General features: G+C 62.8%; 52 protein-coding genes, 1 tRNA gene and 1 rRNA gene. 31 read left to right on the top strand and 23 right to left on the bottom strand.

Translation table 11 applies throughout. The annotated features are described in order from the left end of the window. Positions 1-269: ribosomal RNA gene (locus BGP00_RS16185) — 16S ribosomal RNA — on the bottom strand; the annotation flags it as partial. Between the two features lie 13 nt (positions 270-282). Between BGP00_RS16185 and BGP00_RS25415 the strand changes: the two genes are divergently transcribed. The 4 genes from BGP00_RS25415 (at position 283) to BGP00_RS16170 (ending at position 4,820) form a co-directional block, all read left to right on the top strand. Then, a complete protein-coding gene (locus BGP00_RS25415) occupies positions 283-513 on the top strand; it encodes an SWIM zinc finger family protein (RefSeq protein ID WP_366556809.1) in 231 nt (76 codons plus the stop codon). A gap of 309 nt (positions 514-822) precedes the next feature. After that, positions 823-1,824, top strand: a complete 1,002-nt coding sequence (locus BGP00_RS16180) for a glycosyltransferase (protein ID WP_292693831.1) — start codon at positions 823-825, stop codon at positions 1,822-1,824. 166 nt (positions 1,825-1,990) lie between these two features. Next, on the top strand, positions 1,991-2,914 hold the full coding sequence (locus BGP00_RS16175) for a retroviral-like aspartic protease family protein (RefSeq protein WP_292693834.1): 924 nt from the start codon (positions 1,991-1,993) through the stop codon (positions 2,912-2,914). 49 nt (positions 2,915-2,963) lie between these two features. Continuing rightward, the gene (locus BGP00_RS16170) at positions 2,964-4,820 is read left to right on the top strand and encodes an ABC transporter ATP-binding protein/permease (RefSeq protein ID WP_292693838.1); all 1,857 of its coding nucleotides are present in this window, start codon (positions 2,964-2,966) and stop codon (positions 4,818-4,820) included. A gap of 32 nt (positions 4,821-4,852) precedes the next feature. Here BGP00_RS16170 and BGP00_RS16165 read toward each other — a convergent pair whose 3' ends face one another. From BGP00_RS16165 to bamE, 4 genes are all read right to left on the bottom strand, one after another. Further along, positions 4,853-5,059, bottom strand: coding sequence for a DUF1737 domain-containing protein (locus BGP00_RS16165; RefSeq protein WP_273617947.1), 207 nt, complete (start codon positions 5,057-5,059; stop codon positions 4,853-4,855). Between the two features lie 51 nt (positions 5,060-5,110). Continuing rightward, the gene (gene hslU / locus BGP00_RS16160; RefSeq protein WP_168603066.1) at positions 5,111-6,412 is read right to left on the bottom strand and encodes an ATP-dependent protease ATPase subunit HslU; all 1,302 of its coding nucleotides are present in this window, start codon (positions 6,410-6,412) and stop codon (positions 5,111-5,113) included. A 6-nt stretch (positions 6,413-6,418) separates the two neighbouring features. Beyond that, complete coding sequence (hslV, locus tag BGP00_RS16155) at positions 6,419-6,994, bottom strand: ATP-dependent protease subunit HslV (protein ID WP_168603067.1); 576 nt, start codon at positions 6,992-6,994, stop codon at positions 6,419-6,421. Positions 6,995-7,060: 66 nt separating this feature from the next. Then, positions 7,061-7,573, bottom strand: a complete 513-nt coding sequence (gene bamE / locus BGP00_RS16150) for an outer membrane protein assembly factor BamE (protein ID WP_168603068.1) — start codon at positions 7,571-7,573, stop codon at positions 7,061-7,063. A gap of 200 nt (positions 7,574-7,773) precedes the next feature. Between bamE and BGP00_RS16145 the strand changes: the two genes are divergently transcribed. Next, positions 7,774-8,319 carry a ubiquinol-cytochrome C chaperone family protein gene (locus BGP00_RS16145; RefSeq protein WP_292693845.1) on the top strand — a complete coding sequence of 182 codons (546 nt, stop codon included), beginning with the start codon at positions 7,774-7,776 and terminating at the stop codon, positions 8,317-8,319. Then, positions 8,316-8,831, top strand: coding sequence for a DUF177 domain-containing protein (locus tag BGP00_RS16140; RefSeq protein ID WP_168603070.1), 516 nt, complete (start codon positions 8,316-8,318; stop codon positions 8,829-8,831). The genes BGP00_RS16145 and BGP00_RS16140 overlap by 4 nt, the downstream gene beginning before the upstream one ends. A gap of 52 nt (positions 8,832-8,883) precedes the next feature. Here the strand turns inward: BGP00_RS16140 and ssb are convergent, their stop codons facing one another. The 5 genes from ssb to BGP00_RS16115 form a co-directional block, all read right to left on the bottom strand. Next, positions 8,884-9,486, bottom strand: coding sequence for a single-stranded DNA-binding protein (gene ssb / locus BGP00_RS16135; RefSeq protein WP_292693848.1), 603 nt, complete (start codon positions 9,484-9,486; stop codon positions 8,884-8,886). A gap of 14 nt (positions 9,487-9,500) precedes the next feature. Next, positions 9,501-11,345 (bottom strand): ferrous iron transporter B, encoded by a 1,845-nt coding sequence (locus BGP00_RS16130; RefSeq protein ID WP_292693851.1) that lies wholly within the window; start codon positions 11,343-11,345, stop codon positions 9,501-9,503. Further along, positions 11,342-11,605 carry a FeoA family protein gene (locus tag BGP00_RS16125; protein WP_292693936.1) on the bottom strand — a complete coding sequence of 88 codons (264 nt, stop codon included), beginning with the start codon at positions 11,603-11,605 and terminating at the stop codon, positions 11,342-11,344. Before BGP00_RS16125 ends, BGP00_RS16130 begins: the two co-directional genes overlap by 4 nt. Positions 11,606-11,749: 144 nt before the next feature. Then, a complete protein-coding gene (locus BGP00_RS16120) occupies positions 11,750-12,415 on the bottom strand; it encodes a COQ9 family protein (RefSeq protein ID WP_292693853.1) in 666 nt (221 codons plus the stop codon). An 11-nt stretch (positions 12,416-12,426) separates the two neighbouring features. Further along, positions 12,427-13,047 (bottom strand): ankyrin repeat domain-containing protein, encoded by a 621-nt coding sequence (locus BGP00_RS16115; RefSeq protein WP_292693855.1) that lies wholly within the window; start codon positions 13,045-13,047, stop codon positions 12,427-12,429. Positions 13,048-13,131: 84 nt separating this feature from the next. Between BGP00_RS16115 and BGP00_RS16110 the strand changes: the two genes are divergently transcribed. The 6 genes from BGP00_RS16110 to BGP00_RS16085 are packed head-to-tail and all read left to right on the top strand — an operon-like array spanning position 13,132 to position 17,036. Continuing rightward, positions 13,132-13,743, top strand: coding sequence for an SCO family protein (locus BGP00_RS16110; protein WP_292923650.1), 612 nt, complete (start codon positions 13,132-13,134; stop codon positions 13,741-13,743). Further along, positions 13,731-14,207 (top strand): YcgN family cysteine cluster protein, encoded by a 477-nt coding sequence (locus BGP00_RS16105; protein ID WP_292693860.1) that lies wholly within the window; start codon positions 13,731-13,733, stop codon positions 14,205-14,207. Before BGP00_RS16110 ends, BGP00_RS16105 begins: the two co-directional genes overlap by 13 nt. Further along, the gene (locus BGP00_RS16100; protein WP_292693863.1) at positions 14,207-14,938 is read left to right on the top strand and encodes a SprT family zinc-dependent metalloprotease; all 732 of its coding nucleotides are present in this window, start codon (positions 14,207-14,209) and stop codon (positions 14,936-14,938) included. The genes BGP00_RS16105 and BGP00_RS16100 overlap by 1 nt, the downstream gene beginning before the upstream one ends. 51 nt (positions 14,939-14,989) lie before the next feature. Next, positions 14,990-15,457, top strand: a complete 468-nt coding sequence (locus BGP00_RS16095) for a hypothetical protein (RefSeq protein ID WP_292693866.1) — start codon at positions 14,990-14,992, stop codon at positions 15,455-15,457. After that, positions 15,457-16,446 (top strand): bifunctional diaminohydroxyphosphoribosylaminopyrimidine deaminase/5-amino-6-(5-phosphoribosylamino)uracil reductase RibD, encoded by a 990-nt coding sequence (ribD, locus tag BGP00_RS16090; RefSeq protein ID WP_292693867.1) that lies wholly within the window; start codon positions 15,457-15,459, stop codon positions 16,444-16,446. The genes BGP00_RS16095 and ribD overlap by 1 nt, the downstream gene beginning before the upstream one ends. Next, the gene (locus tag BGP00_RS16085) at positions 16,419-17,036 is read left to right on the top strand and encodes a riboflavin synthase (protein ID WP_292693869.1); all 618 of its coding nucleotides are present in this window, start codon (positions 16,419-16,421) and stop codon (positions 17,034-17,036) included. Before ribD ends, BGP00_RS16085 begins: the two co-directional genes overlap by 28 nt. 262 nt (positions 17,037-17,298) lie before the next feature. Here BGP00_RS16085 and BGP00_RS16080 read toward each other — a convergent pair whose 3' ends face one another. Next, on the bottom strand, positions 17,299-18,477 hold the full coding sequence (locus BGP00_RS16080; protein WP_292693871.1) for an amino acid aminotransferase: 1,179 nt from the start codon (positions 18,475-18,477) through the stop codon (positions 17,299-17,301). Between the two features lie 63 nt (positions 18,478-18,540). After that, a complete protein-coding gene (locus tag BGP00_RS16075; protein WP_292693874.1) occupies positions 18,541-19,287 on the bottom strand; it encodes a DUF1134 domain-containing protein in 747 nt (248 codons plus the stop codon). Positions 19,288-19,561: 274 nt separating this feature from the next. On the opposite strand from BGP00_RS16075, the gene BGP00_RS16070 reads away from it, so the two are divergent. Next, a tRNA-Ser gene (locus BGP00_RS16070) sits at positions 19,562-19,653 on the top strand. Positions 19,654-19,758: 105 nt separating this feature from the next. Here BGP00_RS16070 and BGP00_RS16065 read toward each other — a convergent pair. Both BGP00_RS16065 and BGP00_RS16060 read right to left on the bottom strand, forming a co-directional pair. Beyond that, positions 19,759-20,820 carry a site-specific integrase gene (locus tag BGP00_RS16065; protein WP_292693877.1) on the bottom strand — a complete coding sequence of 354 codons (1,062 nt, stop codon included), beginning with the start codon at positions 20,818-20,820 and terminating at the stop codon, positions 19,759-19,761. Positions 20,821-21,045: 225 nt separating this feature from the next. Next, a complete protein-coding gene (locus tag BGP00_RS16060; protein ID WP_292693880.1) occupies positions 21,046-21,249 on the bottom strand; it encodes a hypothetical protein in 204 nt (67 codons plus the stop codon). A gap of 110 nt (positions 21,250-21,359) precedes the next feature. Between BGP00_RS16060 and BGP00_RS16055 the strand changes: the two genes are divergently transcribed. Both BGP00_RS16055 and BGP00_RS16050 read left to right on the top strand, forming a co-directional pair. Beyond that, complete coding sequence (locus BGP00_RS16055; RefSeq protein ID WP_008068470.1) at positions 21,360-21,749, top strand: helix-turn-helix transcriptional regulator; 390 nt, start codon at positions 21,360-21,362, stop codon at positions 21,747-21,749. A 1-nt stretch (position 21,750) separates the two neighbouring features. Next, positions 21,751-22,152: a hypothetical protein gene (locus BGP00_RS16050; RefSeq protein ID WP_292693888.1), complete on the top strand. Its 402-nt coding sequence runs from the start codon at positions 21,751-21,753 to the stop codon at positions 22,150-22,152. 519 nt (positions 22,153-22,671) lie between these two features. Here BGP00_RS16050 and BGP00_RS16045 read toward each other — a convergent pair. Together BGP00_RS16045 and BGP00_RS16040 are read right to left on the bottom strand one after the other, a co-directional pair. Beyond that, on the bottom strand, positions 22,672-24,315 hold the full coding sequence (locus BGP00_RS16045; protein ID WP_292693890.1) for a DUF6119 family protein: 1,644 nt from the start codon (positions 24,313-24,315) through the stop codon (positions 22,672-22,674). A gap of 107 nt (positions 24,316-24,422) precedes the next feature. Next, positions 24,423-24,596, bottom strand: a complete 174-nt coding sequence (locus BGP00_RS16040; protein WP_292693892.1) for a hypothetical protein — start codon at positions 24,594-24,596, stop codon at positions 24,423-24,425. A gap of 264 nt (positions 24,597-24,860) precedes the next feature. Here BGP00_RS16040 and BGP00_RS16035 point away from each other — a divergent pair, with 264 nt between their 5' ends. Next, positions 24,861-27,479 carry an AAA family ATPase gene (locus BGP00_RS16035; protein ID WP_292693894.1) on the top strand — a complete coding sequence of 873 codons (2,619 nt, stop codon included), beginning with the start codon at positions 24,861-24,863 and terminating at the stop codon, positions 27,477-27,479. Positions 27,480-27,647: 168 nt separating this feature from the next. Here the strand turns inward: BGP00_RS16035 and BGP00_RS16030 are convergent, their stop codons facing one another. The 5 genes from BGP00_RS16030 to BGP00_RS25410 are packed head-to-tail and all read right to left on the bottom strand — an operon-like array spanning position 27,648 to position 36,227. Beyond that, entirely contained in the window at positions 27,648-28,733 is a 1,086-nt protein-coding gene (locus BGP00_RS16030) for a phospholipase D family protein (protein WP_292693897.1), read from the bottom strand. Then, entirely contained in the window at positions 28,727-31,993 is a 3,267-nt protein-coding gene (locus BGP00_RS16025) for an N-6 DNA methylase (RefSeq protein ID WP_292693899.1), read from the bottom strand. The genes BGP00_RS16030 and BGP00_RS16025 overlap by 7 nt, the downstream gene beginning before the upstream one ends. Continuing rightward, positions 31,983-34,112 carry an N-6 DNA methylase gene (locus BGP00_RS16020; protein ID WP_292693902.1) on the bottom strand — a complete coding sequence of 710 codons (2,130 nt, stop codon included), beginning with the start codon at positions 34,110-34,112 and terminating at the stop codon, positions 31,983-31,985. Before BGP00_RS16020 ends, BGP00_RS16025 begins: the two co-directional genes overlap by 11 nt. Continuing rightward, positions 34,099-36,012: a DNA methyltransferase gene (locus tag BGP00_RS16015; protein ID WP_292693904.1), complete on the bottom strand. Its 1,914-nt coding sequence runs from the start codon at positions 36,010-36,012 to the stop codon at positions 34,099-34,101. Before BGP00_RS16015 ends, BGP00_RS16020 begins: the two co-directional genes overlap by 14 nt. Next, complete coding sequence (locus BGP00_RS25410; RefSeq protein WP_366522359.1) at positions 36,009-36,227, bottom strand: ribbon-helix-helix protein, CopG family; 219 nt, start codon at positions 36,225-36,227, stop codon at positions 36,009-36,011. The genes BGP00_RS16015 and BGP00_RS25410 overlap by 4 nt, the downstream gene beginning before the upstream one ends. A 388-nt stretch (positions 36,228-36,615) precedes the next feature. On the opposite strand from BGP00_RS25410, the gene BGP00_RS16010 reads away from it, so the two are divergent. Continuing rightward, complete coding sequence (locus BGP00_RS16010) at positions 36,616-37,986, top strand: IS1380 family transposase (protein ID WP_292693906.1); 1,371 nt, start codon at positions 36,616-36,618, stop codon at positions 37,984-37,986. Positions 37,987-38,690: 704 nt separating this feature from the next. Beyond that, positions 38,691-39,074, top strand: a complete 384-nt coding sequence (locus tag BGP00_RS16005) for a lytic transglycosylase domain-containing protein (protein ID WP_292693908.1) — start codon at positions 38,691-38,693, stop codon at positions 39,072-39,074. A gap of 85 nt (positions 39,075-39,159) precedes the next feature. Here the strand turns inward: BGP00_RS16005 and BGP00_RS16000 are convergent, their stop codons facing one another. Next, complete coding sequence (locus tag BGP00_RS16000) at positions 39,160-39,531, bottom strand: hypothetical protein (RefSeq protein ID WP_292693910.1); 372 nt, start codon at positions 39,529-39,531, stop codon at positions 39,160-39,162. A gap of 222 nt (positions 39,532-39,753) precedes the next feature. Next, positions 39,754-40,143, bottom strand: a complete 390-nt coding sequence (locus tag BGP00_RS15995) for a hypothetical protein (protein WP_292693912.1) — start codon at positions 40,141-40,143, stop codon at positions 39,754-39,756. Positions 40,144-40,438: 295 nt separating this feature from the next. Between BGP00_RS15995 and BGP00_RS15990 the strand changes: the two genes are divergently transcribed. The 13 genes from BGP00_RS15990 (at position 40,439) to traU (ending at position 51,126) form a co-directional block, all read left to right on the top strand. Further along, positions 40,439-40,759, top strand: coding sequence for a hypothetical protein (locus BGP00_RS15990; RefSeq protein ID WP_292693914.1), 321 nt, complete (start codon positions 40,439-40,441; stop codon positions 40,757-40,759). 92 nt (positions 40,760-40,851) lie between these two features. Further along, positions 40,852-41,136, top strand: coding sequence for a type IV conjugative transfer system protein TraL (gene traL / locus BGP00_RS15985; protein WP_008065174.1), 285 nt, complete (start codon positions 40,852-40,854; stop codon positions 41,134-41,136). 1 nt (position 41,137) lies between these two features. Continuing rightward, positions 41,138-41,701 carry a type IV conjugative transfer system protein TraE gene (locus tag BGP00_RS15980; RefSeq protein ID WP_292693917.1) on the top strand — a complete coding sequence of 188 codons (564 nt, stop codon included), beginning with the start codon at positions 41,138-41,140 and terminating at the stop codon, positions 41,699-41,701. Then, on the top strand, positions 41,698-42,540 hold the full coding sequence (locus tag BGP00_RS15975) for a type-F conjugative transfer system secretin TraK (protein ID WP_292693918.1): 843 nt from the start codon (positions 41,698-41,700) through the stop codon (positions 42,538-42,540). The genes BGP00_RS15980 and BGP00_RS15975 overlap by 4 nt, the downstream gene beginning before the upstream one ends. Next, complete coding sequence (locus BGP00_RS15970; RefSeq protein WP_292693920.1) at positions 42,537-43,889, top strand: TrbI/VirB10 family protein; 1,353 nt, start codon at positions 42,537-42,539, stop codon at positions 43,887-43,889. Before BGP00_RS15975 ends, BGP00_RS15970 begins: the two co-directional genes overlap by 4 nt. A 14-nt stretch (positions 43,890-43,903) precedes the next feature. Continuing rightward, positions 43,904-44,764 (top strand): DsbC family protein, encoded by an 861-nt coding sequence (locus BGP00_RS15965; protein WP_292693921.1) that lies wholly within the window; start codon positions 43,904-43,906, stop codon positions 44,762-44,764. 9 nt (positions 44,765-44,773) lie between these two features. Next, positions 44,774-45,454 carry a hypothetical protein gene (locus BGP00_RS15960; protein WP_292693923.1) on the top strand — a complete coding sequence of 227 codons (681 nt, stop codon included), beginning with the start codon at positions 44,774-44,776 and terminating at the stop codon, positions 45,452-45,454. 6 nt (positions 45,455-45,460) lie between these two features. Beyond that, positions 45,461-48,007 (top strand): type IV secretion system protein TraC, encoded by a 2,547-nt coding sequence (traC, locus tag BGP00_RS15955; protein ID WP_292693925.1) that lies wholly within the window; start codon positions 45,461-45,463, stop codon positions 48,005-48,007. Beyond that, positions 48,004-48,327, top strand: a complete 324-nt coding sequence (locus BGP00_RS15950) for a hypothetical protein (RefSeq protein ID WP_292693927.1) — start codon at positions 48,004-48,006, stop codon at positions 48,325-48,327. Before traC ends, BGP00_RS15950 begins: the two co-directional genes overlap by 4 nt. Then, the gene (locus BGP00_RS15945) at positions 48,320-48,874 is read left to right on the top strand and encodes a TrbI F-type domain-containing protein (protein ID WP_292693929.1); all 555 of its coding nucleotides are present in this window, start codon (positions 48,320-48,322) and stop codon (positions 48,872-48,874) included. The genes BGP00_RS15950 and BGP00_RS15945 overlap by 8 nt, the downstream gene beginning before the upstream one ends. Continuing rightward, positions 48,858-49,400 carry a S26 family signal peptidase gene (locus tag BGP00_RS15940; protein WP_292693931.1) on the top strand — a complete coding sequence of 181 codons (543 nt, stop codon included), beginning with the start codon at positions 48,858-48,860 and terminating at the stop codon, positions 49,398-49,400. The genes BGP00_RS15945 and BGP00_RS15940 overlap by 17 nt, the downstream gene beginning before the upstream one ends. Then, positions 49,397-50,044, top strand: coding sequence for a type-F conjugative transfer system protein TraW (gene traW, locus BGP00_RS15935; protein ID WP_292693933.1), 648 nt, complete (start codon positions 49,397-49,399; stop codon positions 50,042-50,044). Before BGP00_RS15940 ends, traW begins: the two co-directional genes overlap by 4 nt. A gap of 83 nt (positions 50,045-50,127) precedes the next feature. Further along, a complete protein-coding gene (gene traU, locus BGP00_RS15930; RefSeq protein ID WP_292693938.1) occupies positions 50,128-51,126 on the top strand; it encodes a conjugal transfer pilus assembly protein TraU in 999 nt (332 codons plus the stop codon). The last annotated feature ends 75 nt before the right edge of the window (positions 51,127-51,201 follow it).

Genomic DNA, 51,201 nt, shown 5'->3' with positions numbered 1-51,201 from the left:
CTCTCAGACCAGCTAAGGATCGTCGGCTTGGTAGGCCTTTACCCCACCAACTACCTAATCCTACGCGGGCTCATCTCTTGCCGATAAATCTTTGGTCCGAAGACATCATCCGGTATTAGCAGTCATTTCTAACTGTTATTCCGAAGCAAGAGGCAGATTCCCACGCGTTACGCACCCGTGCGCCACTAAGCCCGAAGGCTTCGTTCGACTTGCATGTGTTAGGCATGCCGCCAGCGTTCGTTCTGAGCCAGGATCAAACTCTCAAGTTATGTCCATCACACAATCAGCACAATCTCGCGATCGAACGCCAATCATGCAACAACTTCGGGAGCCGATACCTGCACTTGTCAAACGTATGGTTACGTTAGGACATGCAAACATCGGCTTGCTTTATACTACGCCATAGAGCCCGAAGCTCCCAAGGCGCAGGCGCCGTCGCCCACATGTCCCTTCATCTTATCTACAATGTCAAAGATCTACCGACAAAAACAGCGGACAGCTATCCTTCCCTGATCTTTCCAAATCAGGGCAAACAGCGTCCGTTCCAATGTCTGTAACCTCGTTCAGTTTCAACCTCTTGGGAGGCGTCCACCGCTTCGGTGTCGGTGCCTCTAAGGCCCTCACCCGAGTCGGTCAACCTGTTTCTTCGCCGATATGACATTTTAATTTCAACCAACTGTTTCTCAATGATTTTATTGCGAAATTCACCTCATCCCACGCATTTCCCCTCAACATACGCTTTCTTTACCGCCCCGCCCCTAAAATGCCCCCGATTGGAAACGCCGGCGCCGCGCGCCTGAGCACATGAGGATTCGCCACGGAATGAGCCTGCCCGACGCCCCCCGGATCAGCGTCGCCATGAGCATCTATAATGGCGAGCGTTTTCTGGCCCCCGCCATCGAGAGCATTCTGGCCCAGACCTTCGGCGATTTCGAACTCCTCGCGCTCGACGATGGCTCCACCGATGCCACGCCCGATCTGCTGCGCGCCTATGCCGCGCGCGACGCGCGCGTGCGCCCCATCATCCGCGAAAACTGCGGCCTTATCGCCAGCCTCAATCAAATGCTGCACGAAGCCCGCGCGCCGATCATCGCCCGCATGGACGCCGACGACATCTGTCTGCCTGAGCGTTTCGAGCGCCAATACGCCTTCCTGATGGCCAACCCCGCCTTTGCGGTCGTGGGCGCGCAAGCCGACGATATGGACGAGGAGGGCAACCACACCCCCTGCTTCGGCCCGATGCACCCCACCACCTTCGAGGACTTCCTGGCCACCATTGACACGGGCGCGCATCTGATGTGCCACCCGGTCGCCATGTTCCGGCGCGATGTGGTGCTGGCCGTAGGCGGCTATCACGCGGCCTTTCGCCATTGTGAGGATCTCGACCTCTGGCTGCGCCTCGCCTCCGTCACCAAACTGTGCAGCCTGCCCGACAAGCTGATCCACTATCGCCATTACGCCGGGCAAGTCTCCAGCCGCCACGCCACCGAGCAGCAGACCGGCGCGGCCATCGCCCGGCTTGCCTATCACGAACGCCTCGCCGGACGCCCCGATCCCACCGAGCACCTCGACCGCCTGCCCCCCATCGACGGGCTGGACATGCTCTTCGGGCGTGAAGGCATTTCGCGGCAGGTGCGCGAGAAGGTCGCCCTCGGCCTGCGCTATTCCAAGGCGGGCATGCGCGATTCAGGCTTTGACCTGCTGCTGCGCCATGTGGCCGATGGCGGCAATCGCGATGGGCTGTGGCGCACCGTCGCCCGCCTCGTCCGCTTTGGCGAACCGATGCGCGCCGTGCGCCTTGCCGCTGCGCTGGCCACGACATAGAGCCCCGGGCGGACCTGTTGCCCATTTGCCCGAATCCCGCAAATTCCGTTCTTTGCTGCGCACAATAGTGTGGGCATCGCCGCGCTTCGCACTGGCCAAGGGCGCAGCATAGGCGTATAACTCATACATTAGACGGCTAAAGCCGCATATGCAGGAGAGAATGGCCATGGCTCTGACCGCCATCGCCCTGGCCCTTGCGCTGGCCAGCACCAGCGCCGAGGGTGCGGGTGCTATTGATTTGCCGGTTGCACGTCCCGCATCCGGCCCGACCGAAACCATCGCCGCCAAATCCGACGATTACGACCGCATGACCGTGCCGGTCACCGTGCGCGAGCACGGGCCATTCCGCTTCATGGTCGACACCGGGGCGCAGCGCACCGTCCTTTCGGACATGGTCGCCGCGCGACTGGGCGTGACCGGCACGGAGCAGGCGCAAGTGACCGGCGTTGCCGGCACACGTGTGGTCAGTGTGGTCAATGTCGACCGGCTCAAACTGGGCCGCCGCAGCTGGGCGGGCAAGCAATTGCCCATCCTGCTGGCCAATGACGTAGGCGCCGACGGGATCATCGGCCTCGACGGATTGCAGGGCCAGCGCGTGATGATCGACTTTCGCCGCAATGAGGTGACGCTGATCGACCGGGTGAGCAGGGACCCGGCCGCCGATGGTTTCGAAATCGTCGTCGAGGCCAAGCGCCACAATGGCGAACTGATCATGACCAATGCGGTCATCGACGGTGTGAAAGTCGACGTGGTGATCGACACCGGTTCCGATGTCAGCGTGGGCAATCGCGCCCTGCAAAAGGCACTCGGCTCACGGGTGCAGGGGCGCACCGAACTGCAAAGCGTGACCGGGCAAAGCATCCAGGCCGAATATGGCACCGCGCGGCAATTCTCGATCGACGGATTCAAGGTCACCGGTATGCCGATCGCCTATACGGACTCGCCCTCGTTTGCGCTGATGGGGCTGGACCGGCGCCCGGCGCTGCTGCTGGGCATGCCCACCTTGCGCCTGTTCGACCGGATCGCGATTGATTTCGTGGCCAAGCGGGTGATGTTCGACATGCCCGCCGCCTCGATACCCAATTCCTGAACAAAGCGGCCATTGGCGTTTGGCCGCTTCCCCCCTACATAGGCGGGCGATGCCTCCTGACCATTCCGCCTCGCCCGCCCCTTCCGCCAAGACGCCGCGCCATGATGGCTGGCAGACCTTGCGACGGTTCCTGCCTTATCTGTGGCCCCATGACCGGCCCGATCTGCGGATGCGGATCGTCGCGGCAGTGGTCTTCATTCTGGCCTCGACGGCCACACAGATGGCGCTGCCCTATTTCCTGAAATGGGCGATCGACGCGATGAGTGTTACCGGCCCGCGGGAGGTGACGGGGGCCATGCTCTTTGTCATCGCCTATGCGGCAGGGCGCTTTGCGGGCGTGGCCTTCGACAATCTGCGCAACATCGTGTTCGAGCGCGTGGGGCAGGAAGCAACCCGCATTCTGGCCGAAAACGTGTTCGGGCGGCTGCATCAGCTCTCGCTGCGCTTTCACCTTGCCCGCCGCACCGGCGAAGTCACCAAGACCATCGAGCGCGGCACCAAGAGCATCGACACGATGCTCTATTTCATGCTGTTCAACATTGCGCCCACGCTGCTGCAGCTCGTCATCGTCGCGGTGATTTTTCAGATCAATTTCGGCTGGGGCCTGGTGGCGGCAACGGCCTTCAGCATCGCGGCCTATATCTATGTCACGCGCAAGATCACCGAATGGCGCACGCATCTGCGCGAAAAGATGAACAAGCTGGACGGGCAGGCCCTGTCGCGCGCGGTCGATTCGCTGCTCAATTACGAGACGGTCAAATATTTCGCCGCCGAAAAGCGCGAGGAGGCCCGCTATTCGGCCGCCACCCGCGCCTATGCCGACGCCGCCACGCGCAGCGAGAACAGCCTTGGCATGCTCAACATCGCGCAGGGGCTGGTGGTCAATCTGCTGATGGCGGGGGCCACGGCCTATACGGTCTGGGGCTGGAGCAAGGGAGAATATACCTCTGGCCAGCTTGTTTTCGTCCAGACCTATCTCACGCAATTGTTCCGCCCGCTCGACATGCTGGGCATGGTCTATCGCACGATCCGGCAGGGGCTGATCGACATGGCCGACATGTTCCGCCTGCTCGACACCGAACAGGAGGTGAAGGACAAGCCCGGCGCGCCCGCGCTGGTGGTGCGGCGGCCCTCGGTGGTGTTTGAGGATGTGGTGTTCGGCTATGACCGCGACCGCACGATCCTGAAGGGCCTGTCGTTTGAAGTGCCTGCCGGCCATCATGTCGCGCTGGTCGGCCCATCGGGCGCGGGCAAAAGCACGATCGGGCGCCTGCTGTTCCGCTTCTACGATCCGTGGTCGGGCCGCATCCTGATTGATGGTCAGGATATTGCCGAGGTCTCGCAAACCTCGCTGCGCGCAGCCTTGGGCATCGTCCCGCAGGATTCGGTGCTGTTCAACGACACGATCGGCTATAACATCGGCTATGGCCACCCGACCGGCGAGGCCTCCCCCGCCCAGATCGAGGCCGCCGCACAGGCCGCCGCGCTCTCGGGCCTGATCGAACGCCTGCCCGCCCGTTTCGACACCGAGGTGGGCGAACGCGGGCTGAAACTCTCGGGCGGCGAGAAGCAGCGCGTGGCAATTGCGCGCACGCTGGTCAAGAACCCGCCGATCTTATTGCTCGATGAAGCCACCAGCGCGCTCGATACAAGGACCGAGCAGGACATTCTGGCCACGCTCCATGCGCTGTCGGAAAACCGCACCAGCCTGTCGATCGCCCACCGCCTGTCCACCATCGTCGATTCCGACTCCATCCTGGTGCTTCAGGACGGGCGGCTGGTCGAACAGGGCAACCATGCGCAATTGCTGCGGATGGGCGGGCTCTATGCCGAAATGTGGGCCCGACAAGCTAATGAGACTCAGGCCAATGAGACGAGCGAAGCGGTCGCCAACGCCGCCGAATAAGAAAAGGGCCGGATCAACCGGCCCTTTTTTTTTCAGATCTTCAGCTCGTGCCAGACCACCGCCTGCCCCACCTTCACACAGGCGTTTTCCGCATCATAGGTCATCGTGGGCGAGCCATAGAGCCGCCACCCCTGCGTCAGCGCTTCGGAGACGCGCTCGCAAAAGGCGCGGTCGTCCTTGCCGGTCAACAGGCGGTAGATCGGGCGATCATCGGGGGTCTGATAGGTTTTCTCGGTCATGGGCCGGTGATCCTGCAAAAGATGGGGCGACGCAAGCGCCGCCCCACATCATCAGAGAATGAACTTCGACAGATCGGTGTCGTGCGACAGATTGTCCAGCCGTGCCTCGACATAGGCCTCGTCAATGGTGATTGTCTCGCCGCGCTTGTCCTCGGCCTCAAAGGACAATTCCTCCAAAAGCCGCTCCATCACCGTCTGCAACCGGCGGGCGCCGATATTCTCAACATTCTCGTTCACCTGCGCAGCGGTGCGGGCAATGGCGCGCACGGCCCCGGGGGTGAATTCGACGGTCACATCCTCGGTGCCCAACAGGGCGCGATATTGCTCGACCAGATTGGCGCGCGTTTCGGCCAGAATGCGCACGAAATCCTCTTCGGACAGCGCCTTCAATTCCACCCGGATCGGCAAACGCCCCTGCAATTCGGGCAGCATATCGCTGGGCTTGGCCACGTGGAACGCGCCGCTGGCGATGAAGAGGACGTGGTCGGTCTTCATCGGGCCATATTTGGTGGCAATCGTCGTGCCCTCGATCAGCGGCAGCAGGTCGCGCTGCACGCCCTCGCGGCTGACCGAACCGCCGCGCACGTCCGACACGGCGATCTTGTCGATCTCGTCGATAAAGACGATGCCATTGGCCTCGGCATTGGCCAGAGCGACACGGGCCACATCGTCCTGATCCATCCGCTTTTCGGATTCTTCATCCACCAGACGGTCCCAGGCATCGGCCACGCGCATCTTGCGGCGCTTCAAAGGCTTGCCGCCCATCGCCTTGCCCAGCATGTCGGACAGGTTGATCATGCCGATGCCGCCGCCCATGCCGGGGATCTCCATCGGCGCGGAGGGCGAATCCTCGACCTCCACCTCGACCTCGACATCATCCATCGCGCCTTCGTTCAACCGCTGGCGGAAACTCTCGCGGGTCGCCTCGCTGGCGCCATCGCCGACCAGCGCCTTGAGCAGACGGTCCATCGCAGCCTTGCTTGCCGCCTCGCGCACGGCCTCGCGGCGGCGCGCCTTTTCCAGCCGGATCGCTTCCTCGGCCAGGTCGCGCCCGATCTGTTCGACATCGCGCCCGACATAGCCGACCTCGGTGAACTTGGTGGCTTCCACCTTTACAAAGGGCGCATCGGCCAACTTGGCCAGACGGCGGCTGATCTCGGTCTTGCCGCAGCCCGTCGGCCCGATCATCAGTATGTTCTTGGGGCTCACCTCGTCGCGCAGATCCGCCGAGAGGTGCTGGCGCCGCCAGCGGTTGCGCAGGGCCACAGCCACCGCGCGCTTGGCGTCCTGCTGGCCGATGATATGTTCATCCAGCGCGCGCACGATCGCCTTGGGGGTCAGATTGTCATTCATGGGGAATCAGCCAATCGTCTCGACCGTCACGCGGTCATTGGTGAAAACGCAGATCTCGGCGGCGACAGCCATGGCCCGGCGGGCGATCTTTTCGGCATCCTCTTCATAATCGGACACCGCGCGCGCCGCGGCCAGCGCATAATTGCCGCCCGAACCGATGGCTGTAATCGTCCCGCTCTCAGTCGCTTCAGGCTCCAGCACATCGCCATTGCCGGTCAGCACCAGCAAGGTTTCGGCATCGGCCACGATCATCAGAGCTTCAAGGTTGCGCAGATATTTGTCGGTGCGCCAATCCTTGGCCAATTCCACCGCCGCGCGCAGCAATTGCCCGCGGTGGGTTTCCAGCTTGCGCTCCAACCGTTCAAACAGGGTAAAGGCATCGGCGGTGGCGCCCGCGAAACCGGCGATGACTTTTCCGCCTTCGCCAATACGGCGCACCTTGCGCGCATTGGGCTTCATCACCGTATTGCCCATCGACACCTGACCATCGCCCGCGATGACGGTCTTGCCGCCCTTCTTCACGCCGACGATGGTTGTGCCATGCCACTGGATCAGCCCGTGGCCAGCTTTGCTGCTATCCATGGATAGGCATATGGGAGCGGGCCGGAATTTGTCCAGACCGCACCCGAAAGATCAACGGTCCAAAGATCAGCTGCCGTTGGGGCCGGGGCGTCCGCCACCGGGGCCGCCCGCGCCGCCGCCCATGCCCGCCGCGCCCACGGTGCCGATATTGCCGAACAGATCTTCAAGGAAGGTCCGCTTGCGGCCCAGCGTCGGGGTCAAATCCTTGTCCGGGTTGAACCGGGCCACCTTTTCCATACCCGCGCGGTCAACGCCCAGCACATTGCCTTTGGCATCGAAACGCACGCGCAGGATCGTCTGCGCGGTCGGCTGCGGACGGCGGAAGGCCAGTTGCTTGGTGTCGGTGGCGATATAATACCAGTCCTGATCGCCGAACTGGCTGGCCAGCGTCGGGCGGCCCAGCGTGCGCTCGACCGAAGCCTTGTTGTCCACGCCCGGCAGCACCGAATCGACCAGCGCCGTATCGACAAAGAACCCGCGATGGTCGCGCACCGTGGTGCAGCCGCCAAGGCCCATCGCCGCCAGCGCCAGAGGCGCCAAAACGCCGATCTTTGCCAGCTTGCCCGAAACTGCCCGCATCCCGCTACTGCTCCATCTATAACCGGGCGCCGCGCGGCGGGAATATTCCGCCAATCCGCATTGCCAAAGCCTCAAGTCCATGCTTACCGAAAAACGCCTTACGGCTCCTTGGCGGCCTGCGCAACTCTCGTTGCTATGCGCGCTTGGGGTCGGGCGATTGAATAATGGCTGAACGATAAAAGGAGCGGCGGCCAAGCGCCATGACCAGTGCTGCACAACAAAAGCCCTCGCTGTTTTCGCGCCTGTTTGGCGGCAAGAGCGACGATTACGCCGCGGTGCGTCCGCTCTGGCACGCGCTGGTCGCGGCGGCCCGTTCGCGCGAATGGTATGCCCCGGCCGGACGCCCCGGCATTGCCGACACGCTGGCGGGGCGATTCGATGCGATCACGCTGGTGCTTTCCCTCGCGCTGCTGCGCATGGAGGGCATTGAGGAATTGCGTCTGCCCAGTGTGCGGCTGACCGAATTGTTTGTGACCGATATGGACGGGCAATTGCGCGAATCGGGCGTGGGCGATCTGGTCGTGGGCAAACATATCGGGCGGTTGATGAGCGTGCTGGGCGGGCGTCTTGGCGCCTATCGCACGGCGCTGGCGGGCGATGCCGATCTGGCCGCAGCGCTCGAACGCAATCTGACGCTGGCGCCCGGCGCCGATCTGGCCGCGCTGGCGCAGGGCGCGCGCGAACTGGCCGATCATCTGGCCGCGCTTGACGATGCCGCGCTTTTGGAAGGAAGGATCGCCCTATGAGCGACACACCCGAATTTTCCCGGATTATCGATATCCGCCATATTGAACCCAAGCCGGTCGAACTGACCGCCACGCCCGAGGAATGCAAGGCGCTGGCCAAGCGGTTCAACCTCGTCTCGATCGGCCATTTGACCGCGACGGTCACGATCACCCGCGATGGCGCGGTTATCCGTGCCAAGGGCACGCTGTCCTCGGATCTGGTGCAGTCCTGCGCGATCTCGGCCGAGGATCTGCCGCAAAAGATTCGCGAGAAGCTGGACCTGCGCTTTGTGCCTGAAACCGGCGTCGAGGGCGGGCCGGATGAGGAAATCGAGCTGAGCGAGGAGGATTGCGATGATATCCCCTACAGCGGCGAACGTTTCGATCTGGGCGAGGCGGTGGCGCAATCGCTGGCGCTCTCCATCGATCCCTTTGCCGAGGGGCCCGAGGCGGCCAAGGTGCGGGCCGCCGGCATTCTGGGACAGGAGAACACCAGCCCCTTTGCAGCGCTCGAGGCTTTGAAGAAGAAATAAAAAGGGGGCCATCTGGCCCCCTTCGCTTTTGGTGCAACCTGAACGGCCCCGATCAGAACGGGATGTCGTCGTCCAGATCCTCGCCATAGCCGCCGCCCGAGGACGAGCCGCCGCCAAAGCCGCCGCCCGAACCGCCCCCGGAACCGCCCGACGTGCGGCCCCAGTCGCTGCCGCCCGAAGACTGACCACCCGACGAACCGCCGCCCGAGCGACCGCCGCCATAGGAACCGCCGCCAGACGAGCCACCGCCCCAGTCGCCGCCCGAACGGCCGCCGCCGCCCATGCCGCCACCTTGGCCGCCGCCCTGCGGGCCGTCCAGCATGGTCAGAGCCCCGCCCACGCCCACGCTGATCTCGGTGGTATAGCGGTCATTGCCGCTCTGATCCTGCCACTTGCGGGTGCGCAACTGGCCTTCGATATAGACCTTGCTGCCCTTGCGCAGGAAACGCTCGGCCACGCCGACCAGACCATCGGAATTGAGGACAACCTGATGCCACTCGGTGCGCTCCTTGCGCTCTCCGGTGGTGCGGTCCTTCCAGCTTTCGCTGGTGGCGATGCGCAGATTGGCGATGCGCCCGCCGTTCTGGAACGACTTGACCTCTGGATCGGCGCCCAGATTGCCGATCAGAATGACCTTGTTGACGCTGCCTGCCATGAAACCCTCTTAGCCTAGAACCCCAGCGCGACTGCGCTCCAATAGGTGATGCCCGCAAAGACATAGGCAAGCGCGAAGAGATAGGCCAGCATGAAGCCGGGCCATTTCCACCCATTTGTTTCACGCCTCGTCACGGCGATGGTGGAAATACACTGCGGCGCGAAGACGAACCATGCCAGAAAGGCCAGCGCGGTCGGCAGGCTCCAATGCTTCTGCAGCTGCGCCGAGAGCTGATGTGCGGTGGTGTCATCGTCGCCCGCCGCGACCGCATAGGTGGTGGCCAGCGAGGACACCGCCACTTCGCGCGCCATCATCGAGGGGATCAGCGCCAGCGCAATGTCGCGGTTAAACCCGATGGGCTTCAAAGCCACGGCCAGCCCATTGGCGATATGCCCGGCGAACGAGGCATCGACCTGATCCTGCCCCTTTTGCGCCTGAGGGAAGTTGAGCAGCAGCCACAGGACGATGTTGACCTGAAGGATGATCGTGCCCGCGCGGCGCAGGAAGATCCAGCCGCGCTGAAACAGGCCCAGCCCCAGATCGCGCAGGCGAGGGAGCTGATATTTGGGCATTTCCATGATGAAGCCGCTGGCCGCGCCCTTGGTGACGGACCGGCGCAGGATCAAGGCCACCACCATCGCGCCCACAATGCCGAACACATAAAGCCCGAACAGCACCAACCCTTGCAACCCCACCATGCCCACCGGGCGGTTGGGGATAAAGGCCGCAATAATCACCGCATAGACCGGCAGGCGCGCCGAACAGGTCATCAACGGCGCGATCAGGATCGTGGTCAGCCGGTCCTTGGGATCGGTGATCGACCGCGTGGCCATGATGCCGGGCACCGCGCAAGCAAAGGAGGAAAGCAGCGGAATGAAGCTGCGCCCCGACAGACCCACGCCCGCCATCATCCGGTCCATCAAAAAGGCCGCGCGGGCCATATAGCCGGTGGCCTCAAGCACGAGGATGAAGAAGAACAGGATGATGATCTGGGGCAGGAACACGACCACCGCGCCCACGCCCGCCATCACGCCATCGGTCAGAAAATCACGCAGCAGGCCGGGCGCCATCGCCCCCTTCACTGCGTCGGAAATCAGACCGACAAAGCCTTCCAGCCCGTCCTGCAAGGGCGCGGCCCAGGCAAACACCGCCTGAAACACCACGAACAGCAGGCCCAGCAGAAACACCGGCCCCAGCCATGGGTGCAGCAGGAAATCATCCATCCGCGAATGCAGGCGATGCTTGGCGCTTTCCGAAATGATCACGCCATCGGCAATGGCATGCGCCTCCATCCGGCGTTCGGCCAGATCGAGGCGCGCGCGCGGATGGGGCGCATCGCCCGCATGGCCCTCGGCCTGCGCAATCGCCTCGCCCAGTTCGGTCAGCCCGCGCCGCCGCACCGCCACAGTCGGGATCACCGGCACGCCCAGCGCGTTCGACAGAGCCTTGGGATCAAGAACCAGCCCATCACGCTCGGCCAGATCGATCATGTTGAGCGCGACCACCGTGGGCTTGCCCAGCGCGATCACTTCCTGCGCGAAGACCAGATGCTGCTCCAGATTGCTGGCGTCCAGCACGATCACCAGGACATCAGGGGCCGGTTCGCCCGCCAGTTCGCCTAGGATCACCTTGCGGGTGACTTCCTCATCCGGGCTGGTGGCCTGCAAACCATAGGAGCCGGGCAGATCGGTCAATTCAATCGGCGCGCCATTGGGCAGGATCATCCGTCCCCCGCGCCTTTCCACGGTCACGCCGGGATAATTGGCAATTTTCTGCCGCGCGCCGGTCAGCGCGTTGAACAGGGCGCTCTTGCCCGCATTGGGATTGCCGACCAGCGCGGCCTTGTGCCAGCGGCTCATTGCCCGCTCTCCAGCCCATTTTCCAGCAGCTTGACCTGCATCGCGCGGGCATGGGCCCGGCGCAGCGCCACCGTCATGCGGCCCACCCGCAGCGCCAGCGGATCGGCCCCGCCAAACACACCGCGATGCGACACCGACAATTTCGATCCGACATCCACGCCCAGCGCCCGCAGGCGCAGCGCCTCTTCCTCGACAAGGGAGGCCCAATCGACAGCCACAATCCGGGCATTTTTCCCCACGGGCAACATGTCGAGCGTCATCACGGAATCTGGCATCGCGTTCATGCTTCTGCGCTGCCAGAGTTCAGAGCAAATTGCAACTCACTCGCAATAACTGGATAAGATTTATGATGCGCCGGGGGAATGGCCCGATGCCGGGCGTGACACAGTTGTGTTACGCCACCATCAAAGACTCGCCGGATAACGCAAGCGGCCGAGCAGCCGAACCGGACTGAAATGCATCGCGTCGCGGCGCAGCAACTGGCCCTTGATCTTTTCAAAGCGCATCACCCCTTCGATGCGGCGGTTGAGGAAGGCCAGTGTCTCAGCCTTGCCCTCGCTCTCATCATTGGCGAAAACCGCCAATGTCGCCGCATAGATGCCTGCCAGCGTGGCGCGCTTGGTGTAATGATTGAAATCAACCGCCGTATCGCCCGCCAGCCGCCACATCGCATCCGCGCTCTGCCAGCCCAGCCGGGCCGAGGCGCCCAGATTGCGCGGCCGCGCCATGATCGCCTGGGCGCGGCGCAAGGATTCCTCCGCTCCGTCCAACGCCGAGAGGCGAAAGCGCACCAGCCGCGAAATCCGCTCGCGAATCGGCAATTTGGCCAGCTCCGCCGTAGGCAGCGCCTCGGCCATCGCCAGATCGATCGAGGCGATCCATGCCGAGATCATCGCCATCGCGCCCTCATTAAAGGCGTAAAGCGCGACATCCTCCGACACGCCCTTTTCCATCGCCGCGGCGCGCACCGCCTCCTCGCCCCAGCCGTCGAACACCGCCGCCCGCGCCACGGCGGGCGCCAGCAACACGCGCAATTCGTCGAGCGAGAGATTATCGGCCTGCATCATCATGCGCTCCTGCGTCAGAACGAAGGCCCATAGGTGCGGGCCTTGTTGTCAGTCTTCTTGGCGTTGGTGTTGATCTCTTCGATCAGATTGTCGTTGCGTTCCAGCTTGGCATAGTCGCGCGCGCTGCGGCCCGAGCTGTCGGCGCGGTCGGGGCTGGCCCCGGCCTTGAGCAACACGCGCATCATCGCGATATCGCGGCGATGCACGGCCGAAATCAGCGGGGTTTCGCCGGTCGAATTGGGTTCATCCACCCGCGCCCCGCCCGTGATCAGCAATTCCATCCCTTCGACAAAGCCGAGATTGGCCGCCACCACCAGCGGGGTCTGGCCCTTGGCATCGCGGATGTTGGGATCGGCCCCCTTGCCCAGCAGGAAGCTGATCCATGTTGTATCACGCCGGGCGGTCACGATATGCAGCGCGGTTTCGCCGGTGGAAACATCGCGCGTGTTGATGATCGTCGTGCCCGGTTCGGCCAGAGCGTCGGTGACCTCCTGGCCTTCCTTCTTCTTCACGCTTTCGAGGAATTTATAGCTTTTCGAAAACTGGGCCTGCGCCGGGCCCGGCATGGCAACGCCCACGGCCAACGCGGCAAACAGCGCCACGCGCAGTTTGCGCAGATATGTGCCAGAGATCACTTCACTTCCTCCATAGCCGAACGCGCCGCCCTTAAACCCTCATGGGCGCATCATCGCACCTTGCGCAAGGGCCTTTAGCAGAGCATGAACAGCCGCGCCATGATCAAGCCCTTTCGTTCACCCCTGATCGCGCTGCTTGCCGGCGCGCTGTTGCTGTCGGGTTGCAAATCCGCGCCCTCTCCTGCCGATCCGCCGCTGGCGGGCGCCGCCATCGGTGGTCCCTTCACGTTGGTGGACAAGGACGGCAAGACTGTCCAATGGTCCGATTTCAAGGGCTTCTACCGGATCGTCTATTTCGGCTACACGTTCTGCCCCGATGCCTGCCCCACCGATGTGGCGGTGGCGATGCGCGGGCTGGACGCCTTTGCCAAGGCCCACCCCAAAGAGGCCGACCGCATCCGCCCGATCTTCATCTCCATCGACCCGGCGCGCGATACGCCCAAGGTGGTGGGCGAATTTGCCGCCGCCTTCTCGCCGCGCCTGATCGGGCTGACCGGAACGCCCGCGCAGGTGGATCAGGCGGCCAAGGCCTTTGCCGCCTATTATGCACGCGGCAAGGAAACCTCGGGCGGATATCTGATGGACCACAGCCGCATCGCCTATCTGATGGGGCCGGATGGCCAGCCCATCTCGATGCTGCCTGTCGACAAAGGCCCGCAGGCCGTGGCGGAGGATCTTGCAACATGGGTGAAATGAGGGACCGCTTCTGGGAACTCCCGCTCCACCGCCTGAGCAAGGCGGAATGGGAAGCGCTGTGCGATGGCTGCGGCCAGTGCTGTCTGCACAAGGTCGAGGATGAGGACAGCGGCGAGATCTTCATGACCAATGTGGCCTGCAAGCTGCTCGACCTGCGCACGGGCCAATGCAGCGATTACAAGAACCGTCGCGCCCATGTGCCCGATTGCATCCGCCTGACGCCCAAAAGCGTGCGGCAATTGGGCTGGCTGCCCGAAACCTGCGCCTATCGCCGCCGGGCCGAGGATCGGCCGCTGCCCGAATGGCATTACCTGCTGACCGGCGACCGCCAGAGCGTGCATGACGCCAAAGCCAGCGTCGCGGGTCGTGCGATCAGCGAAACAGTGGCCGGGCCGCTGCACCATCACATCATCTGGCCCGAGGGCATAGTGCCGCTGGAGATCCTCGAAGAGGACGAGGACTGATGCTCGACTGGCTGCGTCGCAGTCAGCGGGAGGAGGAGAGCCCCTCGATTACCCTTAATGGTGTGCGTGTGCCGATCGCCATCCGCCGCCTGCCGCAATCGCGCCGCATGACCATGCGCCTTGCCCCCGATGGCAGCGAGGTGCGGATCGCCATGCCCAAATGGGGCCGGACCCAGGATGCACTGGATTTCGCCCATCTACGGGCCGACTGGCTGGCCGCGCAACTGGCGCGCCATACGCCCAAGGTGGAGCTGGCGCCGGGCGGGGTGATCCTGTTTGCCGGGGCGCCGCACCGGATCGCCCACAGCCCCGGCTCCGCCCGCCGCGTGGTGTGCGAAGGGGGCGTGATCCACATGGGCGGCGCGCTCGATTCGCTCGTCCCACGCCTCACCCGCTGGATGCAGGCGCAGGCGCGTGAGCATTTTGCGCAGGATCTGGCCTTTTATTGCGCTCGCGCCGGGGTGCCTGTGCCCCCGCTGGCGCTCTCGGGCGCACAGGCCCGCTGGGGCAGCTGTTCGGCCCGGGGCGCCGTGCGGCTAAACTGGCGCCTGATGATGGCCCCCGATTCGGTGCGCCGCGCGGTGGTTGCCCATGAGGTCACGCATCTGGTCCATTTCAACCATTCATCCGCCTTCCACGCCTTGCTTGCCCAATTGTTTGAAGGCAGTATCGAGGAAACCAACCGCTGGCTCAAACGCCATGGGCGCTCGCTCTATACGCCGCTTGGCTGATCCGGGCGCATAGTGCTGGCGTAAGGCGCGATTCATCCCTATTTGCGTGGCGTGATGGTTTTCAAACGCAAGAATTCGATGTGGGCCGATGTGTCCCCCACGGGCGCCGTGTCCGATTTCGTCTCGGTGTGGCGCTCGTCGGGGCGTAACCGGTGGCGCTTTGTGCTGGCCGCGCTGGTGGCCAGCGGATCGGTTCTCTCGCTCATCATCCGCGAGGAGCATCGGGCACCGCCGCGCCTGCCTTCGATCACCTATATCAACAGCTGGCGCGCCGACCGCAGCGACGAGGAAATCAAGGCCAGCAACCTGGCCTTCCAGAAGATCAAGGAACAGCGCCTGCGCGAACAGGCCGAGGCCGAGGAAGAGACGAAAAAGCTCTACCGCACGCTGGGCCGGATTTCGGGCATGGACGTCGACAAGATCGAGCGTGATGCCGCAGCCCAGCGCGCCGCAGAGGCCAAGGCCGCCGCGGCCGAGGCCGAACACGCCAAGGCCGTGCAGGCCGCCGCCGCCAAATAATGGTCGATAGCGCCGATCTGCGCTGGCTGGCCGCCGCCGCAAGGCTTTCCGCGCGGGCGCGGCCCTTGTCGCGGCCCAATCCAGGCGTGGGCGCGATTATTGTGCGCGATGGCGTGGTCGTGTCGCGCGGCTGGACGCAAGGCGGCGGGCGGCCCCATGCCGAAGCGGTGGCGCTGAGCGGCGTCGATGCGCGCGGGGCCACGATGTATGTCAGCCTCGAACCCTGCGCCCATGTTTCGGCGCGCGGCCCGGCCTGCGCCGATCTGGTGGCGGCATCGGGGCTGGCGCGGGTGGTGATCGGCTGCGGCGACCCCGATCCGCGCACGGCGGGCGCAGGCATCGCCCGGATTCGCAGCGCGGGCATCGCCGTCGAACAGGTCGATTGCCCCGCCTCGCGCGCCTCGCTGGCCGGTTATCTGGCCCAGCGGACAAAGGGGCGGCCGCATGTGACGCTCAAGCTGGCCCTGTCGCTCGACGGCTGCATCGCGCGGGCCGATGGCGAGAGCCAGTGGATAACAGGCGCCGAAGCGCGCGCCCATACCCATGCGATGCGCGCGCAATCGGACGCGATTCTGGTGGGTGGCGGAACATTGCGGGCGGACAATCCCCGCCTCGACGTGCGCCTGCCGGGGCTGGAAGGACAATGCCCGCGCAAGCTGGTGCTGACGCATGGCGCGGCGCCGGATGGCTGGCAGGCCATCGCCTCGCCCGAGACGATTCATGAACTTTGCGATGACCTCTACCTCTTTGTCGAAGGCGGCGCGGGGGCGGCATCGGCCTTCCTGCGCGCCGGGCTGGTGGATCGCCTGCTGCTCTATCGCGCGCCCATCCTGATCGGCGGCGGCAGGCAGGGTGTGGGCGATTATGGCCTTTCCGCTCTGGCGCAGGCGCATGACCGCTGGCACAAGACCGATCAACGCCAGCTTGGCAAGGACACGCTGGAAATCTATGAGGCAAACCCATGTTTACCGGCATTGTTACCGCTTTAGGCACTATCGTAGAGGCCACCGGGCAGGACCACGTCCACGCCCGCATCGCCGCCCCCTTTGACCCCGAAGGCATCGCCATCGGCGCCTCCATCGCCTGCTCGGGCGCCTGCCTGACCGTGGTGGACAAGGGGGGAGTCGCGGGCGATTCGTGGTTCGCCGTCGATATTTCGGGCGAAACCACCAGCCGCACCGTCGCGGGCCGCTGGGTACAAGGCACGACGCTCAATCTCGAACCGGCGCTCAAGCTGGGCGATGAACTGGGCGGGCATATCGTGACCGGCCATGTCGATGGCGTGGGATCAGTGGTCAGCATCAGCACCGTTGGCGATTCGATCCGCGTGATCATTGCCGCACCCGCAGACCTTGCACCCTATATCGCGGAAAAAGGCTCGATCACCGTCGATGGCATCTCGCTGACGGTCAATGACATCGCCGATCAGGCCGATGGCACCTGCCACTTTGCGCTCAACATCATCCCCCATACCGCCAAGGTCACCACCGCCGGGCAGTGGGTCGAGGGCGCTTCGGTCAATCTGGAGATTGACGTGCTGGCACGGTATCTGAAGCGGATGCAGGCGTTGAAGGGGTGATTTTCAAGAAATAAGGGATGAATGCGAGGGTCTAGACCCTCGCGCTCCCATTACTGTCGGCGTTGCGCCACACAGGTTCGGCAGCAAGTGTAGGACGCGGCGTTGGAATGTTAAAGCCTGCGGCGCCACTCCCCGCGCCGCAGGCTTTTTTACAAACCAAAAGGGCGCCCCGTTTTCCAACGAAGCGCCCTTCCAGTAACGGGATTGCAAAGGGACCGAGTCCCTTTGCCTGCCGGAGGCATCAAACCCCCGAAATCCCAAATCAAGCCGTAACGTCAGCCACCGCCGCAATGAACTTGTCGATGTTGCCCATCGTCAGGCCCGCTACGTTGATACGGCCCGAACCGGCCATATAGACGCCATGCTTTTCGCGCATGGCCAGCACCTGATCGCCGGTCAGCGGAACGATCGAGAACAGTCCGTTCTGCGTGCCGAAGGGCGCAAAATCGACCGAACCCTGAACGCCCGCACCGCCCAGCTTGGCGCGCACTTCGTTCATGCGCGCGCGCATCACGTCCAGCTCGTTGAGCCAGCTCTTGGTCAGGCCCGCATCCGAGAGGATCAGGCGAACCACCGCGCCACCGTGATCGGGCGGCATCGACCAGGCCGCGCGGGCCAGCGTGGCGCCGTTCGAGAGCACGATGTTCACCGCATCGGCGTTCTGCGCCAGCACATAGAGCGCGCCCACGCGGTCGCGGTAGTAACCGAAGTTCTTGTCGCAGCTATAGGCGATCAGCGCTTCAGGCACTTCGGCCAGAACGCGGCGGATGCCATAGGCGTCTTCTTCCATGCCCTGGCCCAGACCTTGATAGGCCAGGTCGAGGATCGGCAGGATGCCCTTGGCCTTGATAAGGGCCGCGATTTCGTCCCATTCGGCGTTGGTGTAATCAATGCCGGTCGGATTGTGGCAGCAGCCGTGCAGCATGATGGCGTCGGTGGCCTGCGCCCCGGCAATCGCTTCGCGCAGAGCATCCATATCGGCAACGCCAGCCTTGGTGGCGTGGTTGAAACCCTTGATTTCCACGCCAACGTCAGCGGCGATCTGCGCATGGTTGGGCCAGCTGGGCGTGCCCATCAGGATGCGGGTAACGCCCGCCTTCTTGGCCAGAGCCACGGCCAGACGCACCGCGCCCGTGCCGCCCGGAGCCTGCATACCATCAATGCGGCCGTCCATGGTGGGGTTTGCGGCGCCAAACACATAGGGCATCAGCGCATGGACAAAGCCCATGTCGCCTTCGGGCCCGAGATAGGCTTTGGAATCCTGCGTATCGAGCAGCAGCTTTTCAGCCGCCTTCACCGATTCGAACACGGGCGTGGCGCCCGTATCGGTGCGATAGACACCCACGCCGAGGTCAATCTTGTCCTCGCGGGGATCCGCATTGTGGAGCTTGATCAGCGCCAGAAGCGCGTCGGCGGGCTGTTGCTTGAGGTTGTTGAGCATAGTGGCCGCGCCTTTACCCCCACGCGCCGGTGGGGGCAAGGGCGTATCGCCACGATTCGGCGCTTAGAGCGGGTTCCAATTCTGCTTTTTCGAGAACTTCATATAGCCGCCATTGATGCCCAGCCGCAGCCCGACCCCCATGCGCACCGGAATCAGCACGATATCCCCGCGCCGCACATAGGAAACGTTGAAACCGCCCACCATATAGGCCTGCCCCTCGCCCGCGCCAAAGCGGTGATAGAGGTCCTCGGTGTTGTGCAGGTTATAGACCAGCATGAAAGTGTCGGCCGCATTGGCCCCGGCATCAAACCCGATCGAGGGCCCCGCCCAATAGGCCGGACGCTGACCTTCGACGCGGTGATAGAGCGTGCCCGACCCATAGCGCAGGCCAAGGGCAAAGGCCCCGCCCGCCTCTCGCCCGATGATATAGGCATTGGGTTCGCCCTGCTTTTTCAGAATATCCTGAATGAGCTGAGCCAACCCCTTGGCCCCCTTGCCGAACACACCTTCTGCCGCTCCGATCAGATCGTCCTGATGATAGGTCGTGCCATCGGCCGGGGGCACGGATGTGGCGGACATGGGCGTGGGCTGGGCCGCCGGGGCATAGGGCGCGCCGGTGGCGGACGGCGCATAGGCAGGCGCAGGCGGAGAAGAAGCGGGCGCCGAGGTCGCCGGAGCGCCGGGGCGGACCAGATCGGAATCGATCGGCGGATTGCTCTGCGCATGGGCCACCGGCGCCAGAATCATCATGCTCAGCGCCACCACTGCGCCCATCCTTGCGCCATGGGCAGCCATACGGTTCGGCATCATCACTTCATTCCTCTCATCGCGGCAGGCCCAAATCTGTCGCCCGCCGGCCTTGTGGACAATCCGGTCCGCCGCTGCGCAAGCCGGCAGGCGGCGGGCCGAGTCGGATATGCGGCAAAACGTGGCCGGGTTTGCCTTGCTGCAGGCTGAAGCGTTTTTGCGTCGGCGGCAATGGGCAGGCGCAGGCGGCGTTTCCCCAGCGAATAAAAAGAAATCATTCTACCCCCTTGCCGGTTCGAAATACCCCCGCTATAGGCCGCCTTCGCCGCTGCGATCCGGAGACGTGGGTGAGTGGCTGAAACCAGCGGTTTGCTAAACCGTCGTGCCCTAACTGGGGCACCCCGGGTTCGAATCCCGGCGTCTCCGCCAACATTCTGATTGTTGGTTGCTTTTTCGACATCGATATTTCCCCTTTGTGGGTCGCTGGACGAAAAACCGTTGTATCTGTGACCACTTTTGTGACCACCAGTGTGACTACCCGTTCTTGGCGATCAATTGCTGTTCGGGCGTGAGATAGGCCAGATAGATCTCTGTAGTCTTCACACTGGTGTGCCCCATAATCCCCTGAAGAATATAGATACTTCCGCCATTCTGCAGATATCTGACGGCAAAAAGATGCCGCAAATCGTGGAATCTGAAGCGGACAAAATCCGGCTTTCGCTGTGACAGTTTTCGTGACCACTTCGCGAACACGTTGGAGACCCATCCGATGGTCGCCCCATCGCCAGTCCAGAACACAATCTGGGATTTTGACGCCTTGGGCTGGCGCTCCAAAATGGCTAGCGCCGCATCATTCAAAGGGACTGTACGAAGCTTGCTGCCCTTCGTTTTATGGATCGTCGCCACGCGCCGAGTAAAACTGATGCAGCTCCAGTCGAGTTGCACAATCTCATCCTGACGCATCCCCGTCTCAATAGCGAAACTTGTGATGTCAGCCAGCTTTGGAGGAACGGCGGCAAGCATGGCCGCAATGGAAACATCTGTCGGAAGAAGGATCGGAGATCTCCGCTCAGGAATGCGCCGCCGATTGACGGCGAGAGCGGCATTCTGCTCGATCCACCCTTCATCTTGCGCATGGGCAAGAACCGCAGAAACCGCCGTAAGATCACGCCGGATTGTTGCATTAGAGGTTCCTTGCTCCCTGCGCGCCTTAATCATCTCCCGCAAGCTGGCGGCATCAATGCGATCAAGTATCTTGTCCTCGAGAAATGGACCGCATTGCTTAAGGCTAACGAGGTAACGGGTTTTCGTTTTCTCGGAAATTTGCCTAGCAGCTACATCATTCCACGCGATGACAGCATCTTGCCAAATTCTGGGGGGCGCAATGCCATGGTGGATTTGCTCCTCAATCTCCAGCCTGAGCCGCTCTAGGGCCTGGATCGCCCTTGCTTCTGCGCGCCGTTTTGGCTCAACACGGACATGTAACGACTTGCGGTATATGCGTCCGGCGACTTGGAAACGGCCCCAGTAGACGCCATTACGGATAGAGATGTTTTTCGGCATGGCAGTGTGTTTTCCGGTGTTTGCCGCGCCCATTGCCGCAGCTGGGCAATATCGAAGGTCCAGCGGCCTGCCGGCTTGGCAGCACCGGGAATGAGACCTTGGGCAGCGAGATTTTGGAGCGTCCGCATCTTCAGACCGGAGATCTGAACTGCCTGACTGATAGACACGCGCTCGATTCCAAGCGGTTCGCTGTAGTCGGCACCTCGCATCGAGGTCCTCCTCTGGTCACGACTGATGTGATTTCGATCCTGGCGACAACTATGCCTCAGCAGGCTGAGCCGATCCGGAGCCGTTTGCTTCGACAAAATGTTTCGCGACATAGTCGTCGATTGCCGTCTCCGGCAGCATCAGCCGGCCATTCACGCGGATGTGGGCAAGCTGCTTTCGAGCGACCATCCGTCGAATACGAGATTCGGGCCAGCCGCTTTGAGCGGCCAGTTTGGGGAGTGTCAGCAATTGCATGACTTTCACCTCTGTAGTAGTTTGAGATTAGAGTTTGGCAGAAACTCACGATAGTTGGAGTAACTCATGTTTGTGAGTTTCGTCAAGGCGGAATCGTGTGGCGGGGCAGTGTGAGCATCGGCGCGCGTTTTCTGGAGATCCGTAAAGCCAAGGGGCTGAAGCAGACCGATGTCGCCGAAGCGATCGGCATCTCGCACGGCGCCTTGGTCAATTATGAGAAGGGGCGTGAGCCTCCGGCATCGGCGATCCTTGCCTTCAGCCAAGTCTATGGCGTCAGCGCAAATTGGCTTCTGACCGGCGAAGGCCGACCTGATGCTGAGAGCCTGGACAGCATCTATGCCCGTTCAATCGCGACCGCTTGGGCCTTCTTGAGCCGCGGAGGCGATGATGTGGAACAGGACGCGCTTATCAAACTCGGTGGCGCGCTGTTTCAATACCTGCTGGAGCATGGCGAGATCAGCCCCGCCATGAGCGAGAAGATTTTTGCCCTGAGCGCCTGACATGAACGACAACCAGTTGCCGCCAATTGCAGACGAACGCCTCCTAGCCGCAATGAAGGCCGTCAACCCGCCGGTAGAAAAGCTGATGGCTGACCGCTTGGCGCTGCGGCAGGAGATGAAGCAAGCCAAAGATGAACTCGAACGTGTCCGCCATCACTTGATCCCGAGGTACATTTGCATCGTCAAAGCCATCGTACTTGGGGCAGCGACCATGGCTCTCATCGCCTTGGCCCTCGCGCTTTTCAAAAGGCTCTTTGAGGTCAAAACCACAGCAACCCTCTTTGCTTCTCTTTTGCTGCCGCTGTGGATCGTTGATCAGGCTGAAAGAAAATTCGGTCGCTGGATCGTTCACCGTGATGGCCGAGCAGAGTATCTCGATAGAGATGGCTGCGAAGGACTATAGATGCGGACGGTCCGGTACGTCGCCTTTCAGGAGCGCTGATTGGGATAGCGGACTTTCCAGACTGCGAACAGGTGTGGGAGCTTCGCGCCCCTAATCGGCATTGATGCAAGTTTAGACTGTTCCCGCAAGCGGACGCGGTCAGTTCTCGGCACCGACCAGATGAAAAGATAGTTCGAATCCCTCCCGGCCCGCCAAACACCGCCGATTACCGCACAAATTGATCTTCTATCTCTCTAGTTATGAATATAATAGCAAGGTTCTAGCGGTGCGCCTGAAGTTACGGTTCCCGCCCCACCAGCCGGGCGGTATAGCTCCACCTGAGATAACCGCCGATTATACGCTCCGACATAGCTCGCAGAAGATAACTGCGGCTGTTTTGGACCGCTTGGCGGTCTCAACTGTACAGAATCGAAGCATGAAAAGCGGGATCAATACGGATTTTTTAGTGTTTGAAGATGGCCAGAGCATCCCACCACTCCCGTAGGTTTTTAAGAGCCATTTATCGGAGGCGGCTGCCAATTACACCTCATCAGGCACGTCCTTCTTCTTCCGCTTCTTCTTGCGGCCTTCCGCTGCCACAACCTGGTCCGCGATGAAAATCACACGCCCCGGAACGTCCATCAGCTGGAGCGCCTTCATGCCGCGCATAAGGCTGATGCGGGAGAACAAGGGCAGGTTCAGCGACCGCCCGGCGGGGTCTTTCCGGGTCACGATGCCGAAGACAATGCGGCATTTCCGGTCACGAACGAGCGTGACCATCGCATCCGCATCGCCATCGGCAAGCACTTCCCGGATAAGCGCCTCCAGCTTGTCAACGGCCTGCGGCTCCAGCCTCATCAATTCGATGGCGTTGACGCCCTGATTGAACAGATGGCTCAACTGAGCCGAGAGCGTCGAGACTTTGACATGATAGAAGGCAGCGACGCCGTCGCGGACCGCCAGCAGGTCGCAAGGCTCCACCGCGCTTTGCCCGTCTGGGCTGATATTCTTTGTATCAAGGCAGGCGATAGCCGCGTCCCCCGCCCCAACGGCCGCATTGTATTCGCCCTCGCTCGGATGATCGTAGGGCGGGAGATCGCTGTCCTCGCATAGCGGGTCGAGATAGGCGCTAAGCCGCGCGATATAGGTATCGTCGATGCGGTACCAATTGCCTTCGCAAAGATGGAAGGTTTCGCCTTGCGCGTCCTCCAGCGTCGTGTCGAAGACCAGGCTCTTGAAGATGCTGTAGCGGTCGCGGCTGTTTCCGTCCTCGTCGGTCAGGACCAGCGCGTGACGGCGCAATTCCTCGACCCTCAGAGCATTCAGGTCGATCCCATGTTCATCCAGATACTGGTAGTACCGCCCGATATAGACATCGTCATAGACGCGGCTGCGCCCGGCTCCGGCGAAGGCGGCGTAGAGGTTGTCGCTGTAGTTGATGATTTCCGGAACCGTGAGGTTGAGGTCGGGATTGCGCGCGCGAAAGGCCGCTAGGAGTCGGCCGTTCAACGCCTCGATCTGCGCCGGATCACGGACCGGCATGATGTTCTGGATATCCGGGAAAGCGGCCTTGTATTCCTCGCTCTGATATAGATCGAGCAGCTTCTCGCACAGCGCCGCCAGCCGGTCGGCCTCGACATCCGTGCTGATACGCAAATTACTGCCGCCTGTGGCGTGCCGGAACAGTTCCTTGTGCTCATCGCGGACCTTGCCGGTCAGGCTGCGCAAGATCGTGCTGTCACGGTCGAAATCGAACAGCGTCAGCTCAGACTCGATCGGAAGCTGCGTCCGCTGGCGCTTGGCCGCACCGGGATCGAGCGTGTCGGTGCTTTTAAGCTTGTGCGGGTCAAGGCAGTTCAATGTTACCCGCAGCCCAAAATCATATTCGTAGCTGGAGTCGATCAAGTTATGGGCGACATGGCCGAAGGAGAGCGCGAAACACCGCCCACCGACCGGCAGGAACACAAGGGCACCCTTGTTGACTTGCGTCAGGTTTTTCTCGACGTTGAAATATGACTTCCACCATGGCGGGCGCGGGTCGCTATCCAGCACGAACAGCGTTGCGCCTTCCGGCAGGCCTTGCGCGCCGATATCGTCGTCGAGCGCATGGTCCTCCCGCAGCGCGTTGGCAGCATCATAGCCTTCCTTGAGAAGGTATATCGAGAAAGCCCTGCTCTTTGCCATGCCGCCCCCGGCGCGCGATCAACATCTCGCTTCTTAAACCTGCGATAGCAGAAAGAAGACGGGGACGCATGTCAATGACGATCGGCACAAGCCTAAGTATTGCAGGCTTATTCCCTGGATATGGTGCCATCGTCCCCAAGATGTGTCCCGCCGACCACCTGATAGAGCGCCCAAAGAGATTCCGCTGCCGAGTCGGCCAGTGCCATCCATTCGGGATTCGCCTGCACTTGCGCGTGTTCGCAAAGCTCTCTGGCAACCGCGCGGTTCAGAAAGGATGCCATGTCCAAGACCTCATGCCGCCCGCTATCATCCATTTCCCGCATATGCTGAACCTCGTCAGAATCTTGCTGCCATCATATTGCGAAGCCTGAGCGGCAGAACCCCGGCCCGAGTGCGGGAGGGCAGCGCCCACCTGACCCCTGACCCGGCACTGCCGCAGGTTACATGCTATCCTGCACGGGCGTGGATGCATGTTACTGAGACAATGGCGGGCTTTCTGCGCTATCAACTATACGGGGAAAGGGCCGGGTGCCGGGGACAACAGAATGAACAAGAAAGCAAACAAGACCGTTCTCGAAACTATACTCGACTGGTCGGCTGACCGCCCGCTTTGGCAACGTGATGCCCTGCGCCGGATCGTGACCGGCGGAACGCCCGATGACGATGGGGTGAAGGACATCCTAGCCCTGTGCAAGAAGGAGCACGGTGCCGAAGGTATTGCGTTGGTACCGGCGGCCCTCGAAGCCGCGCATTTGCCGACCGCCCCCGCCGGCGGCGAGTCGATAGCACTGGCAAGCGTCGGGGATATCGCCGGTGTAAACCAGCTCGCCCCCGGCCAGTCCCTACCGTTTGAAGCGGCGGGGCTCACCATCGTGTACGGGCCGAACGGGTCCGGCAAGTCGGGTTACGGGCGAGTGCTCAAGCGCGCCTGCCGCGCGCGCAAGGCGGGCGAGATCATGCCGGATGCGTACAACCTGCCGCCCCCCGGCAAAGCGACCGGCACTTTTTCGATTCTCAAGGACGGTGTAGCCGCACCGCCCGTCAGCTGGACCGACGACGGCAAGCCGGACGCGGTGCTGTCTGCCGTCAGCGTCTTTGACCGGGACTGCGGCTCGGTGCATGTGCAGGAAAAGAACGAAGTGGCGTTCAGGCCCTTCGGCTTGGATATTCCCGACGACCTCGCCGGTATTTGCCAGGCGCTTAAGCAGAAACTGGGTGCTGAAGAAACCCAGCTCAATGCGGCCCGCGACCCGGTCTTCGATAAGCCGAGGTGGAACCCGGCCACGCCGGTCGGCGCGATCATGTCGGCACTGAGCCATGACACCGATTTTGCCGCGCTTGAGAAACTTGGTGAGATGAGCACCGACGAGCGGGCACGGCTGGCACGCCTTGACGAAGACCTGCTGAAAAACCCTGCGGACGCTGCAGCCGAACAGAGGCTTTTTGCCGGCAATGTAAGGCAGCTGATCGCTACCCTGGACAGGCTTGCCGCCGCCTATGGGGATGAAAAGCTGGCCGGGATGAAAACGCTGGCGGACGCGGCGCGGGACAAGCGGGCGGCGGCTGATTTTGCCGCGCGCGAGACCTTTGACGGCCTTTCCATTCCCGGTGTCGGCGGGGAAACATGGCGGGCGCTATGGGAGGCCGCCCGCCGCTATTCGGACCAAACGGCTTATCCTGGCGCGCCTTTCCCGCCCACAGGGGACGAAGCCTGCGTCCTGTGTCACCAGGCGCTGCATGCGGATGCCAAGGACCGCCTGGGGAGCTTCGAGGCATTCGTCCGCGCGGATGCCGAATTACAAGCGGCGCGCGCCGAGCAAGACTATTCTGAGGCTCTTGCCGCATTCACGGCGCGGCAACCGGACGTGCGAGTGATCGCGCAGGCGCGCCAGCGCATCGCCCTCCAGAACCCCGGCCTTGCCCGCAAGGTTTTGCGCTTTGTCGCCAGCGCGGATTTTCGCCGCCTGATATGCCTTCGCGCCCTTTCGACCGCTGACCCGCTAAACCTGCCACCCTTTTCGCCGTCACCGAAGGCGGAGCTGGAGGCCTTAGCGGCCACTCTGGAAGCCTATGCTACGGAACTTGACGAAGCGGCCGACGCTGAGGGCCGCGACCGGCTGATCCTCGAACGTGACTCGTTGACGGACCGGGCGGCGGTTGCCGACTTTCTCGAAACCGCAAAGAAAGAAATCAAGCGACTTGATGATCTGCGCATTGTCCGCACCTGCATCACTGACACGGCGACCAACGCCATCACCAAGCTCGGCAACGATATCGCCGACAATGTCATCACCCCGAAAATGCGCGACCAGTTTCAGTCGGAAATCGTCCGTCTCGCAGCGGAGAAAGTGCGCGTGGAAATCGTGCGCTCGGGCGGGCAGTACGGCTCGCCCAACTATCAGGTGCGCCTCTTTGCCAACCCGAAAGCCAAGGTCCATTTGGTCCTGAGCGAGGGTGAGCAAACCTGCGTCGCTCTTGCCGCGTTCCTCACCGAAATGGCGACGGCCCAGCACAAATCTGCGCTGGTGTTCGATGACCCGGTGACATCGCTCGATCATCGCTGGCGCGAAAAGGTGGCGGACCGGCTTGTCGAAGAAACCGCAACCCGCCAGATTATCGTCTTCACTCATGACATGGTGTTCGTGAACGACCTTCACGACAAGGCCGTCCGCGAGGCTGTTCCTATGAAGCTCGTCAGCCTGTCGCGTGGGCCAGCCGGGACGGGCATGGTCACGGACGGCTTGCCCTGGCAGCACGCCGGTATCCGCGACCGGGTTGATAAATTGGAAAAGGCGGCGCGAGAGGCGCGGAATCTATATGACGCGAACGATGAAGAAGGATACCGGGACGCAGCCGCGAAAATCTATGACCGGCTGCGTGCGACGTGGGAGCGCGGGCTGGAAGATGTCGCTTTTGCCGGGGTCATCCACCGCCACCGGGACTATATCGACACGAAGAACCTGAAACGGGTGACTGTCATTGAAGACGCTGATGTCGAGACATTCCGCAAGAACTTCAAGAAGTGCAGCGACCTCGTGGACGCGCACGACCCGTCGCGCGCACGGGACGGCGCGGTGCCGCCGCCCGACGACATCCTTGCCGACATCAAGACTCTTTCGGATTGGGCGGATTCGATCCGGGGCCGGCAGAACGCCTTGCCGTGACCAAGCTCGTTCGCCCTGAATGCTTCGTGCCAGGGATCGCCACCCGAATGGGCGGAGACAACATGGCTGGCTCCGTAGAGCCGGCACATCCGGCGTCATAAAGCCGGGTCCGCGCACGCGGAGGCACCACAATCTGGGCAGCCGTACAAGATGATTAAATTCGCTGCTTTACAGCAAACCGACAACCCTGTTGGTGGCCACCGTGCCAAGGCGAAAAAGCGTTTGACGCTGTGCCGAGGCCTGCCGCCACGAACGTGCAAGATCGGACTCCCAGGGGGTCACGATTAGCTCGAAGGAACCGTTGGTCAGGCGGCGGAACATGACCGCCGAGTCGGCATAATTGAACCCGCCCTGTGCGGCAGTCGGCAGGTTCATCCGCTCCATCTTGTTATTGCCATGCCAGGTCAGTCGCCGGTCGCTCCACACGCGCGCGCCGCAGCGGAGGACGGGCTCACCGATTATCAAGTTATGCGGATAGTCGTATTGGTCGAAAACGAGGCCGAAGAACCGGTGTCCGCCGCGCGGCAGCTCCAGTTGGTTGCTCGATCCGCCTTGAAGGGCCTCGCCGTGAACCCACATGGCGGGATAGTCGGCGGGGTTGATCACTTCGGTCTCAATGGCGACGCGGAACAAGGGCAACGCGGCACCCGCCACCGGTGCCGGTGCTGCTACAGGCTGTGCCTCCTGCTCGATTTCGGGGGGCGGCGGCTGGGCCTGTCGCAGGGCGGTATAGGCTGCGAGCAAGTCGTCGGTAAGAGTAGTGGTTTCAAAGCGGGCCTTGTCGAAGGCTTCATCGGCATCGGCGCGCGGAACGCCATGCTGTGCCCATGCCGCCTCGGTATTCACGCTAAAACCGCGGCTGGTCAGGTTCGCCGAGCCGACCAGCGTGCAGCATGTTTGGGGATCGGTGCCAAAGACGTATAGTTTGGGATGAAAGGCGCGCAGCGGCATAAGCGAGCCCTGCGCCAGCCTCTGCGCGCCCGACACCAGAACAGTGGCGTTCGCCAGCCCGCGCCAATGCTGCAAGGCTTGAGGTTCGGTAAGGCCGAAATCAAAGGATGTCACAAGGGTTTTGGGCATCGCCGCGAATGCGGCCGGCCCCACGGCATTTGCGACGGCAGACAGCAATATGTTTGCGCCGCCGAGCGTGACGTATGCGGAAGCGGCGCGGATATCGATGGCCCCCGCCGCGACCATATCGACGAGAGCATTGCGCAAGCGCGCCGGTTCTGCGGCGTTCTGGACGATCAGCATACCGGAGCCTGCGTCCCGCTACCGCTGCCGCCGGATGGCGCGGGGGATGCACCGGTCAGCGCCGACTGCGCCAATGTTTCAAGCTGCGCCAGTAGCGGCGATGCTTCGAGCAGCGTGCGCAATTTGCGGCGGCGCGCCGTCAGTGCTTTGGCAGGATCAGCCAGATACAGGTCCGTCGTGCAATGGTCGTCCGCTAGTGTGGCAATCTCTTTGGCAAGGACCGCGATCTTCTGATGATCGACTTTGGCGGCATCGTATGTAGGCATCATTCTGTATGGTAGCGTGTGAAGATGCCGCTCCCCGAAATCGCCCTTCGGGTTAAACGCGAGGGTGGCGTTGGTGAGAGCCTCGCTGTTGAGCATGCCGACCTGGTACCAGGCCTCGTCCGCGTCCGTCACAACTTTCCAGTACAGTGTCTGGTCAACGACAAGGTCCTGAGCCTGCGCAACCGGAACGCACGCCGCGCAGATGATCTTGCCGCCGGCACCGGCCAGAATGAGGTACCCGCTCATACCGAAGACTTGCTTGGAAAGCTTACCCCGCTCATCGATGCGCTGTTGGAGCGACTTGCCTTTCCCCACCGTTTTGAGCCTCTGGTTGATCGCGGCGAACCGCCGTGCGGTCTGGGTAAAGCCCTGCCTGCGGATTTCGGCCTCGTCGAGAATGCTCCACGTTCCGCCCGCCGCGCGCAGCGCCGGCAGAGCCATCGGCGCGCGATGGACACCGAGCACGAACGGCAGCAGGTTTTCCGACTGGGCCATGCGGAAAAGAAAGCGCGGCGCGACATGGCCGGGGAAGCGGTCTGCCGCTAATTCCTTGGCTGATTTGATCGTAAACCCCCATGCGGAGGTGCGTGTAGGCGTATCGACGCGGTACTCCGCCCCCGCATTCTGTACGATATTGATGCATACGGCGGTGCGCGGCATAAGGTCGGCCCCCTGCTGCGGCAGGTCACCGCCACTGCCGGTCACGGCCGGACTAACGCCCTTTTCCAGCACCCATGCGCTGCGCGCCGAACCGATGGTGCGAACTGAAAAGCCGGTGGTATCCAGCCCTGTATCGGTCGCAACGAAGCCGCTAAACGTGGTTCGCGGAAGCCCGGTCATGTTCGCTTTTTTGTGACCGACGAGCGCCGCGCCGGGATATTTGAAGGTTCCGGGGGCGACCTGCCAGATTTCGGCGATGTCGAGCGGCACGGGACGGTTGCTTGTCAGGAAATCATGCTGCCTGAGCCGCTCGTGGTGGGTGCCGTTCAGCACCGTGCCGGGTACAAGGCAGGCGACGGAGGCATCCGGCCCGAGATAGCGGTCGATGGCATGGAGCAGGTGCATCGTGCCCAGTTCAAGATGGAGAAAGGACTGTCCTGCGGGCTGGATGCCGTAGAGTTTTGCCCGGCCTTTCAGCAAGTCCCGGTACGGGTTGTCGGCCAGCCCGCTCATGGCGAGCCATGGCGGATTTGACACAAGCCCGTTGAAGTGGCCGGTCAGGAGTCCCGGCCTGTAGGTATTGCGTAGGATGAACGCCCAGATGCCGTTGCGTCCGGCAACGGCAAGTTCGGCCATGCGATGCGCCAGTGGGAACAGCGCATCGGAAAGCTGCTTGTAAAGCTCCGGCGACAACGTGATCCCGAACGCCGAGATCGTGCCGTCGAGAAAACCGTCTGCGTCCGCCTTGCTGAAACCCGCAACTGTGCCACGCCGCTGCGCATCACGCGCTTCGTCGTAGGCCCAGTCCACGATCCGGTCGAAAAGCTCGCGGTACGCAGGCTGCACCAACGCTGTCGGTAAATATACGGTCGTGCCGTCAAGCGAAACCGGAATGGTATCGCCTTCGCCGACCAGCGGAACTGACGCGGAAACCGGCGTGACGGCGAACAGCGAGTCCGCATGATAGACTGGGATGACGATGGGCTTTGTTGCAGCCTTGATCTCGGCCGACAGGCTGACGACCCATGTAGTTTTGGCGAGGCTAACCGCCAGCGGGTCGATGTCGAATCCGGTCGCAACGTCTTGAAGCTGCTCGATGGCAGAAAAGCCAAACCGTTCCCGTGTTGCCTTTATGATTTCCGCGAGCATCGTGCCGGATCCGCAGCACATATCGACGATCCGAGGGCTTTCCCCGGCCGGGAGCCCGTCGATGCAACGATCGGCAAGCAGGCGGGCGAGCCAGTGCGGGGTCCATTCCTGGCCGAGCAGCTTGCGCTGGCTGCGACGGGCGAGCTGCGCCATGAAGCGGCCGAACAAATCCTCTTCGGGATACCAGCTGAAATCGTAAGCATATAGATCGCGCTGGAGGTCGCGGGCCACCGCGACAAGCCGGTCGATGTAGGACGGGCTGAGAAGCCAGCCAAAATAATCCTGCTCGACTACATTCTCCAGCTGGAAATTGTTGCGGAAGAATTCCCCGTTCAGGATTGTCTTCAACTCATTGTCTGTGCTGAGCACCGCCTTGCCTGTCAGCACGTTCGCGCTCAGAAGTCGCGCGAGAAGGGTCACGTAAGCTTCATCAACATACGCGGCGGTGCGGAAGGTGCCCGCTGGCCCCTCCAGATGATCGACGAACTGAGACCAGAGATCGGTGGCGAGGCTCGCCGACGGATCGCCCTTGCGCCCCTCGTCCACCAGCAGCGACACAGGTCCCGCGCTGCTTTTGTATGCAGCCGAGTCCATGCCGAGATCGGAGGCGAGGAATTCTGACCGCAACGGCCGCGACTGTTCGCGCGCCAGATGCTTCTTGATAAAGCCGCCGAGCTGCTCGGCGGACAAGACGCTGTCATCGGGTAGCCTGAGTTCGTCGATAACAACGAGCGTGATGTCGGCAGCGGTGCAGGATGGTGGATCGACCCCCGCTGCAAGCTCGGCATCGTAGGCGCACCATTCGACCGTGTCGGACAGCACGCCTCGTATTGTTGAAACCGGCATGCCCGCGCGGACGAGCCCGGCCGCCTGCTCCTGCACCTGCGCATAGCCGGTATCGCGCTTGGCGGTGTTGCGCAGGTCGGATTCGTACTCAATCGTCGTCGATCCCACCAGATTGTCGATGAACCGGGATGCGACCTTGCCTGATTCCGTGCCCACTTTGGTATGGGCTTCCGTTCCTTCGGTGTAGTTGTTGATCCAGGTCTCGTGCGCGGTATCCGGGAACATAAGCCGCAACCGTCCCTGGAACTCGCTGCGCAGGACCGCCTCGACATGACCGGCATCCCGCAGCATGCGGCAGCGCGCGATAGTTTCACGGATGCGGGCAATATCAGCTGTCATGGACGGTCCTTTGACGGGCCGCGCACGCAGCCTCAAGACGAGAGTCGATACGGAGCGCTACTTCTTTGAGGTTGTTTTCATTCATACCGGGCAACGAAGCGGCGAGGATGAACATGTCGATCTGGTGCTGGGCGGATGGCACGCCCGCGGCCAGTTGCTGTCCGAGCGCGGCGAGTCTCTCGCAGTCGCTGTCCGATAAAGCGGGAATCGGCACCTGACGGATGTGCGTCGCTTCGAGTTTGAGCGCGCCGCCGCCAAGCGGCGTGCCGGCGGCTTCCATTGCCGCCCGGCACCAACTGCTGTGGAACAGGGCGTAGAGAGCGTGCGCTGTCCAATGCCTTTGCTCCGCCCACAAAGTTGAGAAGTTGGCATCAATCAGGACCGGCGGCTGCGTATTCAGCGCGACGGCCGGTGTGCCGTGATTGATGCGCGGCGTAAAAGTCGCGGGCAGGTGGCGCGCGGTGAAGGCCGGCAGCATGTACCAGAAGCGCGGCACGTCGCGGCCTGTCGCGGGCTTGCGGACATTGGTGCGCACGGCCGTAAGATCAGGAATGCACCGCGCCGGCTCTTTGGAGTCCAGCGAAGTTCGGGCTGCCAGCCGCACGAACGAAGCGAGCTCCGGCGGCATTACGCGGGGTGCAGATATGCGCCGCTCACGGTAGGCCTCCGCCGCTCCCGCGACGAGCGGCTGGTCTTCCGGCAGAACCCAGTTCGACAAATCAAGCGCGCGTGTGGCCGGAACGCGGCCGTCCGCAAAGGCCTGCATATCCGCCTGACGATGAAGAACAGGGCGCAGCGCCGCCACGGGAACGCGCACCTGCATGTTCTGAAAGCTGTCCGAAGCTTCGACGGTGACGGTATCGCCCTCTTGGTCACCGGCCAAGGTCACATAAAAGAAGCGGTTGCATCCCGTACGCAGACCCTGGCTGACCCGAATACCGGCCTGTTCAAGCGTTTGGAGGTGCGCTGGTGCCGCGCCCGGCGGCAGCATGTCGAGCAATCCTTGCGGGATCGCCGCAGGCCTTGCGTCCCCAGCAGAAAATAGCGGCAGGGCATCGCGTCTGTTTTCGGCCTTCTGGAACCAGCCCTTGCGTGCAAGGCGCTGTTCCAGCGTGCGCCATTCCTCATCCAGCGCAAAGGGCCGGTTCTCAATGCCCGGCACGTCTCCGTTCGCCGTGCCTGCCCATGCCGCAAAATCCCGCTCCGGTTCAGAACTAGGAAAGGCACCGCCCACAAGCGACTCTCCGCCCGCAGCCGCGGGTGCAACTTGCAGCCAAGTTGCGGCCGGCAAAAGCGACCGGGCTGACACGGGCGCTTGCGCCTCGCCCCAGGAGAGCCGCCGCGCGATGACAAGATGCGTGCGCACCAGTGCATCGGAGAACCAGCCGGGCTGGGTATCAGCGACAATGTACTCAAGGCGGAACGCGCGTAGCAGCAGGTAGCGCACAACATCGGCATAGTCGCGCGAACGCCAGGTGGCGGGAACGACAAGGGCTAGGCGACCGCCCGGCCGTGTCAACAGGGCGGACAGGAGCCATGCCGGTATGGAAAGATCGGCAAGGCCCGAATAGCCGTCGACCAGTGCCTGCCAGAGCGCGCGCTCGCCGCCGATCATGCGTGCATCAACAATCGCGGACAGGCCCCGGCGCACGTCACCGACACCGGCACCGTTCCCGTTTTGCGATTGGTATCTCACATAAGGGGGATTGGTGATGACGAGATCGTAGCCGGGGGTATCTAGCGCCGCGATGGCGGCGGGGTCGAAAGCACTTCCCGTGAGAATATGGCTGCTCTCCGCGGCTTCGTCCGCCTCCAAAGCCGCCATCCTACGACCGCAGAAGGCGGCTGTTGCGTAATCAAGCTCTATTCCGTGCAGTCGGCTGAGCCGAGCTCCCCGCGCCTGCGCCGTCAATGCTGCCGCATCAAGGAGGTCGCCGTGCCCCGCCATCGGATCGAGCACTGTGCGCGCGCCGGGGTCGAGCGCTAGGTGCGCGAGAAGCGCCCCCAACGGCAACCCTGTAAAGAACTGCCCCAGCCGTTTGCGCTGAGCCGGCGGCAGGCTTCCCTCAAAGGACCGCGCTGAGGACCTGATCGCGCCGATTGAGTCAGTCGCTGGCACTGCATAATACTCCGGGCAGCGGCTGTTCAGCGTACCAGCGATAAAAAACGTCTGCGTCGAGCGGCACTTGTTGATGATGGCTGAGGAAATGCGTCACGAGGCGGGAGTAAAGCCTCTGCGCCGTCGCTTCGGCCGGATCATGCGCGGCGGTCGCCGCGCGGTAAAGGGCCGTTGCGACCTTCCATACACATTCGTCCATACCGGTCTTGCTTTCGATCCGGGCCTCGTCCTTACGACGGGGCCCCAACAGGAGCACGGGATCGCCGCGCACGGCTCCTTCCGTTGTGACCTGTTTGAAGCTGCCCTGCTTCTTGTCGAGAACCCCCGCATACTCCACGTCAAAGCCCGCATCCTGGTAGGCGCGCTGCAAGGCGTTCCAGACTTCGGCGGATGCGGAATGAAACACCATCGTGGCTTTGCCGGACGGCTTCAATATCCGGCGGGCCTCGCTGAACGACTGGGTCAGCAGGTCCCGGTACTCGTCAATGGCCTTGCCTTGGTCTGGGCTAACGATGGCTTCATCTGTGCGGTCGGTGAAGGTCTTGAGCCAGGCCTCATTTATATAACTGAGTTCGGCATAGGGTATGTTGGCTCCGAAGGGCGGGTCCGTGAATACATAGTCGATACTGCCGGACGGCAGCGCGACAGCGCAGCTAGATCCGTGGACGACTTCGACCTTGCCGCTGCCGCCGTGGATTGTCTCAAACGCCCGCGCAATTGTTGTCAGCTTGCGCCGCAATCCTGCAAAAAAGTTCTTTTCGACCGGAAGGCCGCTGACATAGAGTACGCCGGGTTGGGCGCTGGTGACGACTAGGTCTTTCTGGCCGGACTTCGCCACGACGCGCGTCATGATCGTGCCATGCGCCGCATTATAGCTGAGCAGCCAGAAGCGCAGCCCTTCGCGGAGCGCGCCGCGATACGATTCCACACGCTCCCACATGCGAGCGAAGACGATGAGATTGCGCCGCGTGTAGAAGTGATGAACGTGCGTAATGCCCTGGTGGTAGCCTTTTCGGTAAAGATCGCCCCAGGGGATCAACGCCTGTGGGACGCACGACGGGATTGGCTCCGCCTCAATCTTCTTGATAAGCGTCAGGTCGGCGGCCATGGCTGGGCGCGACCATCGTTTTTTTCCGGTCGAACCATAGACGCGGGCCATCGCGCGTCCGCGCAATGCGCGCTGCTCGCCAAGCAAATCATCCTTTTCCTGCACCGTCACCCGTTGCACATCATCCATCGGCGCTTCGTGGCGGCATTTCGGGCAGGAGAAGGTGGAAGAAATCTCCGCTGGATCGAGCGAAACGCACGCATCCCACAACGTGACAGAGCTGCGGCAACCGGGGCAGCGCAGCTTATCGCTCCAGATCAGGTGACGAAGGGAGCCTTTCGCTCCGGAGGGATCGCGCGCTTCATACATCCAGCCGTCTTCGCTCTCCCCGGCCGCCAGGACATCTTCGGCGGCCTTCCTGAACGCGGCAGGATCGGGCGGATTGGTCAGGGTCCGGCCGACAAACGAGCCGAGCGCGCCCAGCTCATAGAGAACGGCATTGCGGGCACCCCACTGCACGTCAAGACCAAGGCGGATCGCTTCGGCGCGCAATTCCTCGGTTGGCCGTTCACAAAGCAGCGCGGCGAGGCCGGTCGTCCCGCTGCCCCCGAACCCGTCAAACACGGTGTCACCGGGTTTGGTATGGGCGGCGATATATAGGGCAATCGCCTCCGGGGAAATCTTTGTCGGGTAGGGAAAGGCCCCGTACAGGGCACCGGTGCGCTTTGCCGCCAGTGGCTGGCGGTAGAGGGCATCCAGAGATTTGGCGGGCATCGCCCGCGCTGCCTTGCGTGGCCTGTTTGCTGTGTGAAGCATCTGTTCGTTTTCCCCCGGCATTTTCATTTGTTTCATGTCCGTTCCGGTGCTGCTGCCCGCTTGTCCAGAGCCGGCCGCCGCACAGCCCGAGCGGGCTGCTGGTGTCGCCGCAAATATTCATGGATGGCACGCCGCACGACCCACGACACGGATACGTCGTCCTTTTCGGCGAGCGTGTTCAGCGTGTCGTAGTCTCCGGGCGTGACGCTGACGGTGACACGGGGGCCGAGCTTTGATGATCGATCACTCATGGCAGACCTGCTATTGTTCGCATATTGTTCACCTTAGTGAGATGTGATTCTAATTGCAACACTGTGCATCACTTTGACTCGCAGACAATATGCTATTCTTCATTGTTTTCATAATCTTCGACCTGTCACCCCTCAAGGCCCAAGAGTCTCATACCCCTCGGCGCTCGCTCTGCCGCTCATGCGCAACAAAACGGCCCGGCTCTAATCCCAGCTGGTGGAAAACTGGGGGTCACGTCAGCGTCAACCCAACTCGGTAGCGAATTGGCGCAGACGACGGTTAACCTGTCTTATTCACCGCGGCGGGTGAGAGGGTTGGCGGGAGTGGCGTAAGCGATTGCTTTGCAGTAGGAAAATGGGTGTCTAGACCAGTCCTTCAGCGAGGCAATTTATGCCACGGACCACACCCGCCGGGAGCGATGATAGCGCGCCGGGATTTTCGTTTCCAGCGGTTGGCGGCAAGAAGGTCACAACCGCGTTCGACGGTGGCCGGCTGACCTCTGACGGCGGCGTTCTGCTGCTGGCGCAGGCCGAGCGCGCGATGGGGATCTGCCGGCAGCTTGCTGCGTGCATGGCCGATCCGCGTGACCCGGCGCGGGTGATCCATCGCCTTGACGACATCCTGCGCGCCCGCGTGTTCGCAATCACATGTGGCTATGAGGATGCCGATGATCTCGACCCCCTGCGCGACGATCCGGGGTTCCGCCTGGCGCTGGGCAAGTTGCCGGGATCGGGCGCGGGGCTTGCGAGCCAACCGACGATGAGCCGCTGGGAGAATGCACCAACCACGCGCGAACTGGCCCGGATGATGGCCGTGATGATCGGCGTCTACTGTGCCAGCTATCCGGCCCCACCGGCGGCGGTGACGCTGGACATCGACGACACCTGCGATGTCGTGCACGGCTATCAGCAGCTCTCGTTCTGGAATGGCCATCACGGCGAACGCTGCTTCCTGCCGATCCACGTCTACGAGACCGCGACCGGCCGTCCGGTCGCAATGCTGCTGCGCACCGGCAAGACGCCGTCTGGCGCCGAAGGTGCCGGCCACATCCGGCGCCTGGTGCGTCATATCCGCCAGCACTGGCCCGATACCCACATCACCATCCGCGGCGATGGGCACTACGCCCGTCCCGAGATCATGGCGTTCTGCGAGGCGGCCGGGGTCGATTACGTGTTCGGCTTGCCGACCAACGCCGCGCTGCGGGCCGATCCGGCCATCGTTGCCGTCGCCGATGCCTGCGCGGTCAAGCGGGCCCAGGCCCAACATCCGGTCCTGCGCAACTATGTCGAGACCCGCTACGGCGCCAAAAGCTGGAAGAGCCAACGCCGCGTCGTCGCCCGGATTGAGGCCAGCACGCTGGGCATGGACATCCGCCATGTCGTCACCTCGCTGACAGAAGGCTCGCCCGAGCACATTTACGACACGCTCTATTGCGCGCGCGGCCAGGCCGAAAACCTGATCAAGCGCCACAAGACCCAGTTGGCCAGCGATCGCACCTCGTGCCGCTCGGCCAATGCCAACCAGATGCGCCTCATCCTGCATACCGCCGCCTACTGGCTGATGTGGCGCGTCCAGCAGGCCATCCCCAAGGCCACCTCTCTGGCCACTGCCGAGTTCGCAACGCTGCGCCTGCGGCTGCTCAAGGTCGCCGCCCGCGTCATCGAGACCGCCTCGCGCATCCGTGTCGCCTTCGCGTCAGCATGCCCCGACGCCAGCGTGTTCAAAGCCATCGCCACCAGTCTCCGGCCAGCGCCGACATAGCCAGCGCGGCTGTGCCGCACAAAGCCCGAGCCATCGCCCATCAACCTCGAAAAGCCATCGGTTTTGCTGCGGCGAAAAACGCCGCCGAAACCGCGCGCCCGGATCACGCGGCCACCGACACATCAAACCCGGCACGCCCCAGTGCAGCGGGCTCATGAATAAGCCGGGTTAAAATGTGGCGGACGCACGACTTGTCGCTCGTCTACCTATCTCGGCAAGGCTTGCAAAAGCTCGGTGAACTGGGATGATGCGTATGCGATAACCGAACCCGCCCCCTTCAATGGGATTGGGTAATGATTTTCAGATTTCTGCTGGCCGGCACTTTGTCGATGGCCATAACTCCCGGAGCCTATGCTCAGCGGGTCAACTTACAGGCATTCAGCCCCGCGAATGGTGATCAGATACCGTTTGTAATTCGAGTGACAGGATCATTCGCCGGAGACGAACGGTCCAAACCCGAAGATTTCGGTGGCTTGGCGGGCGATTTCGAAGCGATCAGGTTGAAGATACCCTTGGCTCAGGCCGATACCAGAGCACGCCACGTCCGGGCGCTCACTCAGAAATCCAACAGGGATAGGCCCGCCTCCCCCCCAGCTCCTGTTGATACCATGCTTAAGCATGGCGCTTGCGAAGAAAGGCCTTACGCCCCCAGCCCTCACCTCCCCCGAGATGCCGAGCGACGCCGTGCCATCTGGTATCCAGCTATGGCGGCGGCGGCTTGCGAGGCTGGGGTGCCGGTCCATTTGTTCGACGCCCTCATCATCCAGGAAAGCCGCTACATCCCCGTCGCAATCAGCCCCAAAGGCGCGACTGGCCTCGCGCAACTCATGCCCGCCAGCGCCCGTATCCTTGGTGTGCGCAACATCCTGGACCCGCGTGAGAACATGCGTGGTGGTGCCCGCCATCTACGCGCCTTGCTTGATGAATTCGGGCGGTTCGATCTGGCGCTGGCCGCCTATAATGCCGGCGCAGGCCGCGTGCGGGCGACAGGCCGGGTGCCCCGCATCACTGAGACGATCCACTATGTATCGAACATTCTGGTGACAATGCAAAGGCAGCTTTCCGCGCCCATGCCACTCAGGGAATAGCTCTGGCACCCCTCATTTCGTTGCGACTGCTGGCGACCCGAAGGGAATGCAGCCGTTTGCCCTTGCTGTGCGGGCCGAGGGGGTTTCAGAGGGTGGGAAGTTTCACGAACTCATCACGGCGCTGTCTGATCTGCTTCTGGTTGGTGACCAGTATCTCAGCGAGCCATGTCGTGAACTTCTCTTCAGCCGCCTCTGACAAAGGCTCCATCGGAAAATCGGCGCTGGCATCCACCTTCTTAAAAACAGGTGCCAGCATCCGGATGAGGATCTCCAGCACGGGCTCGTCATAGGCACTCCAATCACCGATTACCTCAATAGCCATGACTGCCTTCGCGGCATCAATCCCGACGATAGCCGATAGCCGCTTGAGATCGATGAGGCGTAAAGGCTTCTGGCCGTCAAGGAGACGACCAAGCTGGCGGCGGCTCATCCCCGCCAGCGATGCGATTTCTGCCATTGACCGGCCATCGCGGTTAATTCGGTCCCGAAGCAAGGCGCAATGGCTCCCGGAAACCGGCGCGTCCGATAGCAAGGCGGCCCTTTCTTGGGATACTAAAGTATAGTCAGTGTTTGGAGTGATAGGTTCGGTCATAGCTCTCCTCGGCGCGCTGCGGCGTTAACCAATACCGGCGCGGGAGGGTGACCTTTGTCAAGTTTCAGGCAAAGTCGTTGCTTTGGCTCAAAGACCCTCGTTCAGCACATGGGCACAAGCGTTGATCGCCTCGATCACGCTGACCGATCGACCGAGCCTACGGCTCGCATCGTCGCGAAAATCACGCAGCCGATCATTGATCCTGGAATCGATCCGGATGTTGATCGCGACCTCACCAACCAGCGCATCGTGGCGGCAAATGCAGTCTAATTCACTCAAAGATATATGGAATATTTCACGCCTTGATGAGGAGAGCACCGTGGTCAGCAGGCGCCTGGGTGAGCAAAGCTCAAGCTCGCGCGAGGAGAGATTGTGCAGCGCCAAGCTGAGCGCCCGGAACGCCGCCGGGCTCATCTTCAACCGATGCGCGGTCTGGGATCGCGGGTGATGACTATCCCCTGTCTGGTCCACTTTCATTGACAGCCCCCATGTCAAACCCCTGTTGCCGCAAGATTTCGGCGCGATGATGGGCGCTTTGCGCCCATCGATGTGCAAGATCGAAACGCGCCCAGCTTCGTTTGCGCCCAATGCTGGGCGCTTGCGAAACCCCCTGTGGGCCGAATCAGTTCGAGCATAGGTCAGGACGCAGAAATTTACTTGATTTAGCGCCAATTTGGCGGGAGCCGACTTGTCGGTGAGTCCCCGTCTGGCGGAGCCTTCGGTTCGGCACAGGAACACATTGCGTCCTGGCCCTCTCGAAAGGACTTACCCCATGACGTCCCTTGCTCTGCCGGCGCCCAAGCGCGCGCTCCTGCCCTATCTCGGCGTCGCTGTGGCGGCGACGGCCATACTCGGCCCGGGCGCCGCCTTTGCCGGCACCGACACTTCGTTCAACACCGCGCTCACGCAGTTCACCAACTTCCTGTCCGGTTCGGGCGGCAAGGTGATCACCGTGTTGAGCCTGGCTGGCGGCATCGTTGGTCTGGCCTCGGGCCGCTTCTCGCTGGCGCAGGTCGCTGTGCCGGTCGGCACGGGCGTCGCCGCCGGTACCGGCGTGCCGATCGTCACCGCGATGGTCACCGCGACCATCTGACCAGAAGGCCGGCTGCGCGGTGAACTTGCCCCTCCCACACCCCCGCGCAGACCGGCCCGATCCCCCACAACCTCTTGTGACGGCGGGCAGCGATGGAACGCTATGCGATCCCCAAACATCTGGATGATCCCGAACTCATCGGGTTCTGGACGCTGGATGAGTTCCTGGTGATGGTCACCCCCTTCATCTGGGGCATTCTGGCTTCGCATATCGTCATCGGGCTGGTGTTCTCCACCGTGGCCTGGTTCGGTTATCGCAAACTCCGCGCCGGACGCTCGATGGCCTGGATCCTGCATTTTGGATACTGGCACCTCCCTGGCGAGTTTTTCGCCATGAAGAGCTTCCCGCCGTCCCATCTTCGCGTGCTGGCGGGCTGAAATGGACATCGATCTCGCCCACGACAAATCGCAAGGCATCCTGCGCCAGCGCAACGGCCTGGCGTTGCTCTCGCTGGTTCTCGGCCTCGTTGCGGTCGGCAGCATGGTCTCAGCGGGCCACAAGGATCGCGAGGTCGTGCTGGTGCCGACCCTGCGCACCCCGCTCACGCTGACCAGCGCCAAGGTCTCGCCCGACTATCTGGAGATGGTGACCCGCGATGTGGCGATGGTCGCCCTTAATCGGTCGCCCCAGAGCCTGACCTACTGGATGGACTCCATCCTCGAGGTGACCGACGAGCAAGCCCGCGGCGAGGTCAAGAAGGCACTGATGAAAGTGGTGGCTGAGCAGCAAGGCTCGCAAATCACCCAATTTTTCACGCCCGATGCGATGCATGTCGATCCCGACAAGCTGACCAGCACGGTGGGCGGCACGCTCCACACCGTGGTCGCCTCCAAGGAAGTAACCTCCGAGCACCGCACCTTCCGCTTCACCTGGACCTACAACGGCGTCTCCCTGAAGCTCAAAGGCTTCGGGATGATCGCCAAGCCGGAGGAAACGCCATGAGTGGCCCATTCCCCGGCACCATCCCACAAGGGTTTTCCTTCATGGCCATTCTGGAATTGTCGGCAGGGGCAAGCCTTGCCCCGCGCCTTTGGTGGGCTGAGCGCGCCCTTGGCCTAGCCCTGATCGGCGTCGGCCTTGCGAGTGCTGCGCCCGCTTATGCCGATCAGACGCTGATGGTGGCCGACAATGGCACCGTCCATTGCGAAGCCTCGGCCAAGGATCTGACCCGCATTTCGCTGAAGGATGACCAGTTCGCCTCGGTCTCCAAGGTGCAGGCGGCCAATCCGGCCGACGATTTTCAGGTGGTCAACGAGCCGCTGCGTGGGGACATTTACCTCTCTGTCGCCAACGGCTTTTCCAAGCCCACAATCTCCTTCTTCGGGACGACGCGCAAAGGCTTCGTCTACAAATTTATCTGCGCCGTGGGCGGCTCGGACGCCCGACAGGTGTTTGTCGCCAATGCCGACGTCGAGCACCCGCGCCCCATGGGCGAGACATGGCCCGCTGGCCTGTCGGCCCAGGATGCCTCGGCCCGCCTGATCGCGGCCATGTATGCTCAGAAGCCGGTTGAAGGCTTCGACATCACCTGGCGCGCGCTGGTGCCGGTCAACATCGATACGCTCGTCGTTCAGATGGTCGGGCAATATGTGGGGGCCACCTACACGGGCAAGCTGCTCAAGATCATCAATCGCGGCCCCAAGCCCGCTATTCTGAGCGAGGACAAGGTTGCGCCTGCCGACGCCATCGCGGTGAGCATCACCAACCCGCGTCTGGCCCCCGGTGAAGCAACCACGGCCTTCATTGTCCAGCGAAACGCCGATGCGGGGGGTCAGCCATGAGCGCGCCCACCACGCAAGGCGGCTCCGCCGCGTCGTCCACCGGCGCCGATGATCTCGCCCGCAATGCCGCCACCCGCCGCCGTCAGCAGATTGCCATGTGGGGTCTGGGTGGAGTGCTGGTGATGGCGGGCATGTGGTGGATTCTTGCCTCACCCACACCCCAGACGGGCAGCGCCGAGAAGAAGGACGATCCCAAGGCGATCAAGATCTCGACCGACGACATGGTCAACCGTTCGATGGCCGACAAGGAATGGATGGCCCTCTCGGAGAACCAGCTCAACACGCAGGGCAACCAGATCAAGACGCTGCAGGGTGATTCCGTCCGCCTCGACCAGCTCCAGAAACAGATCGAGGATCTGCAGGGCCAGAACCAGGCGCTCAAAACCGATGGCTCCAAGGTGCTCTCGGCCTACCAAACCGAGAACGACCAGCTTCGCTCGCAGATTTCCGCGCTCTCGACCCAGATGCAGCGGGCGACCGCCGGGCCAAGCGCGCTGTATGGAGCGGGCGCACCGCCGACCTATCAGCGGTCCTCCTCCATCCCCAGCGGGTCGCCACTGGCGCAGCCCGCAGGTGATCAGGCTCGCGCTGCCATCGATCCGGCCAGCGCGCCACGTTCGAGCGAAGTGAAGCTACTGTCCTTCGGCGGCGATACAGGCGGGACGGGTACACGCATGGTGCCGGGCAAAACGACCCAGTTCACCGACAGCGAGAATTACCTGCCACCCAATTCGATCGCGACGGCCAAGGTGGTGGTGGGCGTCGATGCCACGACCAACACCAAGAGCCAGACCGATCCGCTGCCCGTCGTGCTGCGCATCACCGGGCCAGCGCGCTCGGTCTATGCTCAAGGCAAGCTGCTCAAGACCAACATCGTGGGCTGCATGGTCAATGGCGCGGCGCTCGCCGATCTCTCGTCCGAGAAGGTCTATGTGAAGCTCCAGCGCATGACTTGTCCGCAGCCGGGCGGCAAAGTCGCGGTGAGCGAGGTCAAGGGCTTCATCGCCTTTGGCGGCAAGACCGGCGTGCGCGGCCGCGTGGTCAATCGCTCGGGCAATCTGGTGGGTCAGGCGTTCATCGCCGGCGTGCTGGGCGGATTCGGGCGCGGTTTCTCGACCAATTCCTCAGCCTATCTGACCTCGCCCACGGTCAGCGTGAACGGCCAGCGCTCGACGCTTTCACCCTCGGACATCGCCCAGGGCGGGCTTGGTCAGGGCGTCGCCCAGTCCGGCGACATGGTCTCCAAATATCTGATCGAGCGCGCCGAGCAGTACCAGCCTGTCGTCGAAATGCCGACCGGCCTCGATGTCGAGGTCGTGTTCCTCGACGGCGTCTTCATCCGCAATTGAAGGAACCCCCTTGCGTGTCTCACTCCCGATCCTTTCTGCGCCTGCTGCCCATGCTCGGGCTTGTGCTGAGCACTTTGCCGACCATCGCCGAGGCACGCGCCGCGACGGCAACACGCGCTCGTCCTGCTCTGGCGAGGGATACGGCAGCGATGCGGGCTTTGACCCAGCGTCTTCCGCGCACCGCCGTCACCAAAGTCGATTGCGCCCATGTGCCGGGCATCTGCGAGGTGCAGGCTGGCGCCAACCTCTTCTACATCGACCCTTCGGCCCGCTACCTCATCGTCGGGCGGATCTATGACATGGAGACGCATCAAGATCTGACGGCCGCGCGCCTGCTGGCCATCAATCCCGATATGCTGGTCGGCGCGGCCGCATCGGCAAAGGCGCAAGAGACAGAGAGCGCAGGCCTTGCGCCCTCGCATCCCCAATCTGCGGTGGCGCCGGCTCCCACTCAAAGGGTGAGCCTTGCCAGCCTTCCGGCCAATGGGGCCATCGAATGGGGTAGTGGCAATGCCAGTGCGCCTAAAGTCACAGTCTTCAGCGACTTCCACTGCGGCTATTGCCGCGCGCTGCACCAGACCCTCAAGGCCATGGGTGTTCGCGTCACCGAACGGCCGATCTCGATCCTTGGCACGCGGGCGATTTCGGAAAGCGTAATCTGCGCTGAGGACAAGGCTGCTGCGGTGGAACGGGCCTATGGCGATCAGGAGGTCGCGAAACGCGCCTGCGACACCAGCGGCCTCGATGCCAACGAGACCTTCGCCCGTGCCCATGGCTTCACCGGCACGCCGGTGCTGGTCCGTGAGGATGGAGCGGTGTTGCTGGGTTTCCGACCGCGTGAATTCCTCGAAAGCTGGCTCAAGGGGGGCGCCTGACCCATGCGCATGTCCCCGATCATCGCCGCGCTCGGCCTGATGCCGCTGGCCGGTTGCTCGCTGTTTCACTCCAACGTCAAAGGCGGCTTCGTGTGCAGCGCGCCACGCGGCACCTGCGCGCCATCGACCACCATTGATGACAGCGCCATCCACGCGATCGACGCCGAGGCGGAAACCAACGACGAGCCGCCCACGCCCGATGGCGAGCACGCTGCCAGCGCGTCCCAAGCATCCACCAATCCCAAGGAGAAGAAGGCATGGACCTTTGTCGGCCCAGCCCGGCCGGTGCTCAAAATTGTCTATCTGCCCTGGCGCGATGGTTCGGGCCGCCTCCATCCCCGCACCACAGGTTTTGTCCCCGTCGACGCGCCGCTTGCTTCCGAGCTGTCCAGCGCGTCGCTCGACGCGAAAGCCATGCGCGCGGGCACCGACATGAGCCTACTCTCCCTCGCGGAAATGGCTCCCGACATGGCGCTGATGGATCCGTCGCCCAAGCCAGCGATGCCGGCAAAGCCCAAGGTAGACGCCGCCGCTCCGATCACTCCCGGCGATCCGGTCGCGGCGATCAAGGACAAGGTGAAGGCGATCCTGAACCAGCCCCAAGAACAGCCAGGTACGCCAAAGCCTTCGGCCTCCCAGCCAACCCAAGCGAAGACCAGCGCGGCGACCTTCCCGCCGCAGGGGAACTGACGCGCCATGCTCGCCCGGCTCATCGAACTTGTCACCGGCGACAGCGAAGCGCCCGAACATCGCGCAGAAACACGCGATGTGCCGATGCTCGCCAGCTTCCTCGGCTACCGCGCCTATGCGGCTGAGACGCAGATCTTCCATCTCACCCGCTCGAAAGGCTTCATCCTCGAACTGGCCCCACTCGTGGGGGCCGATGAGCGCATCGGCGACATTCTGACCTCGATCATCTCCGATGTGCTGGTGGCTGGCTGCGAATTCCAGATCATCAATTACGCCAGCCCCCGGATCGCGGAGAAGTTGCAAGAGTGGGCCTTGCCCCGCGTCCGCGCTGGTGCGGTGTTCAACAAGCTGGCGCGCTACCGGCTCGATCTGCTGCGCAGCGGCGCCTGGGCATCGCTCGCCACCGACGGCCCCTTCCATCTGCGCCAGTTCCGCGTGCTTTTTGCCGTGGGGGTTGGCGCGGGCTCGGGCGTTGATACCGAGACACTGCTTGGCATCCGCGACGGGATCATCTCGGCGCTCGACTCGATCAATGTCAAGACGCGGATTTTCAGCCCGACCGAACTCATCCGTTTCATCGACGATGTTGTCTGCCCTGCGACGGGCGCCGGCGATGACGCGCCCGATTACAGCCCCTTCGACCCGATCAACGAGCAGTGCATCCGCCGCGATCTCGTCACCCGCGTCGAGAAAGACCGGCTGATCCTCGAAGCTCCATCGCTGCGCCCCTCAGGGCTGGTTATCGATGGCGCGCCCGAGATGGCCGACATGAGCCCGCATGAGTTCGATGTGCGGACCATGTCGGTGCGCTACTTCCCCGAACGCTGGGCGCCATGGGACACGCAAAAGGTCATCGGCGACATCTTCAATCCCAAGCTCTGCCTGCCATGCCCTGTGCTCCAGTCGATCGCCGGGATCATCCCCTCGGCCGAGACCTCCGAGGCCAAGGCGGGCTGGAAATTCACCCGCACCACGGCGCTGGCCGATGGCAAGGCCGCGCGCCTCGTGCCCAGCCTCAAGACCCAATCGGCTGAGTGGGAGCATGTGCAGGCGCAGGTGCGCCTCGGGCAGAAGCTGGTCCAGATCTACTACAGCGTGACAATGGTCTCGCCGCTCGGGCGCGGCGATGTGAATGAGCGCACCCTCAAGGCGATCTACAAGGCCGCTGGCTGGGATCTGATCGACGAGACCTATCTCCAGACCGGCGGACTGCTGGCATCCTTTCCGCTGACTCTGGCTGATGGCCTCTCGCGCGATCTCATGCGGATGCGCCGTTTCCGCACCGTGCTCTCGGCCAATGTGGCAGCGCTCGCGCCCGTCCAGGGCGAATACAATGGCGGGGCGATCCCGCACCTGCTGTTCATCGGGCGGCGCGGCCAGCCCCAGTTCTGGTCGCCCTTCCAGAACAATGCCGGCAACCATAATGTCGCCATCGCGGGCAAGTCCGGCTCGGGCAAATCGGTGCTGCTTCAGGATCTGACCGCCAGCCTTGCCGGGGTCAGTGCCAAGACCATCGTCATCGATGATGGGCGCTCCTTCGAGCATATGGCCAAGGCGCTGGGCGGCACATTCACCGAGTTCAAGCTGTCCGCAGGGATTTCGATCAACCCGTTCCGCATGATCGACCTCGAGCTTGCCGCTGGCGACGAGGACTATCTCGTCGACTGCCTGGCGATGCTCAAAGCCATCATCAGCCAGATGGCACGCTTCGAGAACCGCCTCAACGACACCGAGCGCGGGCTGATCGATGCGGCGGTCAATGCCGTGTGGAACGAGAAGGCGCGTGAGGGCACGGTCGATGGGATCATCGCAGCCTTGCATACCGCAGGTCACCCGCAGGCCGATGACCTCGCCACCGCGCTGCTGCCATTCTCGGAGGCCGGAACTTATGGCCCGTTCTTCCTCGGCGATACCAATCTCGACCTCTCGGCCGATCTGACGGTCTTTGAACTGTCGGACCTCTCAAGCCGAGAAGAACTGCGCAGCGTGGTCCTGACCTCGATCATGTTCGTCGCCTCGCAGACGATGAGGAAACTCGACCGCCAGATCCCCAAGGCGCTCATCATCGATGAAGCCTGGGCGATGCTGAAAGGCGGCGCGATGGCGGATTTTGTCGAGACCTATTCGCGCACCTGCCGCAAATATGGCGCCTCGCTCATCACCGCGACCCAGTCGATCAACGACTTCTACAAGTCGGGCGGCTCGAAGGCCGCGCTGGAAAACTCCGACTGGATGCTGGTGCTCCAGCAGAAACCGGAGACCATCGCCGACTTCCGCAAGTCCGACCGTTTCGAGATGGACAATTTCACGGACGCGCTGCTGCGTTCCTTGAAGCGCAATGGCACCGAATATTCCGACCTGCTGATCCGCGGCCCGGACACGCAGACGGTCTGCCGCCTCGTGCTCGATCCCTTTTCTGGCACGCTCTATTCGTCGAGCCCTGCGGTTTATGCCCGCATCGAGGCGGAGGTCGCGCGCGGCGCCACCATGGCCGAGGCGATTGAGTGCGTCGCCTATGGGCTCGACCGCAGCGCTAAAGGAGCGCGGCCATGACGCGGCGCGTATCACCCATCAATTGGGGGGCAGTCGCCGCGTGCGGCTTACGCCTCACGGGTTGGTTCGCCGTCAATGTGCTGGCGGCTGCCGGCGTCATGGCGCTGATCCTCTTTGCGATCGGCGACTTCTCATTGCCCATCACCATGGCGCAACTCGCCAACCTTGCCGACCGCTATGTCGCCGCCAATGCCATCCGCCGCGACCAGTTCGACCAAGAGGTTATCATCGGCTTCTTCGCGATCCTGCTGCTGGTCGCCTTCTTCCGCCGCAGCGGCTTTGCCCGGGCCTTTGAAGATAAGGATACCTCCAATGCATGACGACACCCCGCAGCCGCAGGGCGAATTGCCTTTGGGGCTGGACGCCGCTGGTTCACCCACTGCTGTGACTGGCAAGCGCCGCGCGCTGTTTGCCTTCCTTGCCAGCAATCGCCGCCAGATCCTGGTCATGGGCCTCACCGGGGCCTGCCTGCTCTGGGGAAGCTGGGCCACCCACAAGCTGCAGGGACTTGAGCAGCGCGTGACCACCATCCGCAAGGTGGCGCTGGCCGATCTCGTCCGTGAGTATGTGCAAGGGCAGGCCCGCAGCGGGGCTACGCCTGACCAGATTACGGCGGAGACCGGCGCTTATCTGAAATCACTCAACCTCGCGGTTGCCCGCCACGCGGCTCAGGGCGAGGTCCTACTGCTCAGCAACGCCGTGGTCGCAGGCGATGTCCCCGACATCACGCCTCAGGTCCGCGACGAGGTCTATGCCAGTCTTGCCAAGCCGCAAGGCGGGGCTGCTGCACCATCAGCGCCGAGCCCATCGGTCCAGATGCAGCAGTTCTTCGATGCCAAGGGAGCAGACCATGGCACCGGCAAGTGAGATCGCGCCTGTGCCGGCTCAGCGCCAAACATCATGGCGACTGAGGCTGGGCGGCATGGCACTGATCGGCGGCGCGGCGCTGGGCTGGTCTGCGCTCAAGGATTGGCACGACCACCACGCCTTCCTCATCAACGCCAGTGAGTCGCTCCCCAACTGGGCGCTGCTGGTCGAGACGGGGCGCTTCCCAGCGCGCGGCGATTATGTCGTTTTCGCTCCCGGTCATGACAGCCTCGTGGTGCGGCATTTCGGGGCCAACCCCAAGCCCTTCGCCAAGATCACCTATGGCGTGCCAGGCGATGTCGTCACCCGCATGGACGATGCCGTGCAGGTGAATGGCAAGACCGTCGCCCATTTGAAGCCCAAGACTCATCAGGGCGAGGATCTCGTACCCGGCCCCATCGGCACGATCCCACCAGGGTGCATCTATGCCGGAAGCCCGCATCAGGATGGGTTCGACAGCCGCTATGCCGCGATCGGCTTTGTCTGCCGCGACCGGTTGATCGGCATCGGGACGCCGATCCTGTGAGGCGCGCCGGTCCCGCCTCGATCCTGCTTGCGGTGCTGGGCATTGGCTCGGCGCCGATGATGGCGAGCGCCCGCGATTTCGGCACCTTCGGCCCGACCTGGTCGATTGCCGAGCCGGACCTTCTGGCCGCCATCAAGGCCCGGCTCGAAGCGGCAAGGCAGAACGGCAAGCTCGATGCGATGAACCAGCGCTTCGTCGAATCGGCCCAGGCCAGCGTGCGACGACCCCATGCCGTGGCGGGCATTACGCCTGCCAGCAGCGACCGGCGCTGGAGTTTCGATCCCAGCGTTACGCTCTCGCAGGACATTCGTGATGCGCGCGGGCATTTGATCGCAACGCAGGGCCAGCGTTTCAACCCGCTCACCCATCTCAATCTCGCCCACAGCTTCGCCTTCATCGATGGGGATAGCGCGGTGGAACGCGAGTGGGCCATGCACCAGGGCGCGCCGGACAAGCTCTGGATCGTGCTGGTCAAAGGTTCGCCGACCGATCTCATGAAAGCGACCCAGCGCCGCTTCTATTTCGATCAGATGGGCAGCCTGACGGGCAAGTTCGGCATAGCCCATACGCCCGCGCTGCTCGTCCAGCAGGGCGACCATCTCGACATCCGCGAAGTGGCGCTGCCAGTAGGAGAACGCCGATGAAGCGCATCTGGCCCGTCTTCTGGCAACGCTTCGGGTGTGGGCTCCGTTCGGGCAAAAGCGCGCGCCGCTCCCCCCGTCGTCGCATGGGCAAGTTCTGGGCCATGGTCGCCGCCAGCCTGGCGTTGGGTTCGGCCCAAGTGGCACAGGCGCAGGGCTCGCCCACCTGTCATGGCCATTTCCCCAATCCCATCACCGACATCTGCTGGGATTGCTTCTTCCCGCTGTCAATCGGCGGCTTCGACCTCTGGCCGAGCGACAAGCCCGATCCCGGAAACCCCAGCCTGCCGGTGTGCCTGTGCGGTATCCGACCGGGCCTGTCCTTCGGTTTTTGGGAGCCGGTACGGCTGATCGATGTGACCACCAAACCCTTCTGCTTCCCCAACCTCGGCGGGCTGACGATCAATCCGGGGATGTATGTGGGCAATGGCCATGTCTCGTCCGCCGCGCAAAAGGGCGGAAACACGCAGATGAGCGCCCAGTATCAGGCGCATTATTACGTCTACCCGCTGTTCTATCTGCTGGAGTTGCTGGGAGATTTCATCTGCTTTGAGTCCGCCTCCTTCGATCTCGCCTACATGACCGAGATCGACCCGACCTGGAACGATGATACGCTGGCCGCGCTCGTCTATCCCGAAACGGTGGTCTTCGATTTTCCGCTGGCACAGGTTGCTTGTGCTGCCGATTGCGTCGCGGCCACTGCCGCCTTGCCGCTTGATCAGCTCTTCTGGTGCGCGGGCTGCAACGGCTCGATGTACCCGATGACCGGCAACATCGGGAACAACGATACGATGGACCAGTCGATGCGGCTCGCGGCCGAGCGCATGGTCTTCAAGATGCACCGCACCGCGCTCGCCTGGGGCACGATGGGGGATCAGGGCCTCTGCGGTAAATACATCATGCCGATCATGAGGAAGCAGCAATACCGGCTGCAAATGGTGAACCCGGTTGCGGCCACCACGGGCCGCTATGCCTGCCAGCCTCCCGGAGGATCGACCGCTGTCCAGCTCACCTCGCACACCTATCCGGTGGTGGGTGAGGACGTTGGCTACCTCCTGTGGCGCAAGCGTAATTGCTGCGCGTGAGCGCCGTGACGGCGCAGAAAGGAAATATGTATGTAGAACAACATCATATCCTTTCAATCGTCTTGCTGACGATTG

The organism is Novosphingobium sp. 63-713 (assembly GCF_001898925.1).
Taxonomy (GTDB): Bacteria; Pseudomonadota; Alphaproteobacteria; order Sphingomonadales; family Sphingomonadaceae; genus Novosphingobium.
The sequence above is the reverse complement of the archived record's forward strand: the minus strand, read 5'-3'. Positions and strand labels throughout refer to the sequence as shown.

Bases quoted from the DNA above. Each gene is read 5' to 3' on its own strand.
- BGP00_RS16180 (WP_292693831.1), top strand. From the start codon at position 823: ATGAGCCTGCCCGACGCCCCCCGGATCAGCGTCGCCATGAGCATCTAT.
- BGP00_RS16175 (WP_292693834.1), top strand. From the start codon at position 1,991: ATGGCTCTGACCGCCATCGCCCTGGCCCTTGCGCTGGCCAGCACCAGC.
- BGP00_RS16170 (WP_292693838.1), top strand. From the start codon at position 2,964: ATGCCTCCTGACCATTCCGCCTCGCCCGCCCCTTCCGCCAAGACGCCG.
- BGP00_RS16165 (WP_273617947.1), bottom strand. From the start codon at position 5,059: ATGACCGAGAAAACCTATCAGACCCCCGATGATCGCCCGATCTACCGC.
- hslU (WP_168603066.1), bottom strand. From the start codon at position 6,412: ATGAATGACAATCTGACCCCCAAGGCGATCGTGCGCGCGCTGGATGAA.
- hslV (WP_168603067.1), bottom strand. From the start codon at position 6,994: ATGGATAGCAGCAAAGCTGGCCACGGGCTGATCCAGTGGCATGGCACA.
- bamE (WP_168603068.1), bottom strand. From the start codon at position 7,573: ATGCGGGCAGTTTCGGGCAAGCTGGCAAAGATCGGCGTTTTGGCGCCT.
- BGP00_RS16145 (WP_292693845.1), top strand. From the start codon at position 7,774: ATGACCAGTGCTGCACAACAAAAGCCCTCGCTGTTTTCGCGCCTGTTT.
- BGP00_RS16140 (WP_168603070.1), top strand. From the start codon at position 8,316: ATGAGCGACACACCCGAATTTTCCCGGATTATCGATATCCGCCATATT.
- ssb (WP_292693848.1), bottom strand. From the start codon at position 9,486: ATGGCAGGCAGCGTCAACAAGGTCATTCTGATCGGCAATCTGGGCGCC.
- BGP00_RS16130 (WP_292693851.1), bottom strand. From the start codon at position 11,345: ATGAGCCGCTGGCACAAGGCCGCGCTGGTCGGCAATCCCAATGCGGGC.
- BGP00_RS16125 (WP_292693936.1), bottom strand. From the start codon at position 11,605: ATGACGCTCGACATGTTGCCCGTGGGGAAAAATGCCCGGATTGTGGCT.
- BGP00_RS16120 (WP_292693853.1), bottom strand. From the start codon at position 12,415: ATGATGATGCAGGCCGATAATCTCTCGCTCGACGAATTGCGCGTGTTG.
- BGP00_RS16110 (WP_292923650.1), top strand. From the start codon at position 13,132: ATGAACAGCCGCGCCATGATCAAGCCCTTTCGTTCACCCCTGATCGCG.
- BGP00_RS16105 (WP_292693860.1), top strand. From the start codon at position 13,731: ATGGGTGAAATGAGGGACCGCTTCTGGGAACTCCCGCTCCACCGCCTG.
- BGP00_RS16100 (WP_292693863.1), top strand. From the start codon at position 14,207: ATGCTCGACTGGCTGCGTCGCAGTCAGCGGGAGGAGGAGAGCCCCTCG.
- ribD (WP_292693867.1), top strand. From the start codon at position 15,457: ATGGTCGATAGCGCCGATCTGCGCTGGCTGGCCGCCGCCGCAAGGCTT.
- BGP00_RS16085 (WP_292693869.1), top strand. From the start codon at position 16,419: ATGTTTACCGGCATTGTTACCGCTTTAGGCACTATCGTAGAGGCCACC.
- BGP00_RS16080 (WP_292693871.1), bottom strand. From the start codon at position 18,477: ATGCTCAACAACCTCAAGCAACAGCCCGCCGACGCGCTTCTGGCGCTG.
- BGP00_RS16075 (WP_292693874.1), bottom strand. From the start codon at position 19,287: ATGATGCCGAACCGTATGGCTGCCCATGGCGCAAGGATGGGCGCAGTG.
- BGP00_RS16065 (WP_292693877.1), bottom strand. From the start codon at position 20,820: ATGGGCGCGGCAAACACCGGAAAACACACTGCCATGCCGAAAAACATC.
- BGP00_RS16060 (WP_292693880.1), bottom strand. From the start codon at position 21,249: ATGCAATTGCTGACACTCCCCAAACTGGCCGCTCAAAGCGGCTGGCCC.
- BGP00_RS16050 (WP_292693888.1), top strand. From the start codon at position 21,751: ATGAACGACAACCAGTTGCCGCCAATTGCAGACGAACGCCTCCTAGCC.
- BGP00_RS16045 (WP_292693890.1), bottom strand. From the start codon at position 24,315: ATGGCAAAGAGCAGGGCTTTCTCGATATACCTTCTCAAGGAAGGCTAT.
- BGP00_RS16040 (WP_292693892.1), bottom strand. From the start codon at position 24,596: ATGGCATCCTTTCTGAACCGCGCGGTTGCCAGAGAGCTTTGCGAACAC.
- BGP00_RS16035 (WP_292693894.1), top strand. From the start codon at position 24,861: ATGAACAAGAAAGCAAACAAGACCGTTCTCGAAACTATACTCGACTGG.
- BGP00_RS16030 (WP_292693897.1), bottom strand. From the start codon at position 28,733: ATGCTGATCGTCCAGAACGCCGCAGAACCGGCGCGCTTGCGCAATGCT.
- BGP00_RS16025 (WP_292693899.1), bottom strand. From the start codon at position 31,993: ATGACAGCTGATATTGCCCGCATCCGTGAAACTATCGCGCGCTGCCGC.
- BGP00_RS16015 (WP_292693904.1), bottom strand. From the start codon at position 36,012: ATGAAACAAATGAAAATGCCGGGGGAAAACGAACAGATGCTTCACACA.
- BGP00_RS25410 (WP_366522359.1), bottom strand. From the start codon at position 36,227: ATGAGTGATCGATCATCAAAGCTCGGCCCCCGTGTCACCGTCAGCGTC.
- BGP00_RS16010 (WP_292693906.1), top strand. From the start codon at position 36,616: ATGCCACGGACCACACCCGCCGGGAGCGATGATAGCGCGCCGGGATTT.
- BGP00_RS16005 (WP_292693908.1), top strand. From the start codon at position 38,691: ATGGCGGCGGCGGCTTGCGAGGCTGGGGTGCCGGTCCATTTGTTCGAC.
- BGP00_RS16000 (WP_292693910.1), bottom strand. From the start codon at position 39,531: ATGGCAGAAATCGCATCGCTGGCGGGGATGAGCCGCCGCCAGCTTGGT.
- BGP00_RS15995 (WP_292693912.1), bottom strand. From the start codon at position 40,143: ATGAAAGTGGACCAGACAGGGGATAGTCATCACCCGCGATCCCAGACC.
- BGP00_RS15990 (WP_292693914.1), top strand. From the start codon at position 40,439: ATGACGTCCCTTGCTCTGCCGGCGCCCAAGCGCGCGCTCCTGCCCTAT.
- traL (WP_008065174.1), top strand. From the start codon at position 40,852: ATGGAACGCTATGCGATCCCCAAACATCTGGATGATCCCGAACTCATC.
- BGP00_RS15980 (WP_292693917.1), top strand. From the start codon at position 41,138: ATGGACATCGATCTCGCCCACGACAAATCGCAAGGCATCCTGCGCCAG.
- BGP00_RS15975 (WP_292693918.1), top strand. From the start codon at position 41,698: ATGAGTGGCCCATTCCCCGGCACCATCCCACAAGGGTTTTCCTTCATG.
- BGP00_RS15970 (WP_292693920.1), top strand. From the start codon at position 42,537: ATGAGCGCGCCCACCACGCAAGGCGGCTCCGCCGCGTCGTCCACCGGC.
- BGP00_RS15960 (WP_292693923.1), top strand. From the start codon at position 44,774: ATGTCCCCGATCATCGCCGCGCTCGGCCTGATGCCGCTGGCCGGTTGC.
- traC (WP_292693925.1), top strand. From the start codon at position 45,461: ATGCTCGCCCGGCTCATCGAACTTGTCACCGGCGACAGCGAAGCGCCC.
- BGP00_RS15950 (WP_292693927.1), top strand. From the start codon at position 48,004: ATGACGCGGCGCGTATCACCCATCAATTGGGGGGCAGTCGCCGCGTGC.
- BGP00_RS15945 (WP_292693929.1), top strand. From the start codon at position 48,320: ATGCATGACGACACCCCGCAGCCGCAGGGCGAATTGCCTTTGGGGCTG.
- BGP00_RS15940 (WP_292693931.1), top strand. From the start codon at position 48,858: ATGGCACCGGCAAGTGAGATCGCGCCTGTGCCGGCTCAGCGCCAAACA.
- traU (WP_292693938.1), top strand. From the start codon at position 50,128: ATGGGCAAGTTCTGGGCCATGGTCGCCGCCAGCCTGGCGTTGGGTTCG.